This is a genomic window from Halomonas sp. NCCP-2165, assembly GCF_023708045.1.
GTDB classification, from domain to species: domain Bacteria; phylum Pseudomonadota; class Gammaproteobacteria; order Pseudomonadales; family Halomonadaceae; genus Bisbaumannia; species Bisbaumannia pacifica.
In genome coordinates this window covers 57,065-113,541 of record NZ_BRCY01000007.1, presented here as the reverse complement: position 1 = coordinate 113,541, position 56,477 = coordinate 57,065, and the positions used below count along the sequence as shown (strand labels likewise).

The window sequence follows — 56,477 nt, the reverse complement described above, 5'->3', positions numbered from 1 at the left end:
TGGCCACGTCCACGGCGGGGGGCAGGGCCTGCCAGGCACCGCGCCGGCCCACCCAGAGCACGCCCTCGGCGCCGGCGGAGATCACCGCCTCGTCGACGCCGGCGGCGTGCAGGCGCAGGCCGGCGCGCCGCCGGGCCGCCGCCGACTCGAGGGACTCGCCGGCCCAGGCGGCCAGCTCCTCCTCGTTGGGCTTGACCGCGGTGGGCCCCGCGGCGATGGCGGCGTCGAGCGCCGCGCCACTGGTGTCCACCCAGAGCGGCAGGCCATGGGCCTGGAGGCGGGTAATCAGCCCGGCCAGATCCGCCGGGGCGAGCCCCGGCGGCAGGCTGCCGGCGATCACCAGGGCCTGGGGGCGCCGCGCGGGATCGCTCAGGCGCGCCGCCAGGTCACGTTCCAGGTCCGCCAGGTCGGCGGCACTCAGGGAGAGGCCCGGACCATTGATATCGGTGACCCGGCCGTCCGCCTCGGCCAGCTTGGCGTTGATGCGGGTCTCGCCGGGGCGGCGCAGGCAGGCATCCTCCACCCCCAGGGCCTGGAAGGCGCGCAGGAAGGGGCCGTCGTTGTCGGCGCCGAGGACGCCCGCCACGGCGACCTCATGGCCGAGGCCCACCAGCACCCGGGCCACGTTGACGCCCTTGCCGGCGGCCTCCAGGTGGGTCTCCCGGGTGCGGTTGACCTCGCCGGGGACCAGCCGCTCGAGGCGCAGCGACAGGTCCAGGGCGGGATTCAGGGTCAGGGTCAGGATCTTGGCCATCTCAGCGCGCCTCCAGGGCGTCGCGCACCGCCTCGGCGGTGGCCTGGGCCAGGGCCAGCTCGGCCCGGGCGCGGGCCTCGTCGAGATCGAACTCGCGCAGCCGCGCCTTGACCAGCGGCACCTGGCGGGCGCTCACCGAGAGCTCATCGACGCCCAGTCCCACCAGCACCGGCACGGCGGCGGCATCCGAGGCCAGCTCGCCGCACACCCCCACCCATTTGCCCCGGGCATGGGCGGCGCTCACGGTCATCTCGATCAGCCGCAGCACCGCCGGGTGCAGGCCGTCGGCCTGGGCGGAGAGCTCCGGATGGCCACGATCGATGGCCAGGGTGTACTGGGTCAGGTCGTTGGTGCCCACCGAGAAGAAGTCCACCTCGGCGGCCAGGCTCGGCGCCAGCAGCGCCGCCGAGGGCACCTCGATCATCACCCCCAGCTGGACGTCGGTGGCCCGCACGTCCTCGGGCAGCGCCTCCAGCAGGCGATCGAAGAGGGCCCGCACGGTGCGGAACTCGGCGACGTCCTTGACCATCGGCAGCATGATGCGCAGCGGACGGCCGACACTCGCCATCAGCAGCGCCCGGAGCTGGGTCTCCAGCACCTCGGGACGGGTCAGCGCCAGGCGAATGCCGCGCAGGCCCAGGAAGGGGTTGTCCTCCTGGGGCACCGGCCAGTAGGCCAGCGGCTTGTCGCCGCCCACGTCCAGGGTGCGGGCCACCAGGGGGCGACCGTCCAGGGCGTCCAGGGCCTCCCGGTACTCGGCGATCTGGGCCTCCAGGTCCGGCGCCTGGGCATGGGCCATGAAGATGAATTCGGTGCGCAGCAGCCCCACCCCCTCGGCGCCGCGCTCCACGGCATCGGCGGCGTGGGCGGTATTGCCCAGGTTGGCGGCCACCTCGACCCGATGGCCGTCGGCGGTGGCGGCGGGCTCGAAACGCGCCGCCCAGGCCGCCTTCTCGCGGGCCTCGCGCTCCTTGAGGCGCAGCTCGGCGCGATCGCGGCGCTCCTGGGAAGGCCGCGGGATCACCTGGCCCCGCTCGCCGTCGAGGATCAGCTCGTCGCCGTCGACAAGGGTCAGCACCCGCTCGCCGGCCCCCACCACGGCGGGGATGCCCAGCGCCCGGGCGAGGATGGCGCTATGGGCGGTGGCGCCGCCGCGGGCGGTCAGCAGGCCGCGCACCCGGGCGGTGTCCAGGCGCGCCACGTCGGAGGGGCCCAGGTCGTCGGCCACCAGGACATAGGGGTGCGCCGGCGGCTCGGGCAGCGCCACCTCACAGAGGATGCCCAGCACCCGACGTCCCACGTCACGCAGGTCGGCGGCGCGCTCGGCCAGCAGGCGGTCGGCCAGGGCCTCCTGGGCCCGGGCGGCGGTCTCGATGGCCTCCCACCAGCCGGCCTCGGCGGAGGCGCCGTCGCGGATGCCCTCCAGGGCGGCCTGATAGAGCTCCGGGTCCTCCAGCATCTCCTCGTGCATGGAGAGGATCTCCGCCACCTCGCCGCCCCGGGCCTGGGTCACCAGGGTCTCGAGCTGCTCGGCGCCCTCGCGGATCGCCGCGCCCAGGCGCCGCTCCTGCTCGGCGGCGTCCGCGGCCCGGGCCGGGTAGTCGAAGCGCGGGGTGCGCATCACGAACAGCGGGGCGATGGCCAGCCCCGGGGAGGCGGCCACCGCCGGATGGGGACGATCCGCCGCCAGCGGTTCCAGGACCGGGGCCGGCGCTTCGGCGACGATGGCATCGCGCCCCTCGTCGAAGGGGGAGACCCGCTCGCCGAGGCCATCGCGCACCGCCCGGTCGATGGCGGCCAGGGCCTCCCCGGCCCCCTCTCCCTCGGCGGAGAAGACCAGCCGCTGGCCGCGGCGGGCGCCCAGGCCGATCACCTTGGTGAGGCTGGTGGCGGCCACCGCCTCGCCGCCCTCGGCCAGGCGCACCTTGATCGCCAGGCCCTGGGCCCGGGCCACCTGGATCAGCTGCTTGGCGGGGCGGGCGTGCAGGCCATGGGCATTGAGGACCCGCACGGTCAGGGTCTCGGCCCCGGCGCCCTCGCCGGCCAGACGCGCCAGCACGGTCTGGACCGAGGCCCCGGCGAGCTCGCCCCCCTGCCCCGTTTCCAGCAGGGCGCTGAGCCGCTCCAGCAGGCCGCGGTGGGCATCGCCCCGGGCCGCCAGGCAGAAGACCCCGGTGACGGCGCCGGCCTCGGCGGGGGTAGCCAGGGCCAGGGCCGGGGTGACGACCTCGCGATGGCTATGGGTCAGCCACAGCCCCTGGCCCAGGGCCAGCGGCGGCTGCTCGGCGATGGCCGCGACGAAGCCCGGGGCCACGCAGCCGGCCTGACGCAGCCGCGCCGCGGCGGCCAGGGCCAGCTCCTCGGCGGAGTGGGCCGGGAAGCCCAGGCAGAGGGTCTCGGCATCCAGGCGCGCCTCCACCACTGCCTGGGAGAGCAAGGCGGCCACCTGGGCCGGGGAGTCCGCGGCGGCCAGGCGTTCGCCGACCCCGTCCCGGTCCAGCACATGGGTCAGCTGACGCAGGATATCCAGGTGCTCATCGTTCTGGGCGGCGATGGTCACCAGCACATGGACCCGCTGGCCGTCGTGCCAGTCGAGGCCGCGGGGAAACTGCAGCACCCGCACGCCGGTCTGCTTGACGTGGCGACGGCTCTCGGGGGTGCCGTGGGGAATGGCAATGGCATTACCCAGGTAGGTGGAAGACTGCGCCTCCCGGGCGTGCAGGCCCTGGCGGTAGTCGGCCTCGACCAGGCCCGCCGCCTGCAGCGCCTCGGCGGCATGGTCGAGGGCCGCCTGCCAGTCGCTGGCCTCGCAGCCCAGCAGGATGTCCTCCTGGCGTAACGTGAGCATGGGGTGCCTCCTGTGGTGGGCGCGCCTACCGCCCTGAGTCGAGTCTAGCCGGCCCAGCCGATGGCCAGGCTCGAGACAAATCGGGTGAATTCGCTTAGATGAATCGTGTCACCTATGTTTTTATACAAGGCTGGATCGTGTCACCCAAATAATCAAGCGGCTCGTTATTCGACTTTCGCAGGGGGCGGGTCGCCTCGCCATGACGTAGAATCGTGCCAGCCGCAAGGAGAGCCCCATGACACTCGCCGAAATCGCCCGCCTGGCGGGGGTATCCCGTACCACCGCCAGCTATGTCATCAATGGCCAGGCCCGGGCGCGACGCATCAGCCAGGAGACCGTGGACAAGGTCATGGCGGTGGTGGAGCAGCACCACTACCGCATCGATGCCCAGGCCGCGGCCCTGCGCCGTGGCGCCAGCCATACCCTGGGGCTGATCATCCCCGACCTGGAGAACGCCAGCTATGCGCGCCTGGCCAAGCGCCTGGAGCGGGGCGCCCGGGCCCAGGGCTATCAGCTGCTGATCGTCGGCTCCGACGACGACCCGGACAGCGAGCGGGAACTGGCCCGGGCGCTGCGCGCCCAGCGCTGCGAGGCGCTGATCACCGCCAGCTGCCTGCCCGAGGAGGACCCGCTCTACGTCGAGCTGATGGCCGCCGGCCTGCCGGTGATCGCCGTGGACCGGGCCCTGGATCCGTCACGCTTCGTCAGCGTGGTCAGCAACAACCGCGAGGCCGCGCGTCAGTTGAGCGCCTCGGTACTGGGCCCCGGGGTAGAGCGGGTGGTGTGGTTCGATGCGGTGGCGGAGCTCTCCATCACCCGGGCGCGCCGCACCGGCTTCCGCGCGGCGATGGCCGAGGGCGACTATCGCAGCGAGATCGCCTGCGCCTCCCGCTATGACCGGGATCAGGGCGCGGCGCTGATGCGCGACCTGCTGGCCGGGCCGGGCCTGCCGGACGCCCTGATCACCGCCTCCTTCACCCTGCTGGATGGGGTCCTGGACGTACTGCTGGAGGAAGGCGGCCTGCCCCCCTCGCTGCGCCTGGCCACCTTCGGCGACGATCGCCTGCTGGACTTCCTGCCGCTGCCGGTCAATGCCCTGCCCCAGGATCACGACCGCATCGCCGAGCTGACCCTGTCCCGGGCCCTGGACGCGGCCCGCGGTCACTATGTCCCCGGGCAGGTGCTGGTGGAGCGCCGCCTGCATCGTCGCCTGCCCCTGGCCGCCCCCGACCGACTGATATAAGATATTCAACACCTGTTTATCTAATCTCCCCAACCATCGGGGAATAGCGCCCCGGATAACGAGAAATCGTTATCCGGGGCCGAGTCGTCGGTGAAAAAATGCAACCAACTCTCGAGCAGCGCACCCTCAAGCTCTCCATCGTCATGACCCTCTCGGTCGCCAGCCTGGGAGTGCTCTTCGGGCTGCTCTCCGGCTCGCAATCGATCCTCTTCGACGGCGTCTTCTCGACCATCGATGCCGGCATGTCGCTGCTCTCGCTATGGGTCTCGCGACTGCTGATGCGCGAGTCCAGCCCGCGCTTCCAGCACGGCTACTGGCATCTGGAGCCGCTGGTGGCGGCCCTCAACGGCGCCATCCTCACCCTGCTGTGCTTCTACGCCTTCCTCAATGCCCTGCGTGGCCTGATGGAGGGGGGCCGGGTGCTGGCCTTCGACCTGGCCATCGTCTATGCGCTGGTGGTGGCCCTGGTCTGCTTCGCCATGGCCGCCTACCAGCGGCGGGTCAATCGCCGGGTGGGCTCGGAGTTCCTGCGCATCGATGCCCAGGGCTGGCTGATGGCGGGGCTGATCACCGCCGCCCTGCTGCTGGCCTTCGTGATCGCCCTGCTGCTGGAGGGAAGCGCCGCCGCGCCCTGGATCCCCTATATCGATTCCCTGCTGCTGGCGTGTCTGACCCTGTCCTTTTTGCCGGTGCCCATCGGCATCGTGCGCCGCGCCATGAAGGAGGTGCTGATGGTGGCGCCCAGCGCCCTGGATCGGGAGGTGCGAGGCGTGATGGAGAAGGTGATGCGCCGCGATGGCCTGCTCGCCTACCATAGCCATGTGGCCAAGACCGGGCGGGTCTCGGTGATCGAGATTCATATCGTTACCCGTCCCGATTTCGCCGCCGAGACCGGGGTGGCGGCGCTGGACGAGATTCGCCGGGAGATCGACGCCGGCCTGAGCATTCCCGCCGAGAAGCGCTGGTTTACCCTGGCGGTTACCGCCGATCCACGCTGGGCCTGAGCGGCTATTTAGGCCCCCGCCCCAGGCCGCGACACCCTCGCTGCCGACCGATCAGCCCAGTCAACCATCCGTTTCCGGCAGCGCCTCCAGCCACGCCTGAAGGGCCTCCTGCAACGGGGCCCGCGCCGCTTCCAGGGCGGTCATGGCATCCCCCATGGCCGCCTCGTTGGCGTCCCGGGCCTCGCGCTCCAGTTCGCCGGCCAACCAGGCCAGCCGGCAGGCCCCGACGCTGGCCGACTCACCCTTGAGCAGATGCGCCAGTTGCATGGCCTCGCGAGTTTCTCCCGCCCTGACTCGACGCGCCAGGGTGGCCAGGCGGTCGGGGAGCTGTCGGCAGTAAAGGCTAACCAGGGAGCGCACGCCGGGGGGCCCGAGGCTGTCGCGCAGCTCCTCGAGGGTAGCGGCCTCCAGGTCCTGGGTCGGTGGCGCCGCGGCGAGGGCCGGGGCCTCGCTCCCCCCCAGGTGATGAGAAAGCAGGGCCACCAGCTCGTTGCGATAGAAGGGCTTGGTCAGGTAGTCGCTCATGCCGGCGGCCAGGCAGCGCTGGCGTTCGTCATCCAGGCCCCCAGCGGTCATGGCGACGATGGGCACCTCGGCCAGCCAGCCGCCCCGGGCACGCAGTCGGCGCGTGGCCTCCAGCCCATCCATATCGGGCATCTGGAGATCCATAAAGATCAGCGCGAAGTCCTGCTCCTCGACCCGGGTCAGCGCCTCGTTGCCGTCTTCCGCCAGCACCACCCGGCAGCCCAGGGACTCCAGCATGGCCCAGGCTACCTGTTGATTGACCGGGTTGTCCTCCACGACCAGCAGCCTGGCCTCGTAGCGCGGTTCGCTCGCCATGCCCACACCGGCGTCGGGCACGGGCGTGGCGGGCAGCGAAGCTGCTACCTCCAGGGGGACCTCGATCCAGAAGCGACTGCCCTCCCCCGGACGACTCGTGAAGCCGATCGCCCCGCCCATCGCCTCCGCCAGGCGACGACTGATCGCCAGCCCCAGGCCGGTACCGCCGAAGCGCCGGGCGGTGGAGGGGTCGCCCTGGCGGAACGGTTCGAAGAGGCGAGACTGGGCGGACTCGGGGATGCCGCAGCCGGTGTCGATCACCTCCAGTCGCAGCCGCGAGCCGTCCCGCCACTGCCCCTTCAGCCGCACCTCGCCGCGCTCGGTGAACTTGATGGCGTTGGAGAGCAGATTGAGCAGGACCTGACGCAGGCGACCGGGATCCCCTACCAGGCGAGGCGGCACTCCGGGCGCCAGGTCACAGCCCAGGGCCAGGCCCCGGGAGCGGGCCCGGTAGGCGAAGAGGGTCAGGGCATTCTGGATCACCTCCCGCGGGTCGAAGGGCACCCGTTCCAGTTCCAGGCGCCCCGCCTCGATCTTGGAGAAGTCGAGGATGTCATTGATCAGGTTGAGCAGCAGACCCGCGCTGTCGTGAATGGTGGTGGCGTAGCGATGCGCCGCGGCATCCAGCGGGCGCCCCAGCAGCAGGTCGCTCATGCCGATCACCCCGTTGAGGGGGGTGCGGATCTCATGGCTGACGGTGGCCAGGAACTCCGACTTGGCCTGGTTGGCGGCCCGGGCCTGGCTGGCGGAGACCTCCAGATCCCGACTGAGCCGCTCCAGGGACTCCCGGGCCCGGGCATGGGCACGAGCCTCACGAAACAGGAAGACCGCCACCAGGGCCCCGGCCAGACTCATCAGCAGGATCATCGCCAGCAACAGGCGATAGAGCCCCTGGAGGTTGCGACGCTCCTGATGGGCACTCTCCGCCACATAGCCGTTGATGATCACCACTAGCCGCTCGGTATTGTGGCCCAGGGCGACCAGTTGCTCCTCGAGACGCTGGCGCAGGTCGTCATCGAGGACGCTGGCGGCGTAGAAGCGCTGATCCAGGGCCTCGATCTGGGTCTCCAGGGTCGGCAACAGCTGGCGGGCGGCGGGGATCGATTCCAGCAGCGCCCCCAGCTCGCCGCGGCGCAGCACGTTGAGACGACTATAGAGCAGCTCCAGGGGCAGGCGCAGGGCCTCCAGACCCGCATCCTGGGCCAGCTCGTTGCGTAACTGCACCGTCTCCCGGTCGAGCTTGTAGGCGGCCCAGGTGGTATCGACGCCCACGCTCTGGGCCAGGCTCTCCTGGCGCCACAACACCAGGCCGGTGACGATCACCGCCGCCGAGAAGAAGGCCAGGGTGGCGAAGACCCCCAGCTTGAAGCGAATCGGGTAGCGCAGCATCGGTGGAGGCCTCCCTGCCTGGCGGACTAGCGCACCGTCACCCGGTGAACCTGCCACACCGAACGAAAGCGAATCGCCTCGTTGCGCAGCTCGGGATGCTGGTCGAAGGGGTAGAGCACGAAGAGCGGCCCATAGTCGCGAATCCGCATCGGCTCGCCATCCCGCTCCATGGCCAGGATGACATCATGACGCTGGAAGTCACTGACGGGAATTTCGGCCATGAAGTTGTTGAGGGCGGTGACCTCGAGGCTGTCGCCGCTGGCTCCTACGGCCTCCAGCAGGGCTCGAGCCAGGGGGCCTCGATAGCGGCTGACCCCATCGGTCCAGGGCGTCGAGGTCTCGATACTGCGCCAGGGCAGGGCCTCGAGCATGCGCCGATCGAAGTGGGCTTCGTTGCCCCGATTGGTATGAGTAATGTCGCCCGAGACGATCAGCAGCACCGGCCCCTCGGGAGCCCGCAGCTGATGGGCCACGGCCAGGGAGGGCAAGAGCAGGCAGGCGACGAAAAGCGAACGCCAGGCAAGGGCAAGCTTTCTCATGGACTCATGTTTCGCTAGGGCGCCGCTCCCTGTCCCAGGGAGGACCACCGGTTGAGACGGCACTCGGGCTCCCTATGCCGTCCGGCCAGGCTAACAGGTCTCGCGCCACGCGGCAGTTCTCCCTTGGGCGATATCCATCGGACCGGGCATCCATATTAACGCAGTCTCATGTATCCCCGACACCCTGCCGGGGCCATCACGAAAAAAGGGGGGCCGAGGCCCCCCCGCCCCCTTTCCTCGAGCTAGCCTCGCTCGGCCTGTCCGGGGTGCTCGATGCGCACCAGATCCTCGTAGGCGTGCCAGCTGGCATGCCCCAACACCGGCAGGATCAGCGCCAGGCCGATATAGAAGGTCATCACCCCCACCAGCACGCAACCGGTGAGCATGGCCGCCCACAGCAGCATGGGCCGGAAATTGCGCGCCACCGAGCGGATACTGGCCTCGATGCCCTCCATAAAGGTGAGGTCCTGATCCATCAGGGTAGGGATCGCCACCACGCTGATGGTAAAGGCCCCAAAGGCCAGGACGGCGCCGATGGCGGTACCCACGGCGAGCATGCCGAGCCCCTCGGGGGTAGTCAGCAGTGCCGAATAGAGGGCAGCGGGGCTGGGCACCTCGAAACCGAAGAAGAGCGCGAAAAGCAGGGTGGCCAGGCGGATCCAGGCGAGGAAGAAGATCATCATCATCACGCCCATCATCGCCAGCTGGCCGGTATGGGCGGTCCAGGCGCCGAAGGCATCGCCGAGGGTCGGCGAGCGGCCCGCCTCCAGGGCGCGGCTGATACCGTAGGAGCCCACCGCCACCAGGGGCCCGAGGAACATGAAGCCCGCCACCAACGGCAACAGCCAGTGCCAATAGCCCAGGGTGAAGGCCCCCGCGGTCACGGCGATGCTCAGGCCGACCCAGAACAGGCCGTAGGCCAGGCTGACCGCCGTGGCCTGGCGAAAGTCCTGGAAGCCGGCGGCCAGCCAGGCCTTGGGCCGGTCCATGCCCACCGGGTTGATGGAGATCTTTACCACGGCATCGGTGGGTTTTTGATTCTTGGATGCTGCTGCATTCATGGAACAACCCCTTATCCCGCGAACGGAAAACAGAGCCTGGGTCAGGCGCCGCGACACCCAGGTCGTGGAGGAGACAAGGCTGGATGCCTCTACATTGCTAACTGTAGTCAAGGGCCTCGGGGCGCGCTTCGCCCATCTTCAACGACCGCTGCGCGGTGCCGGCCCGAGCCCACCGCGCCGCGAGGCGCAGTAGGTCCGCGGGGCTCTCCTTGGGTTGCTGGTCGAACCTTCGGCCTTGCAGGCGGTCCGCGGTTTCTATTCCAACGGATGCCAACGAATACCAACGACGACGCCCACCGCAGGGGTGGGCGTCGTCGAGTCCTGCGGCGCTGCCTCAGCGCACGATCATTACCGAGATCTTGCTGTGATGCACCACATGCTCCGCGTTGGGACCCAGCACATAGTCGACGAACTTGCGCTTGTTATGGGAGGCCATCACGATCAGGTCCACCTCGAGCTTCTTGGCGGCCTTGATGATCGCTTCCCAGGGCGAGCCCTCGACGATGGTCCGGTGCACCTCGATATCCTCCGGCACCCGCTCCTTGATGAACTGCTTCTGGGCCTCGCCCAGGGAGTGGTGAGCCTTCTCGGTGAAGTCCTCGGGAAAGTAGGCCCCCACCATCGGCATGCGGAAGTCGGGCATCACCGTCACCACATGCAGGGAGGCTCCGAAGCTGCGACACAGGGTCACCGCCGTGGGCAGGGCCTTCTTCCAGGAGGCCTCCTCGTTGAGGTCCACCGGCAGCAGGATCTTCTTGTACATGGGTCATTCCCCCCTTAGCTGGCCGCCGGGGCGGCCGTGGCGTCGCGGCGGCGACGCTGCATGACGACGATCAGGCCGAACACCAGGAAGGCCGGAATCCACATCAGCTCCTTGGGCCAGCGATCCACCGGCGCCATCACCGAGAGGATCTGCTGGTCGAAGAAGAGTGCCTCGAAGCCGATCTGCTCCGCCTGGCTGCCGAAGGCCACGTTGTCCACGAAGGTACTCCCGTCCTCCTCGCTGCGCAGGCTCAGGCCCAGGGCCTCCATGCGCGCGGCGCCGTTCTCGCCGTCGGGCACCGGCACCAGCAGGTAGCGAGTGAACTGGTCGCCGAAGTCATCCTCGTCGAGGATCTCCACCCGCAGGTTGCTGCCCTCGTCCACCATGCCCAATGCCTGGGCGAACTGCGCCGGCGGCACCGACTGGTAGGGATCATGGATGCGATCCATCCAGAAGCCGGGGCGGAACAGGGTAAAGGCCACCAGCAGCAGCAGCAGCGACTCGTACCAGCGGTTGCGGGCGACCATGAAGCCCTGGGACCCGGCGGCGAAGATCAGCATGGCGATGGTCGCCACCACGAAGATCAGCAGGCCCTGCCAGAGCCCCACCTCGATCAGCAGCAGGTCGGTATTGAAGATGAACAGGAAGGGCAGCGCCGCGGTGCGCAGGCTGTAGTAGAAGGCCTGGAAGCCGGTGCGGATGGGGTCGCCCCCGGAGACCGCCGCGGCGGCGAAGGAGGCCAGCCCCACCGGCGGCGTCACGTCCGCCATGATGCCGAAGTAGAAGACGAAGAGGTGCACGGCGATCAGCGGCACGATCAGGCCGTTCTGCTGCCCCAGCAGCACGATCACCGGCGCCATCAGCGACGACACCACGATATAGTTGGCGGTGGTGGGCAGGCCCATGCCGAGGATCAGGCTGAGCACCGCGGTGAGCAGCAGGATCAGCATCAGGTTGCCCATGGAGAGCACCTCCACCACGTCCGCCAGCACCAGGCCGACGCCGGTCTGGGAGACGGCGCCGACGATGATGCCGGCGGTGGCGGTGGCGATACCGATGCCGATCATGTTGCGGGCCCCGGTGACCAGGCCATCCCAGAGATCGAGGAAGCCCTCCTTGATGTCTTCGCCCAGGCGACTGCGCCCGCGGAAGAGCGCGGTGATCGGGCGCTGGGTGATCATGATGGCGATCATGAAGACCGTGGCCCAGAAGGCCGAGAGCCCGGGCGACAGGCGCTCCACCATCAGGCACCAGACCAGCACGATCACCGGCAGGATAAAGTGCAGCCCGACCATCACCGTGGGCCGCGTCTGCGGCAGCTCGATCACCTCGGAATTGGGGTCGTCCAGCTCCAGCTCCGGATAGTTGGCACCGACCCTGAGCAGGCCCACATAGACCACCGCCAGTACCACCGCCACCACCCAGGGGGTGGCGGCGCCCAGCACCGGCTTGAGCCAGCCCAGGCCGTAGTAGACGCCGAAGGAGAGCGCCATCAGCGCCAGCAGGCCGGTGAGGAAGCCGATCATCTTGTTGAGGAAGGGGCGCGCCGGGTTGCTGGAGGGCAGCCCCGACATGCCGGCCTTGAGGGCCTCCAGGTGGACGATATAGATCAGGGCGATATAGGAGATCAGCGCCGGCAGGAAGGCGTGCTTGATCACCTCCACATAGGAGATGCCCACATACTCCACCATCAGGAAGGCCGCGGCCCCCATTACCGGCGGCATGATCTGGCCATTCACCGAGGAAGAGACCTCCACCGCCCCGGCCTTGTTGGCGGAAAAGCCGACCCGCTTCATCATCGGGATGGTGAAGGTGCCGGTGGTCACGGTATTGGCGATGGAGGAGCCGGAGATCAGCCCGGTCATGCCCGAGGCCACCACCGCCGCCTTGGCGGGGCCGCCGCGATAGTGGCCCAGCAGCGAGAAGGCCACCTTGATGAAGTAGTTACCGGCCCCGGCCTTGTCGAGCAGGGCACCGAACAGCACGAACAGGAAGACGAAGCTGGTGGAGACCCCCAGGGCGATGCCGAAGACCCCCTGGGTCGTCAGCCACTGATGATTGATCAGGCCATCGACGCTGACCCCGCGGTGGGCGAGGATGCCGGGCATATGGGGGCCGAACAGCGAATAGACGATAAATACCAGGGCCACGATCATCAGCGGCGGCCCCAGGGCCCGGCGTGTCGCCTCCAGCAGCAGCAGGATGCCGACCACGCCCACCACCACGTCCTGGGTGATGGGCGCCCCGGGGCGCTCGGCCAGATCGGCATAGAAGAGGAACATATAGGCGCCGCAGAAGGCGGCCACCCCGGCAAACAGCCAGTCCTGCAGGGGAATCCGCTCCCGGGGCGAGCGCTTCAGCGCCGGATAGGCCATAAAGGCCAGGAAGAGCGCGAAGGCCAGGTGGATGGAGCGTGCCTCGGTGGCATTGAAGACCCCGACGCCGGCCAGGTAGGGCAACGGCGAGGCAATCCATAGCTGGAACAGCGACCAGACGGCGGCGATGCTCACCAGCAACTTGCCGGGCACCCCCAGCGGCTTGCGCGCCCCGGAGTCGCTGGAGGCGACCATTTCCTCCAGGTCCACCTCCGAGCCCTGAGGTCTCTGCGTATCGTTAGTCATAAGCGATTCCTGCCTGTTTGATCGAGCCACCGAGTCGAGAATTTGACCATGGTATCGAGTCGTTCCCTGAAAATGCGGAGCCGAAAACCAGGATGCGCGACTCCGGGGGGAGTCGCGCATCCAAGGTGCGGAAGGGCGAACCCTCCTCCGTTACCGTCGCCGGATCACTCGATCCAGCCGCGCTCACGGTAGTAGCGCTCGGCGCCTTCATGCAGCGGCGCGGTGAGGCCGTCGGAGATCATGCTGGCCTCATCGAGGTTCTCGAAGGCCGGGTGCAGACGGGTGAAGCGATCGAAGTTCTCGAACACCGCCTTGACGGTCTCATAGACGATATCCGCGTCGACATCTTCATGCGTGACGAAGGTGGCGGCGACGCCGAAGGTCTCCACGTCCTCGTCGTTGCCGCGATACATGCCACCGGGAATCACCGCCCGGGTGTAGTAGGGGAACTCCTCGACCAGGCCATCGATCTCGGGGCCGGTCACCGGCACCAGGCGGGCATCCACGGTGGTGGTGGCTTCCTGGATGGAGCCATTCGGGTGACCCACCACATAGACCATGGCATCGATATTATTGTCGGACAGCGCCGCGGCCTGCTCGGCGGCATCCAGCTCGGAGGCCAGGGAGAAGACATCGGTATCCCAGCCCATGGCGTCCATCACCACGTTCATGGTGTTGCGCTGGCCGGAGCCCGGGTTACCGATATTGACCCGATGGCCGGGGAAGTCGGAGATATGCTCGATACCGGAGTCGGCCCGAGCCACCACGGTGAGAGGCTCGCCGTGCATGGTGAAGACGGCACGCATCCCTTCCCAGGCACCATCGTCCTCGAAGTTGGCCTCGCCATGGTAGGCGCGATACTGGACGTCGGACTGCACCACGCCCATATCCAGCTCGCCGCTCTTCATGCCGTTGACGTTGGCCACGGAGCCACCGGTGGAGGGAGCGTTACAGCGGATGTTGTGCTCGTCGCTACCGCGATTGACCATCCGGCATACCGACTGACCGACCACATAGTAGACCCCGGTCTGGCCCCCGGTGCCGATGGTGATAAAGCGATCCTGGGCCACCGCCGGTGCGGAAAAGGCGGCCGCGCCCAGCAGCATTCCGGAAACGGCGGCGGCGGAGAAGACATGACGTTTCATCTAGACACCTCTTGGCATGGTTGGTCCCCTGGGGCGCGCCCGAGCACTGATGCCCGAGCCTCCCTTCGGGGTTCAGCATGAAGATAGTTCAGCCTCGGCGGAGGTGCAGCCCTCGAGCCTTACCTCGGTTCAACGTCGCTCCCGCGAAGAAGCGCCACGCCGGCCAAAAGCTCTCTTTACTAAAGCCTAATTTTACACTGAGTCAAACGTTTAACGCACGTTTGAAGCAGGAGAACCATGATGCCAACCCCGAGGCCTCCCGCCGGATCGACCCGCGGGAGGCGCCACCAACAAGCGAGCCAAGGAGGCGAGAAAGTCGCTAGGCGAAGGGCTTCTTGAGAAAGTAGCGGGTGCGATGCTCGCCGGGGACCGGCAATTCGCCGAAGCACTCATAGCCGAGCCGGCGGTAGAAGTCGGGCGCCTGAAAGCCGAAGGTATAGAGCCAGACACCGGCACAGCCCTTCTCCCGGGCCAGGGCCTCGGCGCGGCGCATCAGCTCGGCCCCCTGCCCGCCCCCGCGCAGCGTCTCGGGCACGTAGAGCAGGTCGACATAAAGCCACTCTTGGAAGATATCGCCCCACAGACCGCCGAGAGTTTCGCCCCCTTCATTCTTCAGGAAGAAGGCGAAGGGCTCGGAGCGGGACGGCGGCGCGGCGTGGCGATTGAACTCGACCAGGGGGCGCAGGATGGCCTCCCGCTCCTCGGGGCGAGGCGCCGCAGAGTATTCGATGATCACAGGAGATTCCTCGTTATTGGTGGAGAAAAGCAAGTCGACGACGAAACGCCCAAGCGTTAAATATAATCACCATTATGTCAATTAATTGGCTCGGCGTTTCTCCCCCAATCACGAACGCCGCCGCCGATGGCTCGGCGGCGGCATTTCCCGGATCGGATAACCGGGTTGTCGAGGCTAGGCCTTGGTAATCAGCGCCTGCTTCTTGTCCTTCATAGCGGCGAACTCGGCCTCATAGAAGAACTCGCTCTCGCCGAGTGCCGGTTCCAGGTGGTTGAGCCAGGTGGCGGCCTCGTCGTATTTCGCGAAGAAGGGGCGCTGCACCCAGTCGCCGTCGCGGCCCTGGATAAAGCGCAGCACGAAGACCTTCTCGCCGTGGATTTCCGTCACCCCCTGGATCTCCACCTTACCGGGATCGGCGGACATCGAGGGGCCACGGGCCGTCCGCGCCAGGCCCGGCACCCGCTTCATCGCCTCGCGGTAGATCTCCCAGGCGCGCACCAGGGGCACCTCGAAGTAGTGGCGGGCGCCGGTGTCGCGCTCGACGAACATGTAGTAGGGAATCATCCCCAGGCGCACCTGGGTGGTCCACATCCTCGCCCACTGGTCGGCGTCGTCGTTGATGTGCTTCAGCAAGGGCGCCTGGGTGCGGATCTCCGCCCCGGTGGCCCGGATGCGGCGGATCGCCTCGCGGCAGATGGGGGTGTCCATCTCCTTCCAGTGGTTGAAGTGCGCCATAAAGGCGACATGCTTGCCGGCCGCGGTCAGCTCCCGGAACAGCTCGAGGATCTCCTCGGCGTCCGGGTCGGTGACGAAGCGATACGGCCAGAAGGTCAGGCTCTTGGAGCCGATGCGGATATCCTGGACGTGGTCCAGCTCGGGGGCCATCAGCCCCTCCAGGTACATGCGCAGGTGCTTGGCCTTCATCACCATGGGGTCGCCGCCGGTCATCAGCAGGTCGGTGACCTCGGTGTGCTCGGCGAGATAGCGGTGCAGAGACTCCGCTTCGCTGGAGGCGAACTTCAGGTCCTTGTCGCCGACGAACTGGGCCCAGCGGAAGCAGAAGGTGCAGTAGCTGTGGCAGACCTGGCCCTGGCTGGGGAAGAAGAGCACCGTCTCGCGGTACTTGTGCTGCATGCCGGGCAGCGGCTCGCCGTCGAGCAGCGGCAGGTTGAGGTCCATCTGTCCCGCCGGATGGGGATTGAGCTCACCGCGGATGCGCTCCACCACCGGCTTGAGCTCGGCGGCGGAGGCGTCGCGGCGCATCAGGGCGGCGACTTCCTCGAAGTGCTCGGGGCGCAGCATGCCGCGCTGGGGAAAGGTGAGCTGGAAGACCGGATCCTCGGGGACGGCGTCCCAGTCGATCAACTCGTCGATCACGTACTCGTTGACCCGGAACGGCAGCACCTGGCTGACCACTTTCATATCGAAGCGCAGCGCCTCCGGCAGCGCCTGGATCGCCGCGATCTTGTCCAGTTGGCGATGGGTATAGACCTTGAACTGGCGGGCCTCGAAGGCCTCGGCCTCGGGACTGCCGAGTTCGATATTCACACGCTGGTTCATGCCTTCTCCTCTTTGTCTGTCACGGCCGGGCCGCCTCGACGAAGGCGCGGGGCGGCCGTCTCGCCTCAAGCAAGGGAGGCAGACAGGCCATGGCGTCACGGGGGAGGGCTATTGATACAGATTTGCGCCGAGGCTTGCAAATTTCCGCATCATTTTGCAACAAATGTCACGACAAGACGGCACTTTCGCCACATTTCGTTCATCGCGACGGGTGGCGAGTCAACCGGGCGACGAGGCGCTGTAGCCGCGGCGCCCCGATCAGGATCAGCGTAAAGGCGATGGGCCAGGCGATATAAAAAGCGCGCCACCAGCGTTCCAGGAACCCCTCGTCGAAACCGGTATTGATGGCGGTGATCAGGCAGGTCATCAGGACACTCATGTAGATCGACATCACTACCGAGAAGACCAGGGGGGCATAATGGGGCGGAAAGAGCATTCAACGTCTCCGAAGTCGTTAACCGGCTCATGAGTAGACCAGAAGCCTTGCCGCCTGAACAGCCACCTTGCGCCGGCGAGAGGGGGCACACCACACTGATTCGAGAGGTCCATATGCTCGAGGTGCCCATGCTGAAGATCGAGTGCCGTCAGGGGGATATTACCCGGCAACCCGATATCGACGCGGTGGTCAATGCCGCCAATGCCCAACTACGCCCCGGCGGCGGGGTGGCCGGGGCCCTGCATCGTGCCGCCGGGCCCGAGCTGGAGGCGGCCTGTCGCCCCCTGGCTCCCATCCGCCCGGGCCAGGCGGTGATCACCCCGGCCTTCGCCCTGCCCAACCGCTACGTGATTCACTGCCTGGGGCCGGTCTACGGCGCCGATGAGCCCTCCGACGAGCTGCTCGCCGACGCCTATCGCAACGCCATGGCGCTGGCCGAGGCCCAGGGGCTGAGCTCCCTGGCCTTCCCCGCCCTCTCCACCGGCGCCTTCGGCTACCCCATGGCCGAGGCCGCCCGCATCGCCCTGACCACGGTGACGGAGCGCGGCCACCAGTGCACGCATCTTGGCCTGGTCCGCTTCGTGCTCTTCGACGCCGCCGCGGCCGAGCTGCACCGACGCCTCCTCGACAAGCCGATGCCGTCGCCCTGACCTTCCCTGACGCGCGTCACTGCGCCGTGCCTGCCTTCACCGCATCGCCGGGGCGGTGACCGTCTATCAGGCCCCGCTCTCTCGAGCGGCCGCGCTATCAAGAACCCTGATACGGGCTATGGCAGGCCATGGCTTGAGGTGACGGCGGCGCTTCCCTATAAGTGTATACACTTCGTGTCGTTCACATTTTCGCCACGTCGTTGTCACTTTTCGACTAGCTACCGTATACAAAATCGGGAGTCCCCGCCTCGGGTCCGGCTCCCGGAATAACATCAAGACTGGAGCTGACTGATGCACAATCACAAGAAACTCGCCCTCGCCGCCGCCGCTTCGACGCTGCTGATCAGCCAGGCCGCCTCCGCCGCCCTCTACAGCACCACCAAGGTGGAGGCCCTCTATGGCTGGGACTACGAGGCCCAGGCCGGCGCCGGCTTTACCATCGACACCGAGGAACACGCCATCCTCACCGTCGTCAATGCCACCGGCTGGACCCATGGCGACAGCTTCTTCTTCGTCGACTTCACCAACCTGGATCAGGGCACCCAGGACGAGCAGGACCGCGGCAGCGCCCACGCCGAATGGAGCCTGCGCGGCAACCTCGGTTCGCTGACCGGCCTCGACCTCTCCGCCGGCCCGCTGACCGATGTCTACGCCATCGGCCAGCTCGACCTGGATCGCAACGCCTCGACCCGCAAGACCACCCACCTGGCCGGCCTGAGCTTCGACTTCGACGTGCCCGGCTTCAGCTTCGTCAAGCTGCATGCCATGTACCGCAATGACGAGAGCGCCGCGGCTCGCGGCAGCTCCGAGCAGTACACCCTGGTGTGGAACGCGCCCTTCACCATCGGCTCCGCCGACTTCACCTTCGAAGGCTTCATGGACTACATCACCGAGGAGGGCGACCTGGAGTCCCAGCTGCTGACCCAGCCGCAGTTGGTCTGGCACGCCACCCCCAACTTCGGCATCGGCCTCGAATATCAGTACTGGGAGAACAAGTTCGGCCTCGACGGCACCGACGAGTCCCTCCCGCAGCTGATGGTTCGCTGGACATTCTAAGGCTCGCACCCCTCGATACTGTCCGATCGGCGGCCCCCTCCACGGAGGGGGCCGCCGTCGCCTTTCCTGCCCCCGACGCCAGGCCGCCACTATGCTAGAGTGATTCGCTCACTCACTATCGGGAAAGCGGCGTGCCCCTTCGCGACTTACTGCTGGGCCTGGCGGTCATCGCCATCTGGGCCCTGAATATCATCGTTATCAAGCTGGGGGTCGCTGACCTGCCACCACTGCTGCTGACCACCTTGCGCTTTATGCTGGTGGCCGCACTGCTGGTGCCCTTCCACCCGGTGGCACGACACCAGTTGCCCTTCCTGGCCCTGCTGTCGATGACCTTCGGCAGCCTGCACTTCGCCCTGCTGTTTATCGGCCTGGGCCAGGCCGAAGCGGGGACCGGCGCCCTGCTGGTGCAGATGGGCACCCCCTTCGCCACCCTGCTCGCCGTGATCTTCCTCAAGGAGCGCCTGGGGCCGCGACGCCTGGCGGGGCTGACGCTCTCCTTCGCCGGCATCGTGGTACTGGCCGGCGGCCCCACCCTGCCCTCGCCGCTGCCGCTGACCATCCTCTTGCTCAGCGCCCTCGGCTGGGCCATCTCCCAGCTGCTGATCAAGCGCGGCCCCACGATCCCGCCCCTGGCCCTGGCCGGCTGGGTGGCGCTCTTCGCCATCCCTCAGGTGGCGCTGGGCTCCTGGCTCTTCGAAAGCGGGCATCTCGAGGCCCTGCGCGGGGCCGGCTGGGCGGGCTGGGGCGCGGTCTTCTATACCGCGGTGATGTCATCCATCGTCGCCTATGGCGCCTGGTACGGGCTGCTGCGCCGCCACCCGGTCAATCGGGTGGTGCCGCTGACCCTGCTGGTGCCGGTCATGGCGGTCTTCCTGGGGGCCTGGCTGCTGGACGATAGCCTGGGCATCCATAAGCTGGCCGGCGGCGGCCTGGTCATTGCCGGGATCGCCCTGATCGTCGTGAAATTCGGCAGCAGCAAGAAGAAGGCAATGACCCGCCGCCAGCGGCGGACTCACCTATAACTCATCACCGGGATCGCCCCGAGCGTCGTGAAATTCGGCAGCAGCAAGAAGAAGGCAATGACCCGCCGCCAGCGGCGGACTCACCTATAACTCATCGCCGGGATCGCCCTGATCGTGGTGAAATTCGGCAGCGGCAAGAAGAAGGCAATGACCCGCCGCCAGCGGCGGACTCACCTATAACTCATCGCCGGGATCGCCCCGAGCGTCGTGAAATTCGGCAGCGGCAAGAAGAAGGCATCGCCGGGATCGCCCCGAGCGTCCTGAAATTGGCAGCGGCAAGAAGAAGGCCAAGGCCCGTGCCCAACGGCGCCGGGCCGATTACCCCTCGGCGACGCAGCTGGCGGCGGCCCCGGGCCAGCTGACGCAGTCGCCGATACCGACGCCCCGGGCGGCGAAGTAGCCGGCATTGACCTCCAGGGCCGCCCGGTAGGTCACCCCGGCCGGGTAGGCGCGGCACTGGCCGGGATCGTCCCCGTCGCAGGGGCTCATGCTGTGAATGGCGGCGATACGCCCGGCGGCATCGATAAAGGCGATATCCAGGGGAATGCGCGTGCGATACATCCAGAAACCGCTCTCCGGGGACTGCAGGCCGTCGTAGAGAAACAGCATGCCGGTCTCGGCGTCCAGGTGGTCACGCCCCATCAGGCCCCGGCGCCGCTCGGCCGGGGTCTCGGCCAGCTCCACCTCGAGCCGCCGCGGGCCGTCCCCGGTATGAATGGCCAGGGTGACCCGCCCCCGACCGGCCTCCTCGGCCCGGGCGACTCGCCCTCCCAGGGTCGGCACCAGGCCCAGCGCCGGCAACAGCGCCAGCCCCTTGATTACCTCACGACGGTTTGCCGTCATCGCTCTCTCCTTGTGATTTGCGCGGCATGGGATGCAGGCCCGCCGCCAGTAACGACACCGTCACCGCCTCGCCCCGGGCCAGGCCGTTGCGCCGCGCCGCATGGGTGGCGATCTCGAAGCGCAGGCTGTCGCGGGTATGCGGAAAGCTCAGGGTGATCAGGGTGATTCCCCCCAGCACCACCATCTCGCTGACGCTGCCCTCCACCGGATTCTCCCGCTCCCCCCGGGAGGGGCGGTCACGCCGGTGCAGCAGCACATCCGAGGGGGGAATATACCAGTGAACGGGACCGCGCACCGCCGGCGGCGTGGCCAGGCGCAGCCGCCACGGCCCCCATTGCAACCAGGTATCCCCCGCGGCCTCGCGAATCTCGCCCTCGAAGACATTGTGCTTGTCGAGCAATCGCGCCACCTCCGGCGAGGCCGGCCGACGAAAGAGCCGCTCCGGCGGCGCACTCTGCAGGCTACGACCGTTGTGCAGCACGCAGAGGCGGTCGGCCAGGGCCGCGGCCTCGTCCAGGTCGTGGGTGACCAGCACGATGGGGATCTCGATGGACTCTCGCAGCAGGGCCAGCTCCCGCTGCAGGCGCCGGCGGGTGACCTGATCCACCGCCGAGAAGGGCTCGTCCAGCAGCAGTGCCCGGGGCTCCCGGGCTAGGGCCCGAGCCACCGCGACTCGCTGCCTCTGGCCCCCGGAAAGCTGCGCCGGATAGCGATTCTCCAGTCCCGCCAGGCGTACCCGCGCCAGCCACTCCCGGGCCAGGGCCTCGCGCTCGCCGGCGCCGCGATGGCCCATGGCCAGCATCACGTTCTGCAGGGCGCTGAGGTGGGGAAAGAGCGCATAGTCCTGAAAGACCAGGCCGATGCGCCGCCGCTGGGGACTCAGGCAGACCCCGGCCTCGGTATCCAGCCAGGTCTCGCCGGCGCACTGGATGCGCCCCCCCGCCGGGCGGTAGAGACCGGCGAGGGCCCGCAGCAGGGTGGTCTTGCCGCTGCCGGAGGGCCCCACCAGGGCGAGCAGCTCCCCGGGCGCACAGTGCAGGTCCACCGCCAGGGGGATCGGCGCGGCCTGCTCCAGGCGCACCCGCAGCCCGGGCTCCGTCGCGACCTCACTCATAGGTTCCTCCTCGACGCCGGGCCAGGCCATAGACCACGCCGATGGTGACGAAGGAGACCGCCAGCAGCATGGCCGACATCACCGCCGCCCCGGACTCGTCGAAGGCCTGCACCCGATCGTAGATGGCGATGGCCAGGGTGCGGGTCTCGCCATCGATGGCGCCCCCGACCATCAGGATCACCCCGAACTCCCCCAGGGTATGGGCGAAGGTCAGGGCCAGGGCCGAGATCACCCCGGGCCAGACCAGCGGCAACTCGATGCGCCACAGGGTCTGCCAGGGCGACAGGCCGCTGCACCAGGCCGCCTCGCGAAGGTGGGTCGGCACCCCCTCGAAGGCACGCTGGATGGGCTGCACCGCGAAGGGCAGATTGACCACCAGGGAGGCCAGCAGGATGCCGCCGAAGGTGAAGTTGAGGCCGGTCCCGGTCAGACGCTGCCAGAAGGCACCGAAAGGCGCCTCGGCGCCGAAGGCCAACAGCAGGTAGAAGCCCAGCACCGTGGGCGGCATCACCAGGGGCAGGGCCACCAGGGCCTCACACAGCGCCTTGCCGCGGAAACGCCGGGTGGCCAGGGCACGCCCCAGCCAGAGCCCCAGGGGCAACAGCAGCAGACAGGTGGCCAGGGCCAGTCGCAGGGATACCCCGAGCGCCGTCCACTCCATCAGTGACCCTCACCCGGCGGCGCGGCGAAGCCATGCGTGGCGAGAATCGCCCGGGCCTCGGCGCCCTGCAGCCAGGCATAGAAGGCCCGGGCCGTATCCCCGGCGCCCTGTACCAGGGCCATGCGCTGGTTCAGGGGCGCATGCCAGGCCTCGGGGATCAGCACATGCTCACCGCGCTCCACCAGGGCCGGCGCCAGGGCCAATGAGTAGGCCACCAGGCCGCCCCGGGCCTCGGCGGCGAGGGCGAACTGGGTGGCCTGGGAGACGTTTTCGCCGAGGATGCGTAGCGGCTCGCTCGGCGCCCACAGGCCGGCCCGCTCCAGGGCCTGGCGGGCCGCCACCCCATAGGGGGCATGTTGCGGGTTGGCCAGGGCCAGTCGCGCCCGGCCCTGGCCGTCCCGATGGGCGTCGATGGCCTGGCGCACCCCGGCCAGAGGGGCCTCCGGGCCAGGCAGATCGCCGCGTCCCTGGCGCTGCAGCCAGGCCAGGCGGCCGCGGGCATAGACCACGCCGCGATCCTCGGTCAGGCCATCCGCATGCAGGGCCAGGACCTTGGCCTCATCCGCCGAGAGGAAGAGCTCGAAAGGGGCGCCCTGGGCGATCTGCCGCTGCAGGTTGCCGGAGGCGCCGAAGTTCAGGCGCAGCGGCTGGCCGGTCTCGGCACCGAAGCGCTCGGCGGCCTCGGTCAGGGCGAACTGCAGGGAGGAGGCCGCCGCCACGATCGGGCCCGCCGAGCCCAGGGCCGAGGCGGGCGGCAGGATCAGCATGACCAGCAGCAGCAAGCGTTTGAGGCGCATCGTTTCTCTCCCGAATAAGCGACCACCCAAGATTTGACCAATCGGTCAAGATAGTCAAGCCAGGCCCCGCTCCCACCGGGCTGGCGCGGCGACGACGACCAGAAGCAGTACCGACAGGACATCGCGCCCCGGCCCTCCGCACCGCCCGCCATGATGCCATGTCGCGCTTGGCTTCGCCCATGTCGCCATCGGCTCGCCGCCAAGGGCCGGGCCGCAAGGGGCGAGGACTAATCGGGTGTCGGATGGCCCTCGGCCTCGCGACTCCAGGGCTGCAGCAGCATGCGATCCAGGCGCAGCCAGCGCGGATCGCGGAAGGCGTGCAGGCCGATGGTCATGCCCTGGTGGCCGTCCCGGGGCTGGGCGCGGTAGGTGCCGAAGAGGCGGTCCCACCAGGGCAGGTTGAAGCCGAAATTGCTGTCGGTCTCGTCGCGATGCCAGGAGTGGTGGACCCGGTGCATGTCCGGAGTCACCACCACCAGGCGCAGCCGGCGGTCGAGCCATGCCGGCAGGCGCACATTGCCGTGATTGAACAGCGAGGTGGCATTGAGCAGCACCTCGAAGAGCAGCACCGCCACCGCCGGGGCCCCCAACGCCAGGATCGCCAGCAACTTGATGCCCATCGACAGCAGGATCTCCAGGGGGTGAAAGCGCAGCCCGGTGGTCACGTCGATATCCGGGTCGGCATGGTGCATGCGATGCAGCCGCCATAACAGGGGCACCTTGTGAAAGGCCCAGTGCTGGGCCCAGATCACCCCATCCAGTACCACCACCGCCACCAGCACCGTGACCCAGAAGGGTAGCCCCAGCCAACCCAGCAGCCCCCAGCCCTGGCTCTCGACCCAGGCGCCCAGGGCCACCGCCCCAGTGGGAAACAGCAGCCGCACCAGCAGGGAGTCCAGGGCCACGACCCCGACGTTGTTAAGCCAGCGCCACGCCTTGCCCACGGTCGGGGCCCGCCGCGGGGCCAGCCGCTCCCAGGCCACCATGACCATCAGCACGGCGAGGAAACTGGCCAGACGAATCCACGGCTCCTGCCCCAACAGTGTCTCTGCGCTCATGCCTTGCCTCCTGCGACCCGGGCCCTGGAACCCGGGGGCGTGGGTGAATTCCCCGGGCGGCGGCGAGGGGGTAGGATACCCCTCCACCGAGCAGACGAGCGACTCGACCATGAACTATATAGGCGCCCATGTCAGTGCCGCCGGCGGCGTCGATCGGGCGGTGGCCCGCGCCGTGGAGATCGGCGCCGATGCCTTCGCCCTCTTCACCAAGAACCAGCGCCAGTGGCGGGCCAAGCCCCTGGAGGAGGCGACCATCGCCGCCTTCCGGCGCGCCTGCCGGGAGCATGGCTTCGCGCCCAAGCAGATCCTTCCCCACGACAGCTACCTGATCAACCTGGGTCACCCGGACCCGGAGGGGCTGCGCAAGTCCCGGGAAGCCTTTGTCGACGAGTTCCGGCGCTGCGAGCAGCTCGGCCTGAGCCTGCTCAACTTCCACCCCGGCAGCCACCTCAGGAAGATCAGCGAGGCGGAGTGCCTGAGCCGTATCGCCGACTCCATCAACGAGGCCCTGAGCCACACCCGGGGCGTCACCGCGGTGATCGAGAATACCGCGGGCCAGGGCACCAACCTGGGCTGGCGCTTCGAGCACCTGGCGGAGATCATCGCCCAGGTGGAGGACAAGTCGCGGGTCGGGGTCTGCCTGGACACCTGCCACACCTTCGCCGCCGGCTACGACCTGCGGAGCGCCGCGGCCTGTACCGCCACCCTCGACGAGTTCGACGCGGTGGTGGGCTTTCAGTACCTGCGCGGCATGCACCTCAACGACGCCAAGAGCGCCTTCGCCAGCCGGGTCGACCGTCACCACAGCCTGGGCCAGGGCCATATCGGCCTGGAGGCCTTCACCACCATCATGCGCGACCCGCGCATCGACGAGATCCCGCTGATCCTCGAGACCATCGAGCCGGCGATCTGGCCCGAGGAGATCGCCTGGCTACGCGCCCAGGCCGCCTGAGGGGCGCTCCACTATAGTGGGGGAAAGCGTCCCGCCAGCGGAGCCCCCATGCCAACGCCCCCCAGCCCCGAGCACGACGCCTATCAGCCGCCGCAGATCGCCCACCGGGTGCAGGCGCTGGGAGTCACCAAGGCCCAGGCCGATGCGACCACCCTGCTGGTGCTGGGGATGCTGGCCGGGGCCTTTATCTCCCTGGGCGCGCTCTTCTTCGCGGTGGTGGTCACCGGTTCCGAGCTGGGCTTCGGCCCGACCCGCTGGCTGGGCGGCCTGGCCTTCTGCCTGGGCCTGGCCCTGGTGGTCATCGCCGGCGCCGAGCTCTTTACCGGCAACAACCTGCTGGCCATGGCCTGGGCCAGCCGCCTGATCACCACCCGCCGCCTGCTGCGCCACTGGGGGCTGGTCTACCTGGGCAATCTGCTGGGCTGCCTGGGCACCGTGGCGCTGGCCTGGCTCGCCGACAGCGCCAGCCTGGCCGAGGGCCGGCTGGGGGAGACCCTGGTCGCCATCGCCGCCGCCAAGGTCGGGCTGAGTCCCCTGGAGGCCTTCGCCCGGGGCGTGCTGTGCAATGTGCTGGTCTGCCTGGCGGTCTGGCTGGCCATGGGCGGCCATAGCGTCACCGACAAGCTGCTGGCCATCGTGCTGCCGATCAGCGCCTTCGTGGCCCTCGGCTTCGAGCACTCCATCGCCAATGGCTTCTTCCTGCCCATGGGCCGACTGCTGGATCCCGCGGCGGTGCCCCTGGGCGCGGCCCTGACCAATCTGGGCTGGGTCACCCTGGGCAACCTGGTGGGCGGCACCCTGCTGGTGGCCGGGGTCTACTGGCTGGCCTACCTGCGCCCTCCAAGAACGCCCCCGTGATGACCTATACTGGGGCCCTTCCCATCACGGAGCGATGCCCATGATTCGCTGGTTAAGCTGTCTCGCGGTCCTGTCGCTGCTCGGCGGCTGCGCCCTGCCCCTCCAGCCCGCCGACGGCAAGTCGCCGCCGAGCGCCCACTATCGCTGCGACGACGGCAGCGACTTCTCCATCGCCTTTCTGGGCAAGGGGGCACGCCTGACTCGTAACGGCGAGACGCTGGTGCTGACCGACCGCCGCCCCGCCTCCGGCATGTGGTACGCCTCCGAGACCCATGAATTCCGTGGCAAGGGCGAGGCGGCCACCTGGCGGGAGGGCCATCGGGCGCCGCTCACCTGCCGGGCCAGCCACGACTGACATCGACGGCCGCGGCAAGGGCGAGGCAGCCACCTGGCGGGAGGGCCATCGGGCGCCGCTCACCTGCCGGGCCAGCCACGACTGACGTCGATGGCCGCGGTCCACGACGCAACGGGCCGCCACCCCGGAGGGTGGCGGCCCGTTCGAGGCCCGGGCATCGCCCGAGCCGGATCGCGAGGCGCCGTTACTTGGCGGCGGCCTTGGCGCTGGTGGCGCTAGCCTTGGAGGCGCTCTTGACGCTCTCCTCCACCAGCTTCTGGCCTTCCTGCAGGAATTCCTGGTTCATGGCCACGACCTTCTCGGCATCGCCCTTGAGGCGCTCGCTCAGGTCCTTGGCCACCTTCTGCTGACCTTCCACATAGCTGCGCAGGCCATCGGCGTCCTTGACGTCGAGCACGGCACGCGCCTGGGTCAGGCTCAGCTCGGAATAGGCCTTGACGGCATCGAACTGGGCGGCCACCAGTTTTTCGGTGTAGTCCAGGCTCAGGGCGGCGTAGGCACGCGCCGGGCCGAAGAACAGGGAATCGAACTGCTGAGCGGCTTGATCGAAGCTTGAAGTCGACATCGAACACCTCCTGGTGGTCTTGGGCAACGGAGGACAATCCCTCCTGTTGCATTGCAGCATAGCAAGGCGTTTTGTGCAGTGCAATAACGAAAATATCGCTCCTTGCCGACAGCCCCGGAATATCAACGACACTCGATCTCATTGGATAATAATTTTCAATCAAGGCGTTTCATGAGAGACTGCCCGCCGGATCCCTTGCCCTGGCCAGTCGGACGCGCCGCCATGCATGACCTACAGGAACTCCACGCCTTCGCCATCGTGATGGAATATGGCAACCTCGCCACCGGCGCCCAGCGGCTGGGGGTGGCCAAGTCGACCCTGAGCCGCCGCATCAGCCATCTCGAGACGCGCCTGGGCCAACCCCTGCTGCGCCGCCAGGCCAACCGGCTGATTCCCACCGAGGCCGGGCTGCTGTTCCATGACTACTGTCGGCAGATCCTCGACCTGGCCGAGCAGGGGCAGCGTCGCCTGGACGAGCTGCGCGAGGAGGTCAGCGGCCGGGTCACGGTGAAGGTCCATCAGGCCCTGGCACGCGCCTGGCTGGCCCGTCATATGGATGTCTTCCTGGCACGCCATCCCGGCATTCGACTGACCCTGGGCCACCCCGCCGCGCCGCCATCGGGGCCCGACGAGGATGCCATCTGGGTCTGGCTGGGTCCGCTCGACGAGTGCGGCCTGCGCCAGGAAACCCTGGGGCGCCTCACCCAGGGACTCTATGCCCACCCCGACTACCTGAGCCGCCATGGCACCCCAGGCCACCCCCGGGAGCTGGCCGGTCATGCCTGGGTCGACCTGCTGGGGACGACTCAGGCCGGCCTGCTCCTGCAACACCCCCACCGGGGCGAGTATCGTTTCACGCCCCCCCACTCGCGGCTGAGGGTCGACCAGAGCACCCTGCATATCGACGCCATCGCCCGGGGCCAGGGGCTGGGCGTGATTCCCAACTGGCTGGCGGCGGGTCGCGAGGCGCACCATCCCGGCGAGCTGAGCCTCTGCCTGCCGGAGTGGCACCCCCCCAGCCTGGCGGTGAGCCTGCTCTACCCCTATGGTCGCCAACCACGCAAGGTGACCGCCCTGCTCGACTTCCTGCGCCAGCAGGTACCGGCGGCCTGGCGGGACGAGGCACCCCACGACGGCGGGGCAGCGCTCACCGAGGCTTCGCCGGCCCGGGCGCTGCCACACTAGGCGCCCTCCTGATCGCTGGCTCCCGGTATCAGCGGTAGGCATCCTCCAGATCGCTGACCCGCAGGGCCCGGCGCCCCAGGCCGCTATAAAGGTCCAGCATCCGCTCGACCCAGGCATGCACCGGGTCGGCGTTGGAGACCAGGTCGGCATTGGAGACGCAGCGCGCCCACATAAAGGCGCCGAAGACCATATAGTCGGCCGCCGCCGGTGCCGCCCCGTCCAGATAGTCACTCGCCTCGAGCTGGCCGCGCAGCGGCTCCAGGGCCCGATCGAGCTGCGCCAGCCCCTGCACCGGCGAATGAAACTCCTCCAGGCTGCGCCCGAAGCGTTTCTCGCGACTGGCCCGGAAGTAGTCCCGGTCGCCGGGGTCCACCGCCTGATAGAGGTCCATGATCAGGGTGCGCATGATGGCCGGCGCCAGGGCCCGCTCCGCGTAGTGCTTGAAGAAGCGCGCCCGGGCCTCGGCCGGCCCCTCCCCCAGCAAGGGCGCCTGGGGATAGGTGCGATCCAGATAGCGCAGGATCTCGTAGCTGTCGCCGATTACCGTCTCGTCATCCACCAGCACCGGCACCGCCCCCTGGCCGGAGAAGGCCAGCGCCTCCTTGTCCCGGAAGCACCAGGGCCGTGTCCGGTACTCGAGTCCCTTGTGGGCCAGGGCATACTTGACCCGCCAGCAGTAGGGGGAAAACCGCAGTCTCTCGTCGCGGCCGCGCAGGTCATAGAGCCATCGCGTCATCGTTATCTCCTGATATCGCCGATTGCCGAAGAGGCCTCATCGTTTCCAGCCTATCCTGGCCATTTGGGCATCGCCATCCCGGGCAAGAAATTAGTTAACTAAGCACCCGCCCTATCCGCGACTATCCGTCGCAGCCTTCCCCGCCCCGGGAGACCGAAATGCGCCTTTCCATGGCTGGCATTCCCCTCCCAAGCGTGTACATTGGAAATAATTTCCACCAAACAATTTCAGGTCGACTCCCTGTATTCGCGGCTTAGGGAGCCACCCCAACAATTTCCGGTGAGCCATGCCATTCTCAACTTCGATAACTCCAAGGAGACGCAAACATGCAGACCAAGAACGTACTCGGACTCAAGGAGGTCAATGCCATCCTCGACGCCGCGCAGCGTGAAGCGGAGACCAACGACTGGCGCATCACCGTCGCCATCGCCGATGACAGCGGCGAGCTACTGGGCCTGCGCCGCCTGGACGGTGCCGCTCCCATGACCGCCATGGTCAGCGCCCAGAAGGCACGCACCGCGGCGCTGAGCCACAAGGAGACCCGGGTCTTCGAAGACATGATCAACGGCGGTCGCACGGCCTTCCTCTCCGCTCCCCTGGAGGGGCTGCTGGAGGGCGGCGTGCCGGTACTCGTCGACGGCCAGGTGATCGGCGCCGTGGGCGTCTCCGGGGTCAAGTCCGACCAGGACGCCCAGGTGGCCAAGGCGGGCATCGCCGCCATTATCTAAGCCGGCCCCGCATCGAGAGACGACACCGCCCCCGCTGCCTGGCAGCGGGGGCGGTGCGTTATTGGCGTTGCCGTTCGCCTTTAACGGCGCCTCAGCTCGCCATGCAGCGCCTTGAGGATGGTGTAGCACATCAGCAGCATGACGAGGGAGAAGGGAATCGCCGTGGCCGTGACCCCGGCCTGCAGCGCCGAGAGGCCGCCGCCGAGCAGCAGCACGATGGCGATCAAGCCCTCCACCGTGGCCCAGAACATGCGCTGGGGCCGCGGCGCATCGATCTTGCCGCCGGCGGTGATGGTGTCGATCACCAGGGAGCCGGAATCCGACGAGGTGACGAAGAAGATCAGCGCCAGGATGATGCCCAGGGTCGACATCAGGCCGGTCAGCGGCAGCTCGTTGAGCATGCCGAACAGCGACAGTTCGGGGCGGTAGGTATCGATCACATAGTCCTTGACCAGGCTGCCGGCGGGATCGGCATAGAGCTGATCGAGGGCGGTGGCGCCGAACACGCCCATCCAGAGAAAGATGAACAGGCTGGGAATCAGCAGCACGCAGACCACGAACTCGCGCACCGTGCGCCCTCGGGAGACCCGGGCGATAAACATGCCGACGAAGGGCGCCCAGCTGATCCACCAGGCCCAGTAGAAGACCGTCCAGGCCTGACGATAGGCATCGTCGTCACGGCCGAAGGGCGCCGAGAGCGGCACGAACTCCATCACATAGGTGGTGAGTCCGGTCCAGAAGCCACTCAGGGCGACCAGGGTCGGGCCGGCGAACAGCACGAAGCAGAAGAACAGCACCGCCATGGCCATATTGATCTCGGAGAGCTTCTTGACGCCGCCGTCGAGGCCGCGCCATACCGAGACCAGGGCCACCGCCGTGACCAGCAGGATCACGATCACCTGGGTGGTGACATTCACCTCCAGCCCGAAGACGAAGTTCATTCCCGCATTGGCCTGCTGGGCGCCGAGGCCCAGGGAGGTGGCCAGGCCGAAGAGGGTGGAGAAGACCGCCAGGATATCGATGACATGGCCCCACCAGCCCCAGACCCGCTCGCCGAGGATCGGGTAGAAGGCCGAACGGATCGAGAACGGCAGCCCCTTGTTATAGGTGAAAATGGCCAGCGCCAGGGCCATCACCACATAGACCGCCCAACCGTGAATGCCCCAATGCAGGTAGGTACCGGCCAGGCCCAGGGCCGTGGCCTCGGGAATCGCCTCGGAAGCCAAGGTCCCATCGGCGCCGAAGGGGGAGGCGATGCCCAGGGGCAGGGAGACATTGGCATGGTAGACCGGCTCCAGCACGCCGAAGAACAGCAGGCCGATACCGATACCGGCGGCGAACAGCATGGCGAACCAGGAGAGGTAACCATAGTCCGGTCGGGCGTCCGGCCCACCCAGGCGAATCGCGCCATAGGGCGAGACCACCAGCGCCAGGCTGAAGAGGATAAAGAAATCCACCACGATCATGAAATACCAGTCGAGGCTGCCGGTGGCGAAACCGACGATGGACTGGAAGAGGTTCCCCGCCCGCTCCGGAAACAGCAGGGTCAGCAGGATAAAGACCTGCGAGGCCAGCGCCGAGACGACGAAGACCCGGTTGTGGATATCGAAACCGATGGGACCCAGTTGCCCCTCGATATTGTCCTGGCCGACCACATAGTCGGTCTGCATATCGCTGGCCGCGGCGTGCGTGCCGGGTTGGCCCGATGCCTTCATCCGCACATCCTCTGACGACGAGATAGCCCCCAGTCTAGGCGGCTGACGGCGAGACGTCTCGGCGGTCTCCCAACGCCACTTGGCCGCTTCCCTCCTGGCGCGCACTTGATTAGCCTCCTTACTGGTTGCCGGGTATGATTCAGGGGGCCTGTCAGCGTCCCGGACCCTACCCACATCCGACGAGGTCTTGATGCCACTGCTCTATCTCTTGCCGCCGCTGGGCACCGTGCTGATCTGGTCCGGCAACATGACCATCAACCAGCTCAGCGTGGGCGCCATCGCCCCCAGCTCCATCGCCTTCTTGCGCTGGCTGCTGGCCCTGCTGGTGCTGACGCCCTTCCTGCTGCCCGCCGCCTGGCGGGCCCGGGCCATCATCCGCCGCGAGTGGCCCAAGCTCGCCGTGCTGGGTGCCCTGGGCATGGGCCTCTGGCAGGGGCTGGCCTATATGGCCGCCGAGACCACCAGCGCCACCAACATGGGGATCCTCGCCGCCATGGTGCCACTGCTCACCGTGCTGCTCAGCGCCCTGATCCTGCGCGAGCCGCCCAGCCTGGGCGGGGTGATCGGCGGGGTGATCGCCCTGTTCGGGGTGCTGGTGCTGCTGGGTCAGGGAGACCCGCGTAGCCTGCTGGCCCTGGAGGTGGCCAGGGGCGACGCGCTGATGGTGGTGGCCGCCACCTGCTACGCCGGCTACGGGGTGATGCTCAGGCGCTGGTCCCTGGGGCTCTCGCCCTGGGTGCTGCTCTATGCCCAGATCTGTTTCGCGGTGCTGCTGCTGTTGCCGGGCTATCTGCTCGGCCCCATGACCCCGGTGGATGGCGGCAATGCCTGGCTGATCCTCTATGCCGGCATCCCCGCCTCCATCATCACCACCTTCCTGTGGATGCGCGCCATCGGCCAGATCGGCGCCAGCAAGGCGAGCATCTTTATCAACCTGATGCCGCTGTTCAGCGCCCTGATCGCCATGGTCTTCCTCGGCGAGCGCCTGGGCGCCCACCACCTGCTGGGGGGCGGCCTGACGCTGGCCGGGGTGCTGATGGCCCAGACATTGACCCGGCCGCTGCGCGCCCCTCCGGAGACGGCCGCCGCGGCTCGCGGCGAGCCGCGGCGGCCGTGTTAGACTCCGCCTAATTCCCCCCGCTCAGGAGTCGCCGCCATGTCCCTCGACGAACTGCACCTCAACCTGCGCAACCTGACCGTGGAGGACTACCCCCAGCTCAAGACGCTGATGGACAAGGTCTATGACGATATCGGCGGGGCCTGGCCCAAGCTCACCATCGACAGGCTGGTGCAGGAGTTTCCCGACGGCCAGCTGGTGATCGAGGACGACGAGGTGATCGTCGGCGTGGCCCTTACCGCCCTGGTGGACTACGACACCTTCTCCAACCCCCACCGGTACGACGACCTGATCGGCTCCCGGGAGGTGATCCTCAACGAGCCCGACGGCGACGCCATGTACGGCCTGGACGTGCTGATCGACCCGGCCTACCGGGGCTATCGCCTGGGTCGGCGCCTCTACGAGGCGCGCAAGGAGCTGTGCCGCTCCATGAACCTGCGGGCGATCCTCGCCGGCGGACGCATCCCCCAGTACCACGAATACGCCGAGGAGCTCTCCCCCAGCGAGTACATCGACAAGGTGGCCCGCCGCGAGCTCCACGACCCCATCCTCTCCTTCCAACTGGCCAACGACTTCCAGGTCAAGCGGCTGCTGCGCAAGTACCTGCCGGAGGACGAGAAGTCCCAGGGCTTCGCCACCCTGCTGGAGTGGAACAATATCCTCTTCGAGCCCGCCGAGCGGGTGCTGGAGTCGCGCAAGACCCAGGTGCGGGTGGGCGCCGTGCAGTGGCAGATGCGCGAGTTCGACTCGGTGGAATCGGTGCTCCAGCAGGTGGAGTACTTCGTCGATGCGCTGTCCGGCTACCAGAGCGATTTCGCGGTCTTCCCGGAGCTCTTCAATGCCCCGCTGATGGGCCTCCAGGACCGCGCCGCCCAGCAGGACCAGATGGCCGCCATCCGCTTCCTGGCCGGCTTCACCGAGCAATTCAAGGCCGAGCTGTCGCGCATGGCGGTGGCCTACAACATCAATATCGTCGCCGGCTCGATGATCGAGGCAGGCGAGGACGACCGCCTCTACAACGTCAGCTACCTGTGCCACCGGGACGGCACCCTGGAGCACCAGCACAAGCTGCATATCACCCCCCAGGAGCGCCGCGACTGGGTGATCGAGGGCGGCGACGAGCTGCGCGTCTTCGATACCGACGCCGGCCGGGTGGGCATCCAGATCTGCTACGACGTGGAGTTCCCCGAGCTCTCCCGGCTGCTCGCCGAGCAGGACATGGATATCCTCTTCGTGCCCTTCTGGACCGACACCAAGAACGGCTACCTGCGGGTTCGCCACTGCGCCCAGGCCCGGGCCATCGAGAACGAGTGCTACGTGGTGCTGTGCGGCAGCGTCGGCAACGTGCCCTCCATCGAGAACCTGGACATCCAGTACGCCCAGTCCTCGGTGTTCTCGCCCTCCGACTTCGCCTTCCCCCACGACGCCGTGCTGGCGGAGACCACCCCCAACACCGAGATGATCATGTTCTCGGACCTGGACCTGACCCGCCTCACCGTGGTGCGCAACGAGGGCTCGGTGACCAACCTCAAGGATCGCCGCAAGGACCTCTTCGACCTGCGCCTGCGCGACTGGAGCTGGAAGTCCGGGGGCCGGCCATCCGGGGGCCGGCAGGAGGAGGCCTGAGGCCATGCTCGGGCGGCTGCGCCAGTGGCGGGAGCGACGCTTCGCGACCCGCCACCCCTTCCCCGACGCCGCCTGGGCGGAGGCCCGGGCGCGGCTGCCGCTGCTCGCCGCCTTGAGTGAGTCCGAGGCCGAGCGGCTGGGGCGGCGCGCCTGGCACTTCGCCCACCACAAGCGCTTGAGCCTGCACCCGGAACTCGCCGCGACGACGCCCTTCGACCTCCCCGCCCGACTGGCCCTGGCCGCCCAGGCCTGCCTGCTGACCCTGGGCTGGTCGCAGGCCGAGCACCAGGAGGCCTTCGCCAATGTCCACGAGATCCTGGTCCTCCCCGAGGCCTTCCAGCGCCGGGTCGAGGAGATGGACGAGGCCGGGGTGATGCACGAGTACGACGACGAGCGGGCCGGCGAGACCTCCTACCAGGGCCCGGTGGTGGTGGCCTACCCGGACCTGATGGCCAGCGGCGACTTCGCGGGCTTCAATGTGCTGATCCACGAGCTGGCCCATAAGCTCGACCTGGGCAACTCCCAGGACGTGGATGGCTTCCCGCCGCTGCCCCGCGATATCGACCCGAAAGCCTGGCACCGCGAATTCACCGCCGTCTGGGACGACCTCCAGGCGCGCCTGGCACGCGGCGATGCCACGCCCATCGACGACTACGCCGGAAGCCACCCCGGGGAGTGCTTCGCGGTCTGCTGCGAGTATTTCTTCACCGCCCCGGACACCCTGAGCCGGGCCTATCCCGGCCTCTATAGCCTGCTGCGCGACTACTTCCGTCAGGACCCCTTGGCCCGGCTGCCCCGGAGCGAGGCGCCGAGCCCATGAGCCGCCGGCTGGTGCTGCCCCTGCTGCTGGTGGCGCTGGTCGCCCTGGGGCTCGCCTGGCAGTGGCTGGCCCATAGCGGCCTGCTCGAGGCGGCGCGCCTGGAGGCCCTGGCCCGGGGCGGCCTGGCCTGGCGCCACAGCCCCTGGGCGCTGCCCACGCTGATGGCGATCTACGCCGGCGCCAGCCTGGTGATGTTTCCGCTGAGCCTGCTGGTGGCGGTCACCGGCCTGCTGTTCGGCCCCTGGTGGGGCTTCGCCTATGCCCTGGCCGGCACCCTGGCGGCCTCGGCGCTGACCTGGTGGGTGGGCCGCCGCCTGGGCCGCGAGGCGCTGCTGCGCCACGGCGGGTCGCGCCTGCGCGGCCTCTCCCGCTACCTGTCGCGGCGCGGCATCCGCACCATGACGCTGATCAACCTGCTGCCCCTGGCCCCCTTCACCCTGACCAATATGCTGGCGGGGGCCTTCCGGCTGCGCTTTCGCGACTACCTGATCGGCTCCACCCTCGGCATCGTCCCGGGACTCGCCGGGGTCACCCTGCTGGGCAGCCAACTGGGGAAACTGCTTACCGCCGAGAGCCGTCAGGAGCTGCTCTGGGGCGGCCTCGGCCTGCTCGCCGGCATCCTCCTGCTGGCGGGACTGAAGCGCTGGGCGGAGCATCGCCGGCGGCGCTAAGGCCCCTACTGCGGCGCGACCTTGTCCTCCTCTTCGCCGGGCCAGCCACCGGGAGCCGCGCGGAGCCCGGCCAGGTCGAGCCCCTACTTCGGCTCCACCTTGTCCTCGTCCTCCTCTTCGCCGGGCCACCAGGCGGGGCGTTCCCGGTCCCACTCCGTCTGCACCAGCTGCCCCAGTACCCGTCCCCGATGGCGCAGCATCCGCCACTCGGCCTCCAGGCGGTGGCGCATCCATTGCCAGCCGTTCTCGTCGGCGCGGGTGAAGGGGCCGCCCCGGGCGATGGCGCGCCGGTAGACCGCCAGGCAACGCTCGGCGCAGCGGGCCTCGTCGTAGGCCGCCGCCGTGGTCAGGGCGCCCTCCCGCAGCGGGCCCCGCGCCGATGCCTCGCTCAGCGCCAGCAGCGCCGTCGCCATGGCCTCGACATCGTCCTCGGCCAGCAACCGGCCGTTGTGCCCCGAGACCACCACCTCCCGCACCCCGGGGGCATCCACGGCCACCACCGGCAGGCCGGCGGCCATGGCCTCCACCAGCACCATGCCCTGGGTCTCGCTATGGGAGGCGAAGGCGAAGAGATCCATGGCGTGGTAGGCATCGATCAGCGCCTGGCCCTGCAGGCCCCCGGTGAAGTGCAGCCGCCCCGCCACGCCCCGGCGCCCGGCGCTCGCTACCAGGCCGTGCCGCGCCTCCCCCTCGCCCACCACCAGGGCATGCAGCCGAGGCTCCCGCACCAGGGCCAGGGCCAGGGCCTCGCCGAGGAAGTCGAGGTTCTTCTCCCGGGCCAGGCGCCCCAGGTGGCCGACCACCGGGGCGGCGGCGGGAATCCCCAGGCGTCGCCGCCAGCCCTCGCCCCGGCCCCGGGCGAAGCGCGCCGTATCGACGCCACTGGGTACCACGCTGAGGTGGGGATTGGCGCCGCGCTCCAGCAGCAGGTCGCGAATGCTCTCGCTGGGGGCGATCACCTCGTCGCAGAGGCGGGTGTATTGCGTCGCCAGGGCGATGGCGAAGCGCCGCATGCGCGGCGAGTCCCCGGGCACATAGTGGGTGTAGTGCTCGTAGAGGGTGTGATGGGTAAAGACCAGCGGCAGGCCATAGGTCTCGGCGGCCCGGGCCGCGGTATCGCCCAGCAGGAAGGGGTGATGGGAATGCAGGATATCCGGCGCGAAGGCCTCGATCGCCTCGTGGAGCCGGCCGGGAATCGGCACCGGCAGGGAGAAATCGCTGCCGTTGAAGTGCTGCACGGCGGCCACCCGCACCACGTCCGGCTCCGCCTCGGGCTGCCCCGCCAGGCGTGGCGCCACCACCCGCACCCGGTGACCCTGGGCCTGCAGGCGACGGGTCAGACGCAGCACCGACTCGCTGACGCCCCCCACGATGGGCTGGTAGGTATTGGTGAACATCATCACCTTCACGGGCACTCTCCCTGGGACGCAACGACGAGGGTCGGCCGCGGCAACACGCGCCGGGGGGCCCTGCCGTTCAAGATAGTCGAGGCGGGCCCCCGACCGGACGGCGGCCGGAGGCGACACGCCTCTGATCAATAATAATGGCCTAATGTTCAACGCGGGGGGCGTCCTCCCGGACCGGACGGGCTGCTAGACTGGCGGAATTTCCCACACAGAGGAGGTCGGCATGGCACAACGTATCGCGGTAATTCCCGGCGACGGTATCGGCAAGGAGGTGATGCCCGAGGGGGTAGGCGTCCTCGAGGCGGCGGCGCGGCGCTTCGGCCTCGACCTGGAACTCGAGGCCTTCGACTTCGCCAGCTGCGACTACTACGCCACGCATGGCCAGATGCTGCCCGACGACTGGTTCGAGACCCTCCAGGGCTTCGATGCCATCTATTACGGCGCCGTGGGCTGGCCCGAGACGGTGCCGGATCACGTCTCCCTGTGGGGCTCGCTGCTGCAGTTCCGGCGCCGCTTCGACCAGTACATCAACCTGCGCCCCTGCCGTTTGCTGCCCGGCATCCAGAGCCCATTGGCGGGCCGCGAGCCCGGCGATATCGACTTCTATGTGGTGCGCGAGAACACCGAGGGGGAGTACTCCAGCGTCGGCGGCAAGATGTTCGAGGGCACCGAGCGGGAAATCGTCATCCAGGAAACGGTGATGACCCGCCACGGCACCGACCGGGTGCTGAAGTTCGCCTATGAGCTGGCCCGCTCACGCCCCAGGAAGAAGCTGACGTCGGCCACCAAGTCCAACGGCATCGGCATCACCATGCCCTGGTGGGATGAACGGGTCGCCGCCATGGGCGAGCGTTACCCGGAGGTGGCGGTGGACCAGTTCCATATCGATATCCTCACCGCCAACTTCGTGATGCACCCGGACTGGTTCGACGTGGTGGTGGCCAGCAACCTCTTCGGCGATATCCTCTCCGACCTGGGCCCGGCCTGCACCGGCACCATCGGCGTGGCCCCCTCGGCCAATATCAACCCCGAGGGGACCTTCCCCAGCCTCTTCGAGCCGGTACACGGCAGCGCCCCGGATATCGCCGGCCAAGGCATCGCCAACCCCATCGGCCAGATCTGGTCCGGCGCCATGCTGCTCGAGCACCTGGGGCACCGGGAGGCCGCTGACGCCATCGTCGGCGCCTTCGAGGCGGTGCTCGCCGAGGGCGACAAGCGCATTCTGACACCGGATGTGGGAGGCACCGGCACCACCCAGGCGCTGGGACGGGCCATCGCCAGCCGGCTCTAGGCTCACACCACTCGCCATGCTCCCGGCGGCCAGGGCGGCGGGGCCTTCCGGCACGCCTTTCCGCCTGGGCGCCCTCGATTGTCGACGGGCCCCGCCGCGCCCCCTTCCGCCGAGGGGCCGGGAGTTACAGGATGGCACCGGCTTTTTCATCGTCTCGACCCCGACGCTTGTCGTCGCCAGCAAAGCTGGAGATGGTGCCGACACGGAACGGCAAGCACAGAAGGCGCCCTATGCTCAGTCAATGGATCGATCTCACCCTCGCCGAACGGGTCCCCGACACCGAAGGGCGGCTGCCCTTCGGCCACTATCGGCAGTGGGCACCCGGCATCCTCGAGCTGCTGCCCAGCCAGCCCCAGTCCCAGGCCCGGGCCTGCGTGATCTCGGTGGGCGTGCACGGCAACGAGACCGCCCCCATCGAGTTGCTGGATGAGCTGCTGTCGCGCCTGGAAGCCGGCCAGCTGCGCCTCGGCGCGCCGGTCCTGCTGATCCTCGGCAACCTGCCGGCCATTCGCGCCGGCGAGCGCTTTATCGACACCAACCTCAACCGCCTCTTCCAGCGCGGCCAGGATCGCCAGGGCGACGAGCCCGACCGGGCCCGCGCCCTGATGGCGGCGGTGGACGCCTTCTACGCCCGCCATGCCGGTGCCCCGCGCCTGCACTATGACCTGCATACCGCCATCCGCGACAGCCGCTTCCCGCGCTTCGCGGTGGAGCCCCATGCCGAGGCCCGCACCGCTGCCGAGCAGTGGCGCTGGCTGGCCGCCGCCGGCCTCCAGGCGGTACTCCACCAGCACCAGCACAGCTGGACCTTCTCCCACTACTCCAAGCACTACCACGGCGCCCAGGCCTTCACCCTGGAGCTGGGCAAGGTGGCGCCCTTCGGCGACAACGACCTGGTGGCCCTGCGCCCCATGCGTGGCCTGCTGGAGGCCCTGGTCGAGGGCCGCGAGCCCCCGGGGCAAGATCCCGCCACCCTGGCCTTCTTCCGGGTCGAGCACGAACTGATGCGCCGCTCCCAGGACTTTCGCCTGCACTTCGCCGACGAGACCGCGAACTTCACCGAGTTCGCCCCGGGCAGCCTGCTGGCCAGCGATGCCGAGGCCGGCGACTTCCGGGTCGGCGACACGCCCCTGGCGGTGGTCTTCCCCAATGCCAGGGTGGAGATCGGCGCCCGGGCCGCCCTGCTGGTGAGGCCCGGCCCGGTACCGGAGGGCAGCGATTAACGCTAGACAAACGCAAGAACTTGGGAAATTAATTATATTTACAACAACAAGTTAGAGGAAAAGCATCCATGACCCCCACCCCACCCCTAGACGAAAGTCGTATAGCGCCGACTCGACCGCACTCTGTCAGGGGATGCCCGGGCTGGTAGAATCGCCAGCCTTTCGCATCCGCCATGCTGAAATCGCCATCCCCGGATGGCCATCCCGACCTGGAGCCGAGTTATGGCCGCAACGCCGTTACCGCTGGAAGTTCGTAATATCAAGAAACGCTTCGGCGACACCGAGGTCCTCAAGGGCCTCTCCCTGCAAGCCAAGCAGGGCGACGTCATCACCCTGATCGGGGCCTCCGGCTCCGGCAAGAGTACCTTCCTGCGCTGCATGAACCTGCTGGAGCAGCCCGACGAGGGCGACCTGATCGTGCATGGCGAGGAGATCCGCTTCAAGCAGACCAAGCATGGTCGCGAGCCCGCCGACTGGAAGCAGGTGGTACGCATGCGCGCCAAGCTCTCCATGGTCTTCCAGGGCTTCAACCTCTGGTCGCACATGACCCTGCTGGAGAACATCATCGAGGCCCCGGTGAATGTGCTCGGCAAGCCCAAGAAGGAGGCCATCGACCAGGCCCACGCCCTGCTCGAGCGGGTCGGCCTCTCCCATCGCGCCAACGCCTACCCGGCGCAGATGTCCGGTGGCCAGCAGCAGCGCGGCGCCATCGCCCGGGCCCTGGCCATGGACCCGGAAGTGATGCTCTTCGACGAGCCCACCTCGGCGCTGGACCCGGAGCTGGTGGGGGACGTGCTCAAGGTGATGCGCGACCTGGCCGAAGAGGGCCGCACCATGGTGGTGGTGACCCACGAGATGAGCTTCGCCCGGGACGTCTCCAGCCAGGTGATCTACCTCCACGAGGGCCTGGTGGAAGAGGCCGGCGCGCCTCACGACGTGCTCAACAACCCGCAATCGCCGCGCCTGAAGCAGTTCCTGGCGCCCAAGTACTGAGCGGGAGACGATCATGCTAGACCTGCACGGCTATGGCCCACGGCTGCTGGAAGGCGCCGGGGTGACCCTTCAGCTGGCGCTGTTGTCGCTGCTGCTGGCCCTGGTGCTGGGGCTGCTGGCGGCCAGCGCCAAGATGTCCCGCAGCTGGCTGCTGCACAAGACCGCCACCCTCTATACCACCGTGATTCGCGGGGTGCCGGACCTGGTGCTGATGCTGCTGCTGTTCTTCGGCGGCCAGATGGGCCTCAACCTGCTCACCGACCTGCTCTACGACCGCACCGGCATCGACCTGTTTATCAACCTCAATGCCTTCGCCGCCGGGGTACTGACCATCGGCTTCATCTTCGGCGCCTATATGTGCGAGACCTTCCGCGGCGCCTTCCTGGCCGTGGAGCATGGCCAGATCGAGGCAGGCAAGGCCTACGGCATGAGCAACTGGCTGGTGTTTCGGCGCATCCGCTTCCCGCAGATGATGCGCCACGCCCTGCCGGGACTCTCCAACAACTGGATGGTGCTGCTCAAGACCACCGCCCTGGTCTCGGTGATCGGGCTCTCGGACATGGTGCGGGTCGCCGCCGAGGCCTCCCGGGCCACCCATGAGCCCTTCACCTTCCTGATCCCGGTCGCCGTCATCTACCTCATGATCGCCAGCGTCTCCGAGTGGGCCTTCGCCCGCCTGCAGAAACGCTACAACGTCGGCTTCGGGGAGCACTGAACATGGAACTCACGACCTGGCTCAACGAGCTGCTATCCGACAACCTGATCTTCACCCCCCAGACCCTCGGCTACTACTGGGAAGGCCTGGTGACCACCACCCAACTGGTCTTCCTGTCGCTGCTGGCCGGCCTAGTGCTGGCGGTCCCCCTGGCCATCGGGCGCAGCTCCGGGCGACGCTGGATCAGCCTGCCGATCTACGCCTACACCTATGTGTTCCGCGGCACGCCACTGCTGATCCAGCTCTACCTGATCTACTACGGGGTGGTGTTCTTCGACGGCATCCAGGAGACCTTCCTGTGGCCGATGCTGCGCGAGGCCTTCTACCCGGCGCTGATCGCCTTCACCCTCAACACCGCGGCCTACACCACCGAGATCTTCCGCGGCGCCATCAAGGCGACCCCCAGGGGCGAGATCGAGGCGGCCCGGGCCTATGGCATGTCCCAGGCGCTGATGATGCGGCGTATCATCCTGCCCAGCGCCTTCCGCCGCGCCCTGCCGGCCTACGGCAACGAGGTGATCTTCATGCTCCACGCCAGCGCCATCGCCAGCGTGGTGACCCTGATGGACCTCACCGGGGCGGCCCGCTTCGTCTATGCGCGCTACTACGCGCCCTTCGAGGCCTTCCTCTTCGTGGCGGCGATCTATCTCTGCCTGACCTTCGCCATCCTCTACTTCTTCCGCTTCCTGGAGAAACGCCTGCTGGCTCACCTCAGGCCGGCCTGAACTCGCCGGCCTCGGCCGGCGTCAAACAAACGTTGGGAAATTGGCCTTGGCCCCCTTCCGGGAGTCATCAAGCTGCGCTACCTTGGCCTTGATCGCCATACTGGTTCAATCCTCTAGAACAACAGGGAAACGCATCATGAAAAAACTGCTGACTGTCTCCATCCTCGGCGCCGCCCTGGTCGCCGGCAGCGCCCAGGCCCGGGACTACGACCACGTGCGCTTCGGCGTCGACGTGCCCTACGAGCCCATGGAGTATCGTCTGCCCAGCGGCGAGCTGACCGGCTTCGATATCGACCTGGGCAATGCCCTCTGCGAGGAGATGGGTATCACCTGCGAATGGATCGTCCAGGAGTGGGACGGCATCATCCCCGGCCTGATGTCGCGCAACTACGACGCCATCATGTCGTCCATGACCATCAACGACGAGCGGCGCCAGACGGTGCTCTTCTCCGACCCCTACTTCACCCCGCCCAGCGCCTGGTTCGCCCCCGCGGAGAGCGGCGTCGAGGCGGCCAATGCCGAGACCCTGGAAGGCATGGCCATCGGCGTGCAGCGCGGCACCCTGCAGGACAACTATGTCACCGACCTGTTCGGCGACGTGGCCAGCGTCAGCCGCTACTCCACCGCCGACGACATGGTGCTGGACATGGAAGCCGAGCGCCTGGACATCGTCTTCCTCGATTACCCGGTGGGCAAGTCCACCCTGCTGGATAGCGAAGAGCGCGACTACGTCGTGGTGGGCGAGAAGATCACCGAGCCCAAGGAGTACTTCGGCGACGGTTTCGGCATCGCCTTCCGCCAGCGCGATGAGGCACTGGCCGAGCGCTTCAACGAGGCCCTGGCCACCCTGCGCGATAACGGCACCTACGACGAGATCTACCAGCGCTACTTCGGCGAAGAGTAAAGGCGCTACCGCTCCACGCCCCCGGCCATGGCCGGGGGCTTTTTTTTGTCCGCTCGCTTATCCATGGGCGCCGGGCAGGTGGGCGCCCTCCCCCGGGGCGGGTAGCTCGTCCTCGCCCAGGGGCCGCGAGAGCTCCTGAAGAATCCCGCAGGCCTCGGCCTCGGCCACGCCGTTGCAGCGTGCCCGCAGCGTCACCAGGGCCGTCTCCAGGGCCTGGAGCTGGCGAATCCGCGCCGCCACATGGGCCAGGTGGGCATCGATCAGGCCATTGACCTCGTGGCAGGGTCGCTCGGGATGGTCGTGATAGGCCAGCAGGGTGCGGATCTCCTCCAGGGTCATGTCCAGGGCCCGGCAGTGGCGAATAAAGGCCAGCCGCTCGACGTGGCGCTCGCCGTACTGGCGGTAGTTGGCGGCGCTGCGGGCGGGCGCCGGCAGGAGCCCCTCCCGCTCGTAGTAGCGGATGGTCTCCACCCCGCAACCGCTCTGGCGGGCCAGCTCTCCGATACGCATCCTTATCCTCCTCGATTTATCCCCTGGGCTTCCTTCCCCCCCCTTGACCCTGTAGTGGCTACAGGGTGTGTACTTCGAGCCTACCCCAAGCTCACCAGGGAGTCACACGGATGACCACCTCCTGCTGCGGCGGCCAGCCGCGCACCGACGCCACCGAGACGCCGCTACCCGACGATGCCCGGACCCTGCGCCTGCATATCGCCGCCATGGACTGTCCCACCGAGGAGGCGCTGCTGCGCCGCGCCCTGGCCGATGAACCGGGCATCCTGGCGCTGCGCTTCGACCTGATCCGCCGGGTGTTGACCGTCGCCCACGACGGCGCCGATGAAGCGGCGATCCAGGCGCGGATCGCCACCACCGGCATGAACGCCGAACCGCTGGACGATGCGACCGCCGAGGCGCCGCCCTCGCCGCCCGCCGAGGGCTGGGGCCGGCTGAGCCTGGCCGCCGCCCTGGCGCTGGCCGCGGAGCTGCTGCACTGGTTCGTCCCGACGCTTGGCTGGGCCCCGCCCCTGCTGGCCCTGGCCGCCATCGGCCTGGCCGGGCTCGCCACCTGGAAGAAGGGCTGGATCGCCCTGCGCCATCGCAGCCTGAATATCCACGCGCTGATGAGCGTGGCGGTGACCGGGGCCCTGCTGATCGGCCAATGGGCGGAGGCGGCCATGGTGCTGGTGCTCTTCACCCTGGCCGAGCGCATCGAGGCGCGCTCCCTGGGTCGCGCCCGGGACGCCATCCGCGGCCTGCTCGACCTGGCCCCGGCCACGGCCCGGGTGCGCCAGGACGACGGCGACTGGCGGGAGGTGGCTGCCGAGGCGGTGCTCCTCGGCAGCCGGGTACGGGTGCGCCCCGGGGAGCGGGTGCCCCTGGACGGCGAGATCCTCGGCGGCCGCAGCGCCCTGGACGAGTCGCCCATCACCGGCGAGGGCTTGCCCAGGGACAAGGGCCCGGGGGATATCGTCTTCGCCGGCACCATCAACCAGCAGGGCGAGTTCGACTACCGCACCACCCGGCGGGCCGATGACACCACCCTGGCGCGGATCATCCACGCGGTGGAGGAGGCCCAGGCCAGCCGCGCGCCCACCCAACGGCTGGTGGACCGCTTCGCCGCCGTCTATACGCCCCTGGTGTTCGCCCTGGCCATCGCCACCGCCCTGGCCTGGCCGCTGTTCGGCGGCGCCTGGCTGGAAGGCATCTACCGGGCCCTGGTGCTGCTGGTGATCGCCTGCCCCTGCGCCCTGGTGATCTCCACCCCGGTGACCATCGTCAGCGGCCTGGCCGCGGCGGCCCGCTCCGGCATCCTGATCAAGGGCGGCCACTTCCTGGAGCAGGGCCATCGCCTGACCTGGCTGGCCTTCGACAAGACCGGCACCCTCACCGAGGGCAAGCCTCGCCTGCACCACTGGCAGGCCTGGGGCACCGGCGACACCGACGAGTCGCCGGCGGGGCTGGCATGGGCCCTGGCCGGGCGTTCCAATCACCCGGTCTCCCGGGCCCTGGCGGCGGCGCTATCCGAGGAGCCATCCGCCGCGCGTTCCGACGGCCTGGCCGAGGCCCTGGACGCCGTCGTCGAGCGCCCCGGCCTGGGCGTGGAGGCGAGCCTCGGCGAGCGCCGGCTGTGGCTGGGCAATCGCCGCCTGGCGGTAGCGCATGGCGTGGCGGCGGACCGCCTGAAACCCCGCCTGGCGCCCCTGGAGGCCCAGGGGCAGAGCCCGCTGATCCTCGGCGAGGGCGACCGCCCCCTGGCGCTGTTCGCGGTCAGCGACCCCCTCAAGGCCGGCAGCCACGAGGCGATCGCCGAGCTGCACCGCCTGGGCATCCAGACCCTGATGCTCTCCGGCGACAACCGCCATAGCGTGGCCGCCATCGCCGCCGAGGCCGGCATCGACGAGGCCCGGGGGGAGCTGCTTCCGGAGGACAAGCTGCGCCTGATCGAGGCGAAGGCGAGCCAGGCCAGCATCGGCATGGTCGGCGACGGCATCAACGACGCCCCGGCCCTGGCCCGGGCCGATATCGGCTTCGCCATGGGCGGCGCCGGCAGCGACGCCGCCATCGAGACCGCCGACGTGGCGCTGATGGACGACGACCCGCGCAAGCTGCCGCGCTTCGTCGCCCTGTCCCGGGCCACCCGGCGGGTGCTGATCCAGAACATCGCCTTCGCCATCGCCATCAAGGTGCTCTTCCTGGGGCTCGCCTTCAGCGGCCACGCCACCCTGTGGATGGCGGTCTTCGCCGATATGGGCGCCAGCCTGCTGGTGGTGGCCAACGGCCTCAGGCTGTTGCGACGCGCCCGCCGATGACAAGGGCACCGGCCGGCGCTATGGTCGGGGCCCTGAACTCGGGAGCCCCCATGACCAACGTCGATTCCCGCTGGATCGCCTGGGCCCAGTGGCTGGCCCTGCTAACCATGAGCCTCGATCATCTGGCGCGCCACCTGTTCGGCCCCGGGAGCGCCCTGGCCTGGTGGCCGGAGAGCCTGGGACGCCTGGCCTTTCCGCTGTTCGCCGCCATGGTGGCCTGGCACGGCACCTTCACCAGCCGGGACCCGCTGCGCTATGCCCGGCGCATCCTGCTGATCGGCCTCCTGGCCCAGTGGCCCTATGCGCTGATGCCGCGTCCCGAGGCCCCCTACCTGCTCAATGTCTGCGTTACCCTGGCGGCGAGCCTGGCCTGGGCCCACTGGGCCAGGGGCGCTTTGACCGAGCGGGAGACGCCGCCCTGGGCCCACGGGGCATCCCCCCGGATGGGGCTGGCACTCTCCCTGGTCCTCTGGTGGGCACTGGGCTTCTGGGTGGAGTTCGGCCATGCCGGCCTGGCGCTGGTGCCGGCGCTGATGCTGGCGCTGTCCTATCAAGCGGCCGCTCCGGCACGGCGGTGGATGGCACGCCTGCCGGCACTGGCGGTGGCCGTCCTGCTCAACCCGGGACTCCAGGCCAGCGCCTTCGCCCTGGCCGGCGTAGCGCTGACCCTGGGGGTGGCCGGGGCCGGCCTGCCCCGCCTGGCCTGGCCCCCGCCCCGCTGGCTATGGCGGACCTGGTACCCCGGTCACTTCGCCCTGCTGGCGCTGCTGCTGTGGTGGGGAGGCTAGGTCCTTTCATCGGATTGCAACGGGGGATGGCGAGGATACGGGACTGCCCAGTCGTTATTCACAAGGAACCGACCATGACTCCGCAGCTTCCTGGCACCACGGACCCGGTACTGGCCGCCGGCGACGAGCCCCAGAGCAATGCCTCCGGCAACGCCTACTTCGGCGATATCCTCGAGACCCGGCTGAGCCGGCGCAGCCTGCTGCGCGGCAGCCTGGCCGCCGCCGTGGCCGGCGCCATGGCCACCAGCCTGCCCTTCGGCGGCGCCTTCGCCGGCCAGGGTGGCCGCGGCCCGAGCCTGGGCTTCGCCGCCATCCCCACCGGCCGCGCCGATGCGGTGGTGGTGCCCGAGGGGTATCGGGTCCAGACGATGATCCCCTGGGGCACCTCCCTGGCCGAGGGGACGCCCGACTTCGCCCCCGACAACGGCGCCGACGACCAGGCCCAGCAGGTGGGCAGCCACCACGACGGCATGCACTTCTTCCCCCTCGATGGCCGCTCCGACGAGGGCCTGCTGGTACTCAACCACGAATATATCGAGCCGCGTTTCATGCACGCCGCCGCCGCGGGACTGGCGCTGGACTCCGGCGGCTTCCCTGAGCACCCCGACGGGAGCCGCGACGCCGACCAGGTGCGCCGGGAGATCCATGCCCACGGCGTCTCCATCGTGCACCTGCGGCGCGGCGACGATGGCCAGTGGCACCTGATCAAGGACGCTCACAACCGCCGCGTCACCGGCCTGACGCCGATGCGCCTGGCCGGACCGGTGGCGGGCAGCGAGCATGTCATCACCCGATACAGCCCGGACGGCCGCATGACCCGCGGCACCCTCAATAACTGCGCCAACGGAGTCACCCCCTGGGGCACCTACATGGCCTCGGAGGAGAACTGGGCCGGCTACTTCGCCAATCGCGCCGAGACCATCGACCGCCGCCAGGCCCGTTACGGCATCACCCGCCGCGACACCAGCCGCTACCAGTGGCACAAGGCCGCCGGCGGCGCCGACGAATTCCTGCGCTTCGATGCCACCCCGCGGGGTGCCTCCGCCGCCGAGGATTACCGCAACGAGCCACATGCCTTCGGCTATATGGTGGAGATCGACCCCTTCGATGCCGAGGCCGCGCCCATCAAGCGCACCCACCTGGGGCGCTTCGCCCACGAGGGGGTGGTCTTCGCCCCGGCGGTGGAGGGCGAGCCGGTGGTCTGCTACTCCGGCGACGACGCCCGCTTCGAGTACATCTACAAGTTCGTCTCGGCGCGCCCCTATCACGCCGCCACCGCGGATGGCTCGCTGCTAGACGAGGGCACCCTCTATGCGGCGAAATTCCACGCCGACGGCAGCGGCGAGTGGCTGGCCCTGGCCCCCGGCGAGAACGGCCTGACTCCGGAGAACGGCTTCGCGGATCTCGCCGATATCCTGGTCAATGCCCGCTCCGCCGCCGACACCGCCGGCGCCACCAGGATGGATCGTCCCGAATGGGGCGCCGTGGACCCGGCCAGCGGCCAGGTCTACTTCACCCTGACCAACAACACCCGCCGGGAGCCGGGCCAGGAGGACGCCGCCAACCCGCGGGCCAACAACACCTTCGGTCATATCATCCGCTGGCGGGAAGCGGGCGGGCAGGACGCCACCCGCTTCCAGTGGGATATCTTCCTGCTGGCCGGCGACCGGGACAGCGGTCGCGATGCGAACGGCGCGCCCCTCGGCGACGACGCCATCCTCGCCTCCCCGGATGGCCTGTGGATGGACGCCGAGCGCCGCCTGTGGATCCAGACCGATATCAGCGAGTCGGTGATGAACGATGGCATCTACGAGGTCTTCGGCAATAATCAGATGCTGGTGGCCAACCCCGAGAGCGGCGAGCTCAAGCGCTTCCTGACCGGCCCCATCGGCCAGGAGATCACCGGGGTGACCATGACCCCGGACCGGCGCACCCTCTTCGTCAATGTCCAGCACCCCGGCGCCACCACCGAGGCCTCCGCCTTCGCCGCCGGCGACTACGCCAGCCACTGGCCGGACGGCGGCGACGCCATCCCGCGCTCCGCCACCCTGGCGATCAGCCGTGAAGACGGCGGTATCGTCGGCGCCTGAGGCTCAGGCCCCGCCGGGAGCCGCCAGGCTCCCGGCACCATGGTCCCGCAGGGCCACCTTGAAGGCCTGCCATAGCGGACTGCGGTAGCGCCGCGGATGCCAGATCAGGGAGAAGCGGCGTCGCAGGCCGAGGTCGCTGGAGAGGGCCACCAGCTCGCCCCGGGCCAGCTCCCCGGCCACGCAGAATTCCGACAGGCAGCCCAGCCCCAGGCCGGCACGCACCGCCTGCTTGATCGCCTCGTGCTGGCCCAGCTCCATGGCGACCCGCGGCGTCAACGCGCGCCCGCGCATCGCCGCCTCGAAGACCGCCCGGGTTCCCGAGCCCGGCTCCCGCAGGATCCACGGGCCCCGCGCAAGGGCGGCATCGTCCAGGTGCTCCATCGCGGCCAGGGCGTGCCGGGGGGAGGCCACGATCACCAGGCGATCCTCGCACCAGGGCTCGCTGATCAGGCTGGGCTCCCGACACTCCCCCTCGATCAGGCCGAGATCCGCCTCCAGGCGCAGCACCTCATCGATCACCTCCCGGGAGTTGCGTAGCCGCAGGCGCAGCTCCGCTCCCGGATGGGCCTCGTTGAAGCGCCCCGCCAGGCCGGGCAGCAGGTAGGTGCCCACGGTGGCGCTGGCGGACACGACCAGCCTGCCGCGCAGCTCCCCTTCCGGCTCCCGGGCCGTGGCCACGAACTCCTCGACGCCCTCCAGCAGCCGCTCGGCCCGTGGCAACAGCTCCTGGCCGAGGGCATTGAGGGTCAGGCGCCGCCCCGGCCGGTCGAAGAGGGCGACCCCCAGGCGGCGTTCCAGTTCGGCCAGGGCCTCGCTGGTGGCCGAGGGGGAGAGGCAGAGCTCACGGGCGGCGGCGCTCAGGGTACCGAGGCGTGCCACCGCGACGAAGACTCGGAGCTGGCGAAAGCTGACCGCGGGTCTCATATCGATTTTTCCGAAAAGACTTTTCGTTATTTACTGATAACCAAGAATACTATCAGTCCCTAAGATGCCCTCACCACCTAATCATGGATGAGGACATCATGCTTCCGGGACTCCTGATCAGCGGCCTGCTCGCCGCCGCCGGCCTCGCCCTGGCCGCCCTGCCGCCCCTGGCCGAGCGCGGCATCTCCCCGCTGGTTATCGCCCTGCTGCTGGGGATGGTGGCCGGCAACCTCGCCCTGGGCCGGCGCCTGGGCGATCCCGCCGCCGGCCTGACCTTCGCCAGTCGCCGCCTGCTGCGCGCCGGCATCGTGCTGTTCGGCCTGTCGCTGACCCTGCAGCAGCTCTTCGCCCTGGGGCCTGGGGTCGTGGTGCTGGACCTGCTGATCATGGTGACGGTGCTGACGCTGGGTTACCTACTGGGGACCCGGGGGCTGGGGCTGGATCGCGAGACGGCGCTGCTGACCAGTGCCGGCAGCGCCATCTGCGGCGCCGCCGCCATCCTGGCCACCGAGAGCACCATCCGCGCCCGGCCCGCCGCCACCGCCATGGCGGTGGCCACGGTGGTGCTCTTCGGTAGCCTGGCGATGCTGCTCTACCCGCTGCTCTATCCGTTCAGCGGCATGTCGGAGGGGCTCTTCGGCATCTATATCGGCGCGACCCTCCACGAGGTCGCTCAGGTGGTGGCCGCCGGCGAGGCGGTGGGCCCCGAGGCCCTGGCCAACGCCCTGGTGGTCAAGCTGCTGCGGGTGATGCTGCTGGTGCCCTTCCTGCTGCTCCTGGCACGCCACTGGCATCGGTCATCGGAGCACCCGGGCACGGCCTCGGCGGCGCCGGTGCCCTGGTTCGCCTTCGGCTTCGTCGCCATGGTCGGGGTCAACAGCCTGGTCAGCCTGCCACCTGCCTTGCATCACGGCCTGACGGAACTCGGCCGGATCGCCCTGACCCTGGCCATGGCGGCCCTGGGCTACGAGACTCGCCTGGACAGGTTACGCGCCCTGGGCCTGCGGCCCCTGCTCCTCGCCGCCATCCTGTTTCTGCTGTTGTTGAGTCTCGGCTGGCTGGCTAGCCTGCTATTGCTGGGCTAGGGGCGATTCCCTCGAGCGGGGCGCTTTGCGCCCCACGAAGGGGGAGATACGTCGCGCCCGATTGGATTGTCGCCTGCAATTGTCGTTATTATCTACGACACAGTGTATACATAATGGACGATCGGCCGGCCGCCGAGAGCGGCCCGCGCCACGCTACCAACAAGACGATGATCCGAGGGGCCCTGATGGCAAACCGAAACAAGGATCCACTGGACACCTACCTGCTGCGGGTACTCTGCCTGCTGCTGGACGAACGCAATGTGTCGCGCACCGCGATCCTGATGCACCAGTCGCAGCCGGCGATCAGCGCCGCCCTGAAGAAACTGCGCGAGATCTTCGACGATGCGCTGCTGGTCCGCGACAAGGGCGGTATGGTGCCCACCGAGCGCGCCCTGGAGCTGTTGCCCCATGCCCGCCGCGCCCTGGCCGAGATCGACCGCCTCACCGAGTCGCCGGCGGAGTTCGAGCCGGCCAGCAGCCGCCAGCAGTTCCGCATCGGCGCCCCGGACTACCTTGCACCGATCTTCATGCGCACGGCGGTGCGCATGCTGCGCGACGAGGCGCCCCAGGCGCGCCTCTCCGTCCATGCCCTGGGGCCCGACTACGACTTCGAGGCGGCCCTGGCCGAGGGCGAACTAGATATCGTCATCGGCAACTGGCCGGAGCCACCGGAGCGCATGCACCTGTCGATGCTGCTGGAAGACGAGATCGTCTGCCTGATGGCCGAGGATCACCCCCTGGCCGCCGAGCCGGCCCTGACCCAGGAGACCTACCTGGACGCGGAGCATGTGGTGCCCCTGCCCTACTCCCGCAGCCAGCGCGGGGTCATCGACCGCTACCTGACCGGCCTGCGCCTGGAGCGCCACGAGGTGGTCGAGGTGCAGTCCTTCGGCCTGGCCCCCTACCTGCTCCAGGAGAGCGACCTGATCTTCACCACCAGCCGCCACTTCGCGAGCTTCTTCGCCCGGCTGCTGCCGCTGACCATTCGCTCCTGCCCCATCGACTTCCCGCCGATGCGCTTCTATCAGCTGTGGCACGACCGCCAGCATCACGCCCCCGCGCACCGCTGGATCCGCACCCTGCTGACCCGCGCCGGCCGCGAGGTCCAGGCCCTCGGCCGGCAGAACTGACGACGCCGCCCGATGGGCGGCGTCGCGGTCGTCTCGGGGCCCTGACGAGCCTCAGGGCTCGAAGCTGAAGCGCGGTGCCGGGGCCTCCGGCAGCAGGGCCGCGCAGGCCCGCACCTTCTCCAGCAGCGCCTCATGGGTCGGCGCCACCAGGTTAACGTGGGCCAGCTTGCGCCCGGGACGCTCGGCCTTGTCGTAGCGGTGCAGGTGGGCGTCGTCCAGGGCCAGGAGCTCGGCGGCATCGCCCTCGCGGCCGATCACGTTGACCATGCAGGTGGGCTGACGCACCGCGGTGGCGCCCAGGGGCAGCCCCTGGATGGCACGCAGGTGGTTCTCGAACTGGCTGGTCACGGCGCCGTCCTGGGTCCAGTGCCCGGAATTGTGCACCCGGGGCGCCATCTCGTTGGCCAGCAGGCCGCCGTCGCGGGTCTGGAAGAGCTCCAGGGTCAACACCCCCACATAGTCCAGCTCGTCGAGCAGGGCGCGAATATAGCCATCAGCGGTCTGCTGCACGGCCGCGTCCAGGTCCGGCAGGGGCGCCACCGAGTAGCGCAGGATACCGTCCACGTGCTGGTTCTCGGCCATGGGGTAGAAGACCACCTCGCCGTCGCGACCACGCACGGCGATGATCGACACCTCGCGCACGAAGTCGACGAAGGCCTCGACGATCAGCCGCGGATGACCGATGGCACGCCAGGCCGCCTCGGCCTCGGAGGGATCGCGGAGCACCGCCTGACCCTTGCCGTCATAACCCTCGGTGACCGACTTGGCCACCACCGGGCAGCCCAGTTCCCGGGCCGCGGCCTCGAGCTCGTCGGCATGCTCCACGACGCGGTAGGCGGGGGTAGGAATGCCCAGGCGGTCGAACAGCGCCTTCTCCTCGACGCGATTCTGGCAGACCCGGATCGCCTCGCTGGAGGGGTAGACCGGGGTCTGCTCCTCGATGGCCTGGACCAGGGCCACCGGCAGGTGCTCGAACTCATAGGTGACCAGGTCCACCTTGGCCAGGAAATCGGCCAGGTGCTTCTGGTCGGTATCGATCATCACCTCGCCGATACCGGCGCTGGGGTGGCCGGTGGTATCCAGGAAGGTGAAGCGATTGCCCAGGGGGTATCCCGCCAGGGCCAGCATACGGCCCAACTGGCCGGCTCCCAGAACGCCGATATTCATGGTTGACTCCTCGCTCGTCGCGCTGATTCAGGAATGGGGACGCGGGTCCGGGTTGTCGAGCACCGTCTGCGTCTGCTCGGCGCGGAAGGCTTCGACCGCCTCGCGGATGGTGGCGTCCTGCAGGCCGACGATCTGCGCCGCCATCAGGCCCGCGTTGGTGGCCCCGGCCTTGCCGATGGCCAGGGTGCCCACGGCGATACCACCGGGCATCTGCACGATGGAGAGCAGCGAATCGAGCCCCTTGAGGGCCTTGGACTCCACCGGCACCCCGAGCACCGGTAGGGCGGTCTGGGAGGCCACCATGCCCGGCAGGTGGGCGGCGCCGCCGGCCCCGGCGATGATCACCGAGAGGCCACGCTCGGCGGCGGACTTGGCATAGTCGAAGAGCAGGTCCGGGGTACGGTGGGCGGAGACCACCCGGGTCTCATAGGGCACGCCCAGGCGTTCCAGCATGGTCACCGCATGTTCCATCACCGGCCAGTCGGACTTGGACCCCATGATCACGCCTACGCGGGGAGAAGAAGAGGATGACGCGGTGGACGGCGCCTCGTGGGACGACTGCATGGCCTGCTCCTCGGCAAACGGGTGCCTGATATCGAGTATGGGTAAAAATCGAAGGGGCAGTATTCTACCCAGGCCATGCCCCGGCGTCATCTTGACCAGCTGGGCAGCGTCGCCCCCTGGCGACGCCGGCTTTCACCCTTGGTGCGCACTTGCCTGTTAGGGTGGCTCGTGTCGGCGGGATGCCGGCCATCGCAGCCGTTTCCACCAAGGAGCACCCCATGAAATATCCGCTGATGCTGATTACCGCCCTCGCCGCCAGCCTGAGCCTGGCCGCCTGCAGTCAATCCGAGGACACCGCCGCCAGCGCCGATAGTGATCAGGTCTCGTCGAGCGCCGGCGATACTGCCGACACGTCCAGTGCCGAGGCCACCGAAACGCCCACCGCCGAGGCCACCGAAACGCTCGCCGCCGAGGCCACCGAAACGCCCGCCGCCGAGGCCACCGAAACGCCCGCCGCCGAGGCCGCTGAAACGACCACCCTGAGCGGCCGCCTGAGCTACCGGGAGCGCATGGCCCTGCCCGCGGAGGGCGTGATCATCGTCCGCTTGCTCGACGTTTCCCGGGCCGATGCCCCGGCGGAGATCCTCGCCGAGAAGCACCTCTCCCCCGAGGGTCAGGTCCCCGTCGATTTCCGCCTCGCCTATGATCCCGCCGAGGTGCAAGCCAACCACCGCTACGCCCTGCGCGGCGAGATCCGTGACGCCCAGGGCGACCTGCTGTGGACCACCACCGAACATCACGGCGTGGACCTGAGCGAAGCCAGCCCCGAGGTGCCGGAGCTGGTCCTCACCCGGGTCGCCGAGCCGACGCCCCCGGCCACGGAGACAGTGGCCGACGAGGCCGACGTCGAGGCCCTGGAGGAGACCGGCGCCGAGGCCGGCTGACCCCTCCCGCGGCCTCTGCCCGCTCAGCCGACGGCGACCCGCCGTCGGCTGGCCAGCCAGTTGCCCCCCAGTACCAGCAGCATGACCGCCACCCCGGCGATCTCCACCCGCAGGTCGGGATAGAAGACCGCCACGATGCCCGGCACGATCGCCAGGCGTGGCAACCAGGACATGCGCGTGAACAGGTACCCCTCCAGGGCCGCGGCGAAGGCCCCCAGCGCCAGGATGGCGATGAAGCCGTTCCAGACCAGCACCGGCCAGGGACCACCCAGGATGATCTCCGGATTGAAGACCATGAACACCGGAATCAGGTAGAGCCCCTTGGCGAACTTCCACGCCTGCACCCCGGTGGCCATGGGCTTGCTGCCGGCGATGGCCGCCCCGGCGAAGCCGGCCAGGGCGATGGGCGGGGTGACGTTGGAGTCCTGGGAGTACCAGAACACCACCAGGTGGGCGATCAGCAGCGGGATACCGAACTCGGCGGTGAGCGCCGGGCCCACCAGCACGATCAGCACGATATAACTGGCGGTCACCGGCAGCCCCATGCCCAGCACCAGGCTGGCCAGCAGCACCATGATCAGCGCCAGCACGATATTGCCGCCGGAGAAGGCCATCATCATGGCCGAGAACTTCAGCCCCAGGCCGGTGAGCCCCACTACCCCGACGATGATGCCGGCCACGGCGCAGGCCATGGAGACCGCCACGGCGTTGCGGGCGCCCAGCTCCAGCCCCTCCAGCAGCTTGGCGAGCCCCGCCTTGAGCATCGCGCCGACACCGGCCGCGGTGACGGCCTGTCCCTGCCCCGGCGCCACGAAGCAATGCCAGACCGCGTAGCGCAGGGCCGCCACCGCCACCATGGTGATCACCGCGTAGTAGCCCACCCGCATCGGCGACATATGCATCGCCAGCAGCCACACCAGCACCCCCAGGGGCAGCAGGAAGTGCCAGCCGTCGCGCATCACCCGACGCATCTGCGGCAGCTCCGATCGGGCCATGCCCTGCATGCCCTGCTTGAGGGCGATGATATGCACGAAGAGGTAGACGGTGGCGAAGTAGAGGATCGCCGGCAGGATGCTGACCTTGACCACCTCCAGGTAGGGCACCCGGGTGTACTCGGCGATCAGGAAGGCCCCGGCGCCCATCAGCGGCGGCATGATCTGCCCGCCGGTGGAGGCCGCCGCCTCGATGCCGCCGGCCTGGTGCGGCTTGTAGCCCAGGCGTTTCATCAGCGGAATGGTGAAGGCGCCGGTGGTCACCACATTGGCGATGGCGCTGCCGGAGATCGAGCCCATGCCGGCGGAGGCCAGCACCGCCGCCTTGGCGGGGCCGCCGCGCTGGCGACCGGTGGCGGCATAGGCCATATCGATAAAGAACTTGCCGGCGCCGGTCACCTCGAGGAAGGCGCCGAACAGCACGAAGACGAAGATATAGGTGGCCGCCACCCCCAGCGGCAGGCCGAAGATGCCCTCCTGGCCCAGGTAAAGCTGGCCCACCAGCCGGTCGATATTGTAGCCGCGATGCTCGAGGATGCCGGGCAGGAACTGGCCCAGCCAGGGCAGCTCGCCCCGCGGCCCGGCGAAGGCATAGAGGATGCCCAGGGCGCCGATAATGGTCATGCCCAGCCCCACCGCCCGGCGACTCGCCTCGAGCACCGTGATCACGGCGATGCAGCCGACCAGGATATCGGTCTGGCTCCAGAAGCCGGCGCGCCCGATGATCTCGTCCAGGTAGAGCACCAGGTAGCCGCCGGTGAGCAGGGCCCCGGCCAGGAAGAGCGCATCCAGGGCCCAGCCCAGCAGGCCGCGCCGCCGCTGCGGGCCGAAGACCGGAAACATCAGGAAGGCCAGCAGCATGATCAGCATCAGGTGGATGCTGCGCTGATAGAAGAGCCCCAGGGGCTGGATGCCGGCGGAGTAGAGCTGGAACAGCGACAGCCCCACCGCCACCAGGCTGATCGTCCAGAGGATCGCTCGCCCCTGGGTGGGGCGCGCGCCGGAAGGCGCCGGGGAGGCGCCGGAATCACTGCGGGTCATCGTTTCGGGGTCCCGTTTCACAAGTCTGCAACTGGATCGTCACCGCCTGATTGGCGGCCCGCTCGCTCAGGCTGAGGCGCCGGCTGTCTACCACCAGGCGATGGTTCACCGCCATGGCGCCGACCCGCAGGCGATAGGCGTTGCCGGGCACCGGCTCGTCGATGGCCTCGATCCAGTAACCGCCCCGACCGTCGGAGACCTGGCGCCCGCGGCCGGGAATATGATCGAGGCCGGCGGCGAAGTCCGGCAGGTGGCTGCGCTCCAGCACCATGCGCCCGCC

The 56,477-nt window shown here is 68.7% G+C and carries 52 protein-coding genes (2 of these 52 running past the window's edge); 26 read left to right on the top strand and 26 right to left on the bottom strand.

The genetic code is table 11. The features are described 5' to 3' along the window. Both pfkB and ptsP read right to left on the bottom strand, forming a co-directional pair. Positions 1–754, bottom strand: the 5' portion of a protein-coding gene (pfkB, locus tag NFU04_RS05850) for a 1-phosphofructokinase (RefSeq protein ID WP_251308570.1). The gene continues 221 nt to the left of window position 1, outside the view; the window shows 754 of its 975 coding nt (coding positions 1–754); it begins with the start codon at positions 752–754; its stop codon lies off the left edge, out of view. A 1-nt stretch (position 755) separates the two neighbouring features. After that, complete coding sequence (ptsP, locus tag NFU04_RS05845; RefSeq protein ID WP_251308569.1) at positions 756–3,602, bottom strand: phosphoenolpyruvate--protein phosphotransferase; 2,847 nt, start codon at positions 3,600–3,602, stop codon at positions 756–758. 235 nt (positions 3,603–3,837) lie between these two features. Here ptsP and cra point away from each other — a divergent pair, with 235 nt between their 5' ends. Then, on the top strand, positions 3,838–4,845 hold the full coding sequence (cra, locus tag NFU04_RS05840; RefSeq protein ID WP_251308568.1) for a catabolite repressor/activator: 1,008 nt from the start codon (positions 3,838–3,840) through the stop codon (positions 4,843–4,845). Positions 4,846–4,943: 98 nt separating this feature from the next. After that, entirely contained in the window at positions 4,944–5,849 is a 906-nt protein-coding gene (locus NFU04_RS05835; RefSeq protein WP_251308567.1) for a cation diffusion facilitator family transporter, read from the top strand. 60 nt (positions 5,850–5,909) lie between these two features. Here NFU04_RS05835 and NFU04_RS05830 read toward each other — a convergent pair whose 3' ends face one another. The 9 genes from NFU04_RS05830 to NFU04_RS05790 all read right to left on the bottom strand — a co-directional run bounded on the left by NFU04_RS05830 (position 5,910) and on the right by NFU04_RS05790 (position 16,939). Further along, complete coding sequence (locus NFU04_RS05830) at positions 5,910–8,078, bottom strand: ATP-binding protein (RefSeq protein ID WP_251308566.1); 2,169 nt, start codon at positions 8,076–8,078, stop codon at positions 5,910–5,912. A 26-nt stretch (positions 8,079–8,104) separates the two neighbouring features. Then, positions 8,105–8,617, bottom strand: a complete 513-nt coding sequence (locus tag NFU04_RS05825) for a putative pterin-binding protein (protein ID WP_251308564.1) — start codon at positions 8,615–8,617, stop codon at positions 8,105–8,107. 242 nt (positions 8,618–8,859) lie between these two features. Then, complete coding sequence (locus tag NFU04_RS05820) at positions 8,860–9,678, bottom strand: DUF2189 domain-containing protein (RefSeq protein WP_251308563.1); 819 nt, start codon at positions 9,676–9,678, stop codon at positions 8,860–8,862. Positions 9,679–10,012: 334 nt separating this feature from the next. Then, positions 10,013–10,441, bottom strand: a complete 429-nt coding sequence (locus NFU04_RS05815; protein ID WP_251308562.1) for a universal stress protein — start codon at positions 10,439–10,441, stop codon at positions 10,013–10,015. Positions 10,442–10,455: 14 nt separating this feature from the next. Then, positions 10,456–13,062: a TRAP transporter permease gene (locus NFU04_RS05810; protein WP_251308561.1), complete on the bottom strand. Its 2,607-nt coding sequence runs from the start codon at positions 13,060–13,062 to the stop codon at positions 10,456–10,458. A 164-nt stretch (positions 13,063–13,226) separates the two neighbouring features. Then, positions 13,227–14,207: a TAXI family TRAP transporter solute-binding subunit gene (locus NFU04_RS05805; RefSeq protein WP_251308560.1), complete on the bottom strand. Its 981-nt coding sequence runs from the start codon at positions 14,205–14,207 to the stop codon at positions 13,227–13,229. A gap of 319 nt (positions 14,208–14,526) precedes the next feature. Next, a complete protein-coding gene (locus NFU04_RS05800) occupies positions 14,527–14,943 on the bottom strand; it encodes a GNAT family N-acetyltransferase (protein WP_251308558.1) in 417 nt (138 codons plus the stop codon). A gap of 174 nt (positions 14,944–15,117) precedes the next feature. After that, complete coding sequence (locus NFU04_RS05795) at positions 15,118–16,503, bottom strand: KamA family radical SAM protein (RefSeq protein ID WP_251308557.1); 1,386 nt, start codon at positions 16,501–16,503, stop codon at positions 15,118–15,120. A gap of 199 nt (positions 16,504–16,702) precedes the next feature. Next, the gene (locus NFU04_RS05790; RefSeq protein WP_251308556.1) at positions 16,703–16,939 is read right to left on the bottom strand and encodes a DUF2798 domain-containing protein; all 237 of its coding nucleotides are present in this window, start codon (positions 16,937–16,939) and stop codon (positions 16,703–16,705) included. A gap of 113 nt (positions 16,940–17,052) precedes the next feature. On the opposite strand from NFU04_RS05790, the gene NFU04_RS05785 reads away from it, so the two are divergent. From NFU04_RS05785 to NFU04_RS05775, 3 genes are all read left to right on the top strand, one after another. Continuing rightward, complete coding sequence (locus NFU04_RS05785) at positions 17,053–17,589, top strand: macro domain-containing protein (protein WP_251308555.1); 537 nt, start codon at positions 17,053–17,055, stop codon at positions 17,587–17,589. Between the two features lie 291 nt (positions 17,590–17,880). Continuing rightward, a complete protein-coding gene (locus tag NFU04_RS05780; RefSeq protein ID WP_251308554.1) occupies positions 17,881–18,645 on the top strand; it encodes an outer membrane protein OmpK in 765 nt (254 codons plus the stop codon). A 131-nt stretch (positions 18,646–18,776) separates the two neighbouring features. After that, positions 18,777–19,667: a DMT family transporter gene (locus tag NFU04_RS05775; protein WP_251308552.1), complete on the top strand. Its 891-nt coding sequence runs from the start codon at positions 18,777–18,779 to the stop codon at positions 19,665–19,667. A gap of 318 nt (positions 19,668–19,985) precedes the next feature. On the opposite strand, the gene NFU04_RS05770 is transcribed toward NFU04_RS05775, so the two are convergent. The 5 genes from NFU04_RS05770 to NFU04_RS05750 all read right to left on the bottom strand — a co-directional run bounded on the left by NFU04_RS05770 (position 19,986) and on the right by NFU04_RS05750 (position 24,140). Next, entirely contained in the window at positions 19,986–20,510 is a 525-nt protein-coding gene (locus NFU04_RS05770; protein WP_251308551.1) for a DUF192 domain-containing protein, read from the bottom strand. Next, a complete protein-coding gene (locus NFU04_RS05765; RefSeq protein WP_285835120.1) occupies positions 20,491–21,624 on the bottom strand; it encodes an ABC transporter ATP-binding protein in 1,134 nt (377 codons plus the stop codon). The genes NFU04_RS05770 and NFU04_RS05765 overlap by 20 nt, the downstream gene beginning before the upstream one ends. Then, positions 21,617–22,285 (bottom strand): molybdate ABC transporter permease subunit, encoded by a 669-nt coding sequence (modB, locus tag NFU04_RS05760; RefSeq protein WP_198057179.1) that lies wholly within the window; start codon positions 22,283–22,285, stop codon positions 21,617–21,619. Before modB ends, NFU04_RS05765 begins: the two co-directional genes overlap by 8 nt. Continuing rightward, positions 22,285–23,082: a molybdate ABC transporter substrate-binding protein gene (gene modA, locus NFU04_RS05755; RefSeq protein ID WP_251308550.1), complete on the bottom strand. Its 798-nt coding sequence runs from the start codon at positions 23,080–23,082 to the stop codon at positions 22,285–22,287. The genes modB and modA overlap by 1 nt, the downstream gene beginning before the upstream one ends. Before the next feature lie 227 nt (positions 23,083–23,309). Continuing rightward, entirely contained in the window at positions 23,310–24,140 is an 831-nt protein-coding gene (locus tag NFU04_RS05750; protein ID WP_251308549.1) for a sterol desaturase family protein, read from the bottom strand. Between the two features lie 109 nt (positions 24,141–24,249). Here NFU04_RS05750 and nfo point away from each other — a divergent pair, with 109 nt between their 5' ends. The 3 genes from nfo to NFU04_RS05735 are packed head-to-tail and all read left to right on the top strand — an operon-like array spanning position 24,250 to position 26,305. Further along, a complete protein-coding gene (nfo, locus tag NFU04_RS05745) occupies positions 24,250–25,092 on the top strand; it encodes a deoxyribonuclease IV (protein WP_251308548.1) in 843 nt (280 codons plus the stop codon). Positions 25,093–25,140: 48 nt separating this feature from the next. Next, on the top strand, positions 25,141–25,950 hold the full coding sequence (locus NFU04_RS05740) for a formate/nitrite transporter family protein (protein WP_251308546.1): 810 nt from the start codon (positions 25,141–25,143) through the stop codon (positions 25,948–25,950). A gap of 40 nt (positions 25,951–25,990) precedes the next feature. Next, the gene (locus NFU04_RS05735; protein WP_251308545.1) at positions 25,991–26,305 is read left to right on the top strand and encodes an MliC family protein; all 315 of its coding nucleotides are present in this window, start codon (positions 25,991–25,993) and stop codon (positions 26,303–26,305) included. A 184-nt stretch (positions 26,306–26,489) separates the two neighbouring features. On the opposite strand, the gene NFU04_RS05730 is transcribed toward NFU04_RS05735, so the two are convergent. Beyond that, on the bottom strand, positions 26,490–26,870 hold the full coding sequence (locus tag NFU04_RS05730; RefSeq protein WP_146800591.1) for a phasin family protein: 381 nt from the start codon (positions 26,868–26,870) through the stop codon (positions 26,490–26,492). Between the two features lie 222 nt (positions 26,871–27,092). Here NFU04_RS05730 and NFU04_RS05725 point away from each other — a divergent pair, with 222 nt between their 5' ends. Further along, complete coding sequence (locus tag NFU04_RS05725) at positions 27,093–28,055, top strand: LysR family transcriptional regulator (protein WP_251308543.1); 963 nt, start codon at positions 27,093–27,095, stop codon at positions 28,053–28,055. Between the two features lie 28 nt (positions 28,056–28,083). Here NFU04_RS05725 and NFU04_RS05720 read toward each other — a convergent pair whose 3' ends face one another. Next, the gene (locus NFU04_RS05720; protein WP_251308542.1) at positions 28,084–28,791 is read right to left on the bottom strand and encodes a glutathione S-transferase N-terminal domain-containing protein; all 708 of its coding nucleotides are present in this window, start codon (positions 28,789–28,791) and stop codon (positions 28,084–28,086) included. A 326-nt stretch (positions 28,792–29,117) separates the two neighbouring features. On the opposite strand from NFU04_RS05720, the gene NFU04_RS05715 reads away from it, so the two are divergent. Next, positions 29,118–29,519 (top strand): GlcG/HbpS family heme-binding protein, encoded by a 402-nt coding sequence (locus tag NFU04_RS05715; protein WP_251308541.1) that lies wholly within the window; start codon positions 29,118–29,120, stop codon positions 29,517–29,519. Positions 29,520–29,599: 80 nt separating this feature from the next. On the opposite strand, the gene NFU04_RS05710 is transcribed toward NFU04_RS05715, so the two are convergent. After that, positions 29,600–31,234, bottom strand: coding sequence for a BCCT family transporter (locus NFU04_RS05710; protein WP_251308540.1), 1,635 nt, complete (start codon positions 31,232–31,234; stop codon positions 29,600–29,602). A gap of 190 nt (positions 31,235–31,424) precedes the next feature. Here NFU04_RS05710 and NFU04_RS05705 point away from each other — a divergent pair, with 190 nt between their 5' ends. The 4 genes from NFU04_RS05705 to NFU04_RS05690 are packed head-to-tail and all read left to right on the top strand — an operon-like array spanning position 31,425 to position 35,468. After that, complete coding sequence (locus NFU04_RS05705) at positions 31,425–32,354, top strand: DMT family transporter (RefSeq protein WP_251308539.1); 930 nt, start codon at positions 31,425–31,427, stop codon at positions 32,352–32,354. A gap of 36 nt (positions 32,355–32,390) precedes the next feature. After that, a complete protein-coding gene (locus NFU04_RS05700; RefSeq protein ID WP_251308537.1) occupies positions 32,391–33,977 on the top strand; it encodes a bifunctional GNAT family N-acetyltransferase/carbon-nitrogen hydrolase family protein in 1,587 nt (528 codons plus the stop codon). A gap of 4 nt (positions 33,978–33,981) precedes the next feature. Next, on the top strand, positions 33,982–34,797 hold the full coding sequence (locus tag NFU04_RS05695; RefSeq protein WP_251308536.1) for a M90 family metallopeptidase: 816 nt from the start codon (positions 33,982–33,984) through the stop codon (positions 34,795–34,797). Continuing rightward, positions 34,794–35,468, top strand: coding sequence for a TVP38/TMEM64 family protein (locus tag NFU04_RS05690; protein WP_251308535.1), 675 nt, complete (start codon positions 34,794–34,796; stop codon positions 35,466–35,468). The genes NFU04_RS05695 and NFU04_RS05690 overlap by 4 nt, the downstream gene beginning before the upstream one ends. 83 nt (positions 35,469–35,551) lie before the next feature. Here NFU04_RS05690 and NFU04_RS05685 read toward each other — a convergent pair whose 3' ends face one another. Then, positions 35,552–36,868, bottom strand: a complete 1,317-nt coding sequence (locus NFU04_RS05685; protein ID WP_251308578.1) for a glycosyltransferase — start codon at positions 36,866–36,868, stop codon at positions 35,552–35,554. A 229-nt stretch (positions 36,869–37,097) separates the two neighbouring features. Between NFU04_RS05685 and NFU04_RS05680 the strand changes: the two genes are divergently transcribed. The 6 genes from NFU04_RS05680 to NFU04_RS05655 all read left to right on the top strand — a co-directional run bounded on the left by NFU04_RS05680 (position 37,098) and on the right by NFU04_RS05655 (position 42,725). Then, positions 37,098–38,165, top strand: coding sequence for a tartrate dehydrogenase (locus NFU04_RS05680; protein ID WP_251308534.1), 1,068 nt, complete (start codon positions 37,098–37,100; stop codon positions 38,163–38,165). Positions 38,166–38,395: 230 nt separating this feature from the next. Continuing rightward, complete coding sequence (locus tag NFU04_RS05675) at positions 38,396–39,388, top strand: succinylglutamate desuccinylase (protein WP_251308533.1); 993 nt, start codon at positions 38,396–38,398, stop codon at positions 39,386–39,388. Between the two features lie 222 nt (positions 39,389–39,610). Next, the gene (locus tag NFU04_RS05670; protein WP_251308532.1) at positions 39,611–40,381 is read left to right on the top strand and encodes an ABC transporter ATP-binding protein; all 771 of its coding nucleotides are present in this window, start codon (positions 39,611–39,613) and stop codon (positions 40,379–40,381) included. A 13-nt stretch (positions 40,382–40,394) separates the two neighbouring features. Then, entirely contained in the window at positions 40,395–41,096 is a 702-nt protein-coding gene (locus tag NFU04_RS05665) for an ABC transporter permease (protein ID WP_146800616.1), read from the top strand. A gap of 2 nt (positions 41,097–41,098) precedes the next feature. After that, a complete protein-coding gene (locus tag NFU04_RS05660; protein ID WP_251308531.1) occupies positions 41,099–41,821 on the top strand; it encodes an ABC transporter permease in 723 nt (240 codons plus the stop codon). A 136-nt stretch (positions 41,822–41,957) separates the two neighbouring features. Next, positions 41,958–42,725 (top strand): transporter substrate-binding domain-containing protein, encoded by a 768-nt coding sequence (locus tag NFU04_RS05655; protein ID WP_251308530.1) that lies wholly within the window; start codon positions 41,958–41,960, stop codon positions 42,723–42,725. A 57-nt stretch (positions 42,726–42,782) separates the two neighbouring features. Here the strand turns inward: NFU04_RS05655 and cadR are convergent, their stop codons facing one another. Beyond that, entirely contained in the window at positions 42,783–43,235 is a 453-nt protein-coding gene (cadR, locus tag NFU04_RS05650) for a Cd(II)/Pb(II)-responsive transcriptional regulator (RefSeq protein ID WP_251308529.1), read from the bottom strand. Between the two features lie 110 nt (positions 43,236–43,345). On the opposite strand from cadR, the gene NFU04_RS05645 reads away from it, so the two are divergent. The 3 genes from NFU04_RS05645 (at position 43,346) to NFU04_RS05635 (ending at position 48,410) form a co-directional block, all read left to right on the top strand. Further along, positions 43,346–45,532, top strand: coding sequence for a heavy metal translocating P-type ATPase (locus NFU04_RS05645; RefSeq protein ID WP_251308528.1), 2,187 nt, complete (start codon positions 43,346–43,348; stop codon positions 45,530–45,532). A gap of 50 nt (positions 45,533–45,582) precedes the next feature. Next, complete coding sequence (locus tag NFU04_RS05640; protein ID WP_251308527.1) at positions 45,583–46,320, top strand: TraX family protein; 738 nt, start codon at positions 45,583–45,585, stop codon at positions 46,318–46,320. 74 nt (positions 46,321–46,394) lie between these two features. Continuing rightward, a complete protein-coding gene (locus NFU04_RS05635) occupies positions 46,395–48,410 on the top strand; it encodes a PhoX family protein (protein WP_251308526.1) in 2,016 nt (671 codons plus the stop codon). Positions 48,411–48,413: 3 nt separating this feature from the next. Here NFU04_RS05635 and NFU04_RS05630 read toward each other — a convergent pair whose 3' ends face one another. Next, complete coding sequence (locus NFU04_RS05630; protein ID WP_251308525.1) at positions 48,414–49,334, bottom strand: LysR family transcriptional regulator; 921 nt, start codon at positions 49,332–49,334, stop codon at positions 48,414–48,416. A 98-nt stretch (positions 49,335–49,432) separates the two neighbouring features. On the opposite strand from NFU04_RS05630, the gene NFU04_RS05625 reads away from it, so the two are divergent. Then, on the top strand, positions 49,433–50,419 hold the full coding sequence (locus NFU04_RS05625; RefSeq protein ID WP_251308524.1) for a YeiH family protein: 987 nt from the start codon (positions 49,433–49,435) through the stop codon (positions 50,417–50,419). A gap of 185 nt (positions 50,420–50,604) precedes the next feature. Next, a complete protein-coding gene (locus NFU04_RS05620) occupies positions 50,605–51,549 on the top strand; it encodes a LysR substrate-binding domain-containing protein (protein WP_251308523.1) in 945 nt (314 codons plus the stop codon). A 51-nt stretch (positions 51,550–51,600) separates the two neighbouring features. Here NFU04_RS05620 and NFU04_RS05615 read toward each other — a convergent pair whose 3' ends face one another. After that, positions 51,601–52,716: a 5-(carboxyamino)imidazole ribonucleotide synthase gene (locus NFU04_RS05615; RefSeq protein ID WP_251308521.1), complete on the bottom strand. Its 1,116-nt coding sequence runs from the start codon at positions 52,714–52,716 to the stop codon at positions 51,601–51,603. A 27-nt stretch (positions 52,717–52,743) separates the two neighbouring features. Continuing rightward, the gene (purE, locus tag NFU04_RS05610) at positions 52,744–53,280 is read right to left on the bottom strand and encodes a 5-(carboxyamino)imidazole ribonucleotide mutase (protein ID WP_251308520.1); all 537 of its coding nucleotides are present in this window, start codon (positions 53,278–53,280) and stop codon (positions 52,744–52,746) included. Positions 53,281–53,498: 218 nt separating this feature from the next. On the opposite strand from purE, the gene NFU04_RS05605 reads away from it, so the two are divergent. Then, positions 53,499–54,164 carry a YbaY family lipoprotein gene (locus NFU04_RS05605; RefSeq protein ID WP_251308519.1) on the top strand — a complete coding sequence of 222 codons (666 nt, stop codon included), beginning with the start codon at positions 53,499–53,501 and terminating at the stop codon, positions 54,162–54,164. Between the two features lie 23 nt (positions 54,165–54,187). Here NFU04_RS05605 and NFU04_RS05600 read toward each other — a convergent pair whose 3' ends face one another. Then, a complete protein-coding gene (locus NFU04_RS05600; protein WP_251308518.1) occupies positions 54,188–56,197 on the bottom strand; it encodes a TRAP transporter permease in 2,010 nt (669 codons plus the stop codon). Continuing rightward, a protein-coding gene (locus tag NFU04_RS05595) for a DUF1850 domain-containing protein (protein WP_251308517.1) crosses the window boundary here: on the bottom strand, positions 56,184–56,477 show its 3' portion. It continues 171 nt past the right edge of the window; 294 of the gene's 465 nt are visible here — the last part of the coding sequence; its start codon lies beyond the right edge, outside the window — the gene reads right to left on this strand; it ends in the stop codon at positions 56,184–56,186. The genes NFU04_RS05600 and NFU04_RS05595 overlap by 14 nt, the downstream gene beginning before the upstream one ends.

Coding starts and splice junctions, on each gene's coding strand:
- NFU04_RS05670 (WP_251308532.1), top strand. CDS start 39,611: ATGGCCGCAACGCCGTTACCGCTGGAAGTTCGTAATATCAAGAAACGC.
- NFU04_RS05830 (WP_251308566.1), bottom strand. CDS start 8,078: ATGCTGCGCTACCCGATTCGCTTCAAGCTGGGGGTCTTCGCCACCCTG.
- NFU04_RS05815 (WP_251308562.1), bottom strand. CDS start 10,441: ATGTACAAGAAGATCCTGCTGCCGGTGGACCTCAACGAGGAGGCCTCC.
- NFU04_RS05735 (WP_251308545.1), top strand. CDS start 25,991: ATGATTCGCTGGTTAAGCTGTCTCGCGGTCCTGTCGCTGCTCGGCGGC.
- nfo (WP_251308548.1), top strand. CDS start 24,250: ATGAACTATATAGGCGCCCATGTCAGTGCCGCCGGCGGCGTCGATCGG.
- NFU04_RS05635 (WP_251308526.1), top strand. CDS start 46,395: ATGACTCCGCAGCTTCCTGGCACCACGGACCCGGTACTGGCCGCCGGC.
- NFU04_RS05615 (WP_251308521.1), bottom strand. CDS start 52,716: ATGAATATCGGCGTTCTGGGAGCCGGCCAGTTGGGCCGTATGCTGGCC.
- NFU04_RS05765 (WP_285835120.1), bottom strand. CDS start 21,624: ATGAGTGAGGTCGCGACGGAGCCCGGGCTGCGGGTGCGCCTGGAGCAG.
- NFU04_RS05740 (WP_251308546.1), top strand. CDS start 25,141: ATGCCAACGCCCCCCAGCCCCGAGCACGACGCCTATCAGCCGCCGCAG.
- NFU04_RS05655 (WP_251308530.1), top strand. CDS start 41,958: ATGAAAAAACTGCTGACTGTCTCCATCCTCGGCGCCGCCCTGGTCGCC.
- NFU04_RS05665 (WP_146800616.1), top strand. CDS start 40,395: ATGCTAGACCTGCACGGCTATGGCCCACGGCTGCTGGAAGGCGCCGGG.
- NFU04_RS05785 (WP_251308555.1), top strand. CDS start 17,053: ATGCTCGAGGTGCCCATGCTGAAGATCGAGTGCCGTCAGGGGGATATT.
- NFU04_RS05805 (WP_251308560.1), bottom strand. CDS start 14,207: ATGAAACGTCATGTCTTCTCCGCCGCCGCCGTTTCCGGAATGCTGCTG.
- NFU04_RS05660 (WP_251308531.1), top strand. CDS start 41,099: ATGGAACTCACGACCTGGCTCAACGAGCTGCTATCCGACAACCTGATC.
- NFU04_RS05700 (WP_251308537.1), top strand. CDS start 32,391: ATGTCCCTCGACGAACTGCACCTCAACCTGCGCAACCTGACCGTGGAG.
- NFU04_RS05605 (WP_251308519.1), top strand. CDS start 53,499: ATGAAATATCCGCTGATGCTGATTACCGCCCTCGCCGCCAGCCTGAGC.
- NFU04_RS05770 (WP_251308551.1), bottom strand. CDS start 20,510: ATGACGGCAAACCGTCGTGAGGTAATCAAGGGGCTGGCGCTGTTGCCG.
- NFU04_RS05750 (WP_251308549.1), bottom strand. CDS start 24,140: ATGAGCGCAGAGACACTGTTGGGGCAGGAGCCGTGGATTCGTCTGGCC.
- ptsP (WP_251308569.1), bottom strand. CDS start 3,602: ATGCTCACGTTACGCCAGGAGGACATCCTGCTGGGCTGCGAGGCCAGC.
- NFU04_RS05695 (WP_251308536.1), top strand. CDS start 33,982: ATGCTCGGGCGGCTGCGCCAGTGGCGGGAGCGACGCTTCGCGACCCGC.
- NFU04_RS05705 (WP_251308539.1), top strand. CDS start 31,425: ATGCCACTGCTCTATCTCTTGCCGCCGCTGGGCACCGTGCTGATCTGG.
- NFU04_RS05685 (WP_251308578.1), bottom strand. CDS start 36,868: ATGATGTTCACCAATACCTACCAGCCCATCGTGGGGGGCGTCAGCGAG.
- NFU04_RS05790 (WP_251308556.1), bottom strand. CDS start 16,939: ATGCTCTTTCCGCCCCATTATGCCCCCCTGGTCTTCTCGGTAGTGATG.
- NFU04_RS05810 (WP_251308561.1), bottom strand. CDS start 13,062: ATGACTAACGATACGCAGAGACCTCAGGGCTCGGAGGTGGACCTGGAG.
- NFU04_RS05720 (WP_251308542.1), bottom strand. CDS start 28,791: ATGACGCGATGGCTCTATGACCTGCGCGGCCGCGACGAGAGACTGCGG.
- NFU04_RS05645 (WP_251308528.1), top strand. CDS start 43,346: ATGACCACCTCCTGCTGCGGCGGCCAGCCGCGCACCGACGCCACCGAG.
- NFU04_RS05725 (WP_251308543.1), top strand. CDS start 27,093: ATGCATGACCTACAGGAACTCCACGCCTTCGCCATCGTGATGGAATAT.
- NFU04_RS05690 (WP_251308535.1), top strand. CDS start 34,794: ATGAGCCGCCGGCTGGTGCTGCCCCTGCTGCTGGTGGCGCTGGTCGCC.
- NFU04_RS05795 (WP_251308557.1), bottom strand. CDS start 16,503: ATGAACCAGCGTGTGAATATCGAACTCGGCAGTCCCGAGGCCGAGGCC.
- NFU04_RS05820 (WP_251308563.1), bottom strand. CDS start 9,678: ATGAATGCAGCAGCATCCAAGAATCAAAAACCCACCGATGCCGTGGTA.
- NFU04_RS05710 (WP_251308540.1), bottom strand. CDS start 31,234: ATGAAGGCATCGGGCCAACCCGGCACGCACGCCGCGGCCAGCGATATG.
- NFU04_RS05730 (WP_146800591.1), bottom strand. CDS start 26,870: ATGTCGACTTCAAGCTTCGATCAAGCCGCTCAGCAGTTCGATTCCCTG.
- NFU04_RS05780 (WP_251308554.1), top strand. CDS start 17,881: ATGCACAATCACAAGAAACTCGCCCTCGCCGCCGCCGCTTCGACGCTG.
- modA (WP_251308550.1), bottom strand. CDS start 23,082: ATGCGCCTCAAACGCTTGCTGCTGCTGGTCATGCTGATCCTGCCGCCC.
- NFU04_RS05680 (WP_251308534.1), top strand. CDS start 37,098: ATGGCACAACGTATCGCGGTAATTCCCGGCGACGGTATCGGCAAGGAG.
- NFU04_RS05640 (WP_251308527.1), top strand. CDS start 45,583: ATGACCAACGTCGATTCCCGCTGGATCGCCTGGGCCCAGTGGCTGGCC.
- NFU04_RS05630 (WP_251308525.1), bottom strand. CDS start 49,334: ATGAGACCCGCGGTCAGCTTTCGCCAGCTCCGAGTCTTCGTCGCGGTG.
- NFU04_RS05675 (WP_251308533.1), top strand. CDS start 38,396: ATGCTCAGTCAATGGATCGATCTCACCCTCGCCGAACGGGTCCCCGAC.
- NFU04_RS05600 (WP_251308518.1), bottom strand. CDS start 56,197: ATGACCCGCAGTGATTCCGGCGCCTCCCCGGCGCCTTCCGGCGCGCGC.
- NFU04_RS05625 (WP_251308524.1), top strand. CDS start 49,433: ATGCTTCCGGGACTCCTGATCAGCGGCCTGCTCGCCGCCGCCGGCCTC.
- NFU04_RS05620 (WP_251308523.1), top strand. CDS start 50,605: ATGGCAAACCGAAACAAGGATCCACTGGACACCTACCTGCTGCGGGTA.
- NFU04_RS05835 (WP_251308567.1), top strand. CDS start 4,944: ATGCAACCAACTCTCGAGCAGCGCACCCTCAAGCTCTCCATCGTCATG.
- purE (WP_251308520.1), bottom strand. CDS start 53,280: ATGCAGTCGTCCCACGAGGCGCCGTCCACCGCGTCATCCTCTTCTTCT.
- NFU04_RS05825 (WP_251308564.1), bottom strand. CDS start 8,617: ATGAGAAAGCTTGCCCTTGCCTGGCGTTCGCTTTTCGTCGCCTGCCTG.
- cadR (WP_251308529.1), bottom strand. CDS start 43,235: ATGCGTATCGGAGAGCTGGCCCGCCAGAGCGGTTGCGGGGTGGAGACC.
- cra (WP_251308568.1), top strand. CDS start 3,838: ATGACACTCGCCGAAATCGCCCGCCTGGCGGGGGTATCCCGTACCACC.
- NFU04_RS05715 (WP_251308541.1), top strand. CDS start 29,118: ATGCAGACCAAGAACGTACTCGGACTCAAGGAGGTCAATGCCATCCTC.
- modB (WP_198057179.1), bottom strand. CDS start 22,285: ATGGAGTGGACGGCGCTCGGGGTATCCCTGCGACTGGCCCTGGCCACC.